The organism is Mycobacterium sp. (assembly GCF_036490025.1).
Lineage (GTDB): Bacteria > Actinomycetota > Actinomycetes > Mycobacteriales > Mycobacteriaceae > Mycobacterium.
In genome coordinates, this window is sequence record NZ_DASXEP010000028.1 from 1 (window position 1) to 57671 (window position 57671).

Here is a 57671-nt window from a genome sequence, read left to right on the forward strand (position 1 = left end):
CTACAGCCGCCTGACGCACGTTCTAGAGGACGCGGTTCACGACGGCCTACTGGCTCGTAACCCGTGCTCCCGCAGGACCGCACCACCTACAGGCCAGGTCGAACAGTATTGCCCGACAACCGAAGAGGTCTGGCAGCTCCACGACGCCATGCCCGAACACCTACAGGTTGCCGTGCTACTCGGTGCCTTCGCGGGCCTGCGGATCTCCGAGGCTGTCGCGCTGCGGATCGAGGACGTTGACTTCACGCGCGGCGTCGTGTTCCCGAAAGTCCAGTGGTCCCAAGGCGAAGGTTGGATGGGACCACTGAAGACCAAGGGGAGCAGCGCACCTGTCCCCATTCCGCAAGATCTGGCGCTCCTGCTCTCAGCGTCGGTGCAACAGTTTCCCGGCCCGACACTGGTCACCAACGGACGCGGCGAGCCTGTCGGCCCGTGGATCGTCGACCGTGCCGTGGACAAAGTTCGTCAGGTGGAACAGCTCCACTTCCACTGCCTACGCCATCACCTGGCGTCGCTGCTGATCGCCTTTGGCGAGGACGTGAAGACCGTTCAGGCCCGCATGCGGCACAGCTCGGCCAGGACGACGCTCGACGTGTACGGGCACATGTGGCCCGAGCGGGACGAAACCACCCGCGCCGCAATAGGTGGTGTGATCGCGGCACGGATGGCGTCGTCTAGCGGGAATCCTGCGGGCGCTCTGCGGGCCAAACGGCCCTAAATCGGCCAAACAAGCAGGTCAGAGCGTTAGCTGGCCTATACGTCGTAGTACAGCGCGAACTCGTAGGGGTGCGGCCGGATCTGAACCGGCAGGATCTCCTGCTCGCGTTTGAAGCTGATCCACGTCTCGATCAGATCGGACGTGAAAACACCACCCTCGGTGAGGTATTCGTGGTCGGCTTCCAAGCGGTCGATCACCGCGGACAGCTGGGTCGGAGCCTGCGGGATGTTCGCGGCCTCTTCCGGCGGAAGCTCGTAGAGGTCCTTGTCGACCGGCGTCTGCGGCTCGATCTTGTTCTTGATGCCGTCCAGGCCTGCCATCAGCATGGCGGAGAACGCCAGATACGGGTTGCCCGAGGAGTCGGGGCAGCGGAACTCCAGCCGCTTGGCCTTCGGGTTGGCGCCGGTGATCGGGATGCGCACACAGGCCGAGCGGTTGCGCTGGCTGTAGACCAGGTTGATCGGCGCCTCGAAGCCGGGGACCAACCGCTTGTAGGAGTTCGTCGTCGGGTTGGTGAAGGCCAGCAGCGATGGTGCGTGGTGCAGCAGGCCACCGATGTAGTGGCGAGCGGTGTCGGACAGGCCGGCGTAACCGGTCTCGTCGTACATCAGCGGGTTGCCGTCTTTCCACAACGACTGGTGGGTGTGCATACCCGAGCCGTTGTCGCCGAACAGCGGCTTGGGCATGAAGGTAACGGTCTTGCCCTCGACCCACGCGGTGTTCTTGACGATGTACTTGTAGAGCTGCATGTCGTCGGCCGCGTGCAACAGCGTGTTGAACTTGTAGTTGATCTCGGCCTGGCCACCGGTGCCCACCTCGTGGTGGCCCTTCTCCAGGCTGAAGCCGCACTTGATCAGGTTGGACAGCATCTTGTCGCGCAGGTCGACGTAGTGGTCAACCGGGGCGACGGGGAAGTAGCCACCCTTCGGGCGCACCGTGTAGCCGCGGTTGGGGCTGCCGTCGATCTCGTTCGGCTCACCGGTGTTCCACCATCCGGAGATGGCGTCCACCTCGTAGAAGGAGCCGTTGGTGCGCGAGTCGAAGCTCACCGAGTCGAAGATGTAGAACTCGGCCTCGGCGCCGAAGTACGCGGTATCGGCGATGCCGGTGCTGATCAGGTAGTTCTCCGCCTTGCGCGCGATGTTGCGTGGGTCGCGCGAGTACGGCTCGAGGGTGAACGGGTCGTGCACGAAAAAGTTCAGGTTCAGCGTCTTCGCCTCGCGGAACAGGTCGATCTGCGCCGTGTCGGGGTCGGGCAGGAGCAGCATGTCGGACTCGTGGATTGACTGAAACCCTCGAATCGACGAGCCGTCGAAGGCCAAGCCGTCCTCGAATACGCTTTCGTCGAAGAACGAGATCGGAATTGTGAAGTGCTGCATGATGCCTGGCAGATCACAGAACCGCACGTCGACGAATTCGACGTTCTCGTCCTTCGCCAGTTTGATGATGTCGTCGGCCGATTTTTCGGACACCGAAGCGCTCTCCTTTGCTGCGAGCTGCGAATCTACTGCGGTCATTGATGAGGTCTCCTTTACGCGGCCGTAACTGATCGCCCGACCAGACGCTAAGGACGCGGTGTTGCCTGAGGGTCAACCCTGCGTTGCGTAGACGTTACGTGACAGCTCGATAAGCCACTAAGCCTGGCCGGAGATGACCCTATTGTTGGGTGATGACGCGCAGCAACCGCCACGGGCCATCCGGCTCGGAGTCCGCCGAACCGGCAGGGTCGCAGGCGTATCCGGGTGAGCCGCTCGGTCTGCCCGAACACGGGTCGGGTTCGTTGGCCCGGATGGGTCGCCGATTGGCTGCGCTGCTGGTTGACTGGCTGCTCGCCTACGGCCTCGCCGCCCTCGGCATGACGCTCGGGCTGATCTCGTTGCGAGCGCTTTCGACGGCGGTGCTGGTGATCTGGCTGCTGATCGGCATAGTCGCCGTCCGGTTGTTCGAATTCACCCCCGGCCAGTTCGCGCTGGGCCTGCGGGTGGCATCCGTCGACGACAGACGGCATGTCGGGCTGGGCCGGGCCGCGGCGCGCGGCGTGATGATCGCGTTCGTCATCCCCGCGTTGTTCGTCGACGCCGACGGCCGCGGAATTCAGGACCGGGTGACCGGCACTGCCGTCGTGCGGCGGTAATGCGTCTTGAGGGCTACCGGCGCCGCACCGTTCGCTGGACACCACGCATCTTGGCATTGCCGGGCATCGGGCCCTTGGGCAGCGCGGCGGTCCCGGCCCGCGAACCCAGTGCGCTCAGCCGTGACTCCAGCGAATCCATCTGCTTGACGGTGATGTTGGCCGGCAGCCGGGCGAGGTGGCGCTCGAGCTTGGACAGCGGAACCTCGCCGTCGCCGTTGCCGACCACGATGTCGTAGATCGGGACCTCGCCGACCAGTCGCGCGGTGCGCTTCTTCTCCTGGGCGAGCAGCGGTTTGACCCGGGTCGCCGACCCCTCGCCGACCAGGATGACGCCGGGGCGGCCGAGCACCCGGTGCACGGCGTCAAAATGTCCGGTGGCCGCCACCCCGGGGGTGACCCGCCACTTGCCGCGCAGGTTTTCCAGCGCCCAGGCCGCGGCCCCGGTTTGACCTTCGGCCTTGTGGTACACCGATCGCTGCGCGCGCCGGCCGAAGATGATGAATGCCACCAGCAGACCGAGGATCACGCCCAGCGGGATCATCGTGATCATCGTGAAGCCGCCCGACCACACCCCGACCGCCGTCGATACGCCCACGATCAGCACGAACGCGCCGATCATGTACGGCAGCAGCCGCTTGTCCTCTTGACGCTGAATGGTGAACGCCTGCCAGAGCTGGCTGCGACGCTCTTTGGCGGCCGCCTTTCGGGTGGCTTTCGCCTCGGCTCGGGCAGCCTTGTTCGCCTTGGCATCGCGCGGTTTGGCCATATCGGCAAGAATACGGAAGCCGGCGTCAGCGCGGCGGCGCGGTGGGCGTCTCGTGCCGTTGCCGGCTGGCCTGCTGGTAGAGCCGTCCGGCCCGATACGACGAGCGCACCAGCGGACCGGCCAGCACCCCGGCGAACCCTAGCTGCTCGGCATACTCGGACAACTCGACGAATTCGTCGGGGGGGACCCAGCGTTCGACGGGATGGTGCCGTGCCGACGGGCGCAGGTACTGGGTGATGGTGACGATGTCGCAGCCGGCCTGATGCAGATCGGTCAGCGCGGCACGCACCTCGTCGGGCGTCTCGCCCATCCCGAGGATGAGGTTGCTCTTGGTGACCAAGCCGAAATCCCGCGCCGCGGTGAGCACCTCGAGACTGCGCCGGTAAGAGAAGGCCGGACGAATGCGCTTGAAGATGCGCGGCACTGTTTCGACGTTGTGGGCCAGCACTTCCGGTCGCGATTCGAAGACCTGCCGCAGCTGCCCGGGGTCGCCGTTGAAGTCGGGGATCAGCAGCTCGACACCGGTGGACGGGTTGAGCTCCTTGATGGCGCGCACGGTCTCGGCATACAGCCATGCGCCGCCGTCGGGCAGGTCGTCGCGGGCCACACCGGTGACCGTGGAGTACCGCAGGCTCATCGCCTGCACGCTCTCGGCGACCCGTCGCGGTTCGTCGCGGTCCAACGGCGCGGGTTTGCCGGTGTCGATCTGGCAGAAATCACAACGACGGCTGCACACCTCGCCGCCGATCAGAAAGGTGGCCTCGCGGTCCTCCCAGCACTCGTAGATGTTGGGGCAGCCGGCCTCCTCGCACACCGTGTGCAGACCCTCGCGACGAACCAGTCGTTTCAGCTCGGTGTATTCCGGCCCCATCCGCAGCCGGGTCCGGATCCACGGCGGCTTGCGCTCGATCGGGGTTTGCGCGTTGCGTACTTCCAGACGCAGCAGTTTCCGACCTTCGGGGGCAACGGTCACGACGTAGATGCTACGCGGGCGGCGGTGCGCTCAGCCCTCCGGCGACGATGCCCGCGCAATGGCGGGCTGCGGAGTCGGACAAGGGTGCACAGTGACTGCCAGCCGGCCGTCCAGAGCGTCGCAGACCGCTTCGGCGACCGCCGACCGGACATCGTCGACCGCAACCCGCCGGCCCAGTTCGGCCGTTATCGACGTCACACCGGCGTCGCTGATACCGCACGGGACGATCGTTTCGAAGGCACCCAGGTCGCAGTCGCAGTTGAGCGCAAACCCGTGCAACGTGGTCGCCCGCGACACCCGCACCCCGATGGCGGCGACTTTGCGTGCCGGTCGGCCACCGCCGGCGGGCAGCCACACCCCGGAGCGGCCATCGACACGGCCGACCGGCAGACCCGCCTCGGCGCAGACCTTGATCAGCGATTCCTCGATGCGCCGAACGTAATTGACCACATCGAGCGGCTCGGCCAGCCGGATGATCGGGTAGCCGACGAGTTGCCCAGGCCCGTGCCAGGTGATCTTGCCGCCACGGTCGGTGTCGACGACGGGGGTGTCGTCGGTGGGTCGCTCGTGCGGCGCGGTCCGTCGGCCGGCGGTGTAGACCGACGGATGTTCGAGCAACAGCAACTTGTCGGTGCCGCCGGCGGCGCGAGCCTCGGCCAGCTCTTGCTGCAGCTGCCAGGCGACGCGGTAGTCCACGGTCTCCATCTGGCGGATGTCGATCGGGGCCGTGCTCGAACGGATCGAACTCACGGCGCAGAGGCTACAACTCGAACCTGGCGACAACCTGTCAGCTGCTAGGCGACGTCGCGCGTCGCAGTGGCGTAGCGAAGGGCTTCGCCAACCGTGTTGTGGTGGAATTCGAAACCTGCTCGTTCCAGCACAGCCGGGATCGCGCGTTGCCCGCTCAGCAGGGTCTCGTCGGCGAATTCGCCGAGCGCGGCGCGCACCGCAAACGCCGGCATCATCAGCGGAGTGGGCCGGTTGACCGCCTGGCCCAGCGCCGCGGTGAATTGGGCGTTGGTGACGGGCGCCGGGCCGGTGAGGTTGACCGGTCCGGACAGGCCGGTGTCGGAGATCGCGAACTGTAGCGCTCGCACGGTGTCCTCCAGGGTGATCCAGGACATGTATTGGCGGCCGCTGCCCAGTCGGACTCCGAGACCTACCGAAAACAGCGGCCGTAACTGGCGCAGTGCACCGCCGGTTGCGGCCAGCACAACCCCGGTTCGGGCCAGCACCACGCGCGCGCCGGCGGCTCCGGCGGGCGCGGTGACCGCTTCCCAGTCTTCGCACAGCTGGGCCAGGAAACCCGTTCCCGGCGAGGCGGTTTCGTCGACCGTGCGGTCCTTGGTGTCGCCGTAGTAGCCGACGGCGCTGGCGTTGACGAGCACGCCGACACCCGCGTCGGCGACGGCGGTGGACAACACTTCGGTCGGGGTGATGCGGCTGTCGCGCAGGTTCTGCTTGAACGCCCCGGACCAGCGGCGCCGGCCGATGTTGGTGCCGCACAGGTTCACTACGGCGTCGACGCCGTGCAACGCGCCGGCGTCGAGTTCACCACTGTCCGGATCCCAGTGCAGCTCACTGGCACTGGCCGGCGTCCGGCGCACGATGCGCAGCACCTGGTGGTCGGCGGTGCGCAGCGCCGTTACCAACGCCGAGCCGATCAGGCCAGATGAGCCTGCGATCGCGACGGTAGCGGCCACGATTCAAGCCCTCCCTAGAGACCGAGGTCGGCCTCGAAAGCGCCTTCTTCGAGACGATGTCGGATGGTGGTCAGGAACCGTCCGGCGTCGGCGCCGTCGATCAACCTGTGGTCGTAAGTCAGCGGGAGGTAGCAGATCGACCGCACCCCGATCGACTCGTTGCCGGTGTCGTCGATGACGACCCGGGGGCGTTTGACGATGGCCCCGGTGCCCAGCATCGCGGCCTGCGGCGGCACAAGGATGGGGGTGTCGAACAGCGCGCCCTGGCTGCCGATGTTGGTGATGGTGAAGGTTCCGCCGGACAGTTCGTCGGGCTTGAGGTCGCCGGACCGGGCGCGGGCCGCGATGTCGGCGATTGCGCGCGCCAGCCCGGCGAGCGACAGGTCACCGGTGTTGTGGACGACGGGGGAGAGCAGACCCTGGTCGGTGTCGACCGCGAAGCCGAGATGCTCGGCGTCGTAGTAGGTGATCTCCTTAGTGCCTTCGTTGTAGCTGGCGTTGATGTTCGGGTGGATCTTGAGCGCATCGATCGCTGCGCGTGCGATGAACGGCAGGAAGGTCAGGTTCACGCCTTCGCGTTCGGCGAACGCCGCTTTGGCCTTTTTCCGCAGCGCGACGATCCGGGTCATGTCGACCTCGTGGGTCTGGGTGAGCTGCGCGGTCGCTTGCAGTGATTCCCGGGTCTTGTTGGCGGTGATCTGCCGGATCCGACTGGCCTTCTGCGTGGTTCCGCGCAGATGTGCCAGCGCCGGTGCGGGCACCGGAGCGCTTGGCTTCGGAGCGGACGGGGGGGCCTGGGTGACCGCCGGGGCCGGTGCCTTCTGTGTCTCTTCCTTCTGTTGAGCGGCGGCCAGTACATCCTGTTTGCGGATGCGTCCGCCGACCCCGGTTCCGTTCAGCGCGCTGAGATCGATGTTGTTCTCGGCAGCCAATTTTCGCACCAGGGGAGTGACGTAGGGAGCGCTTGTCGAGCCGCCGGTCGGCGTGGACTCGGCCGCGGGCCGTGGTGCGGGCTCGGGTGCGGCCTGCGGTGCCGGAGCCGGTTCGGGTTTGGCCGCGGGTTCCGGTTGCGGTTTCGGTTCAGGCGCCGGCGGGGCCGGGGCGGGCGGGGACTGCGGTGCGGCCGCGGGTGCGGGTGCGGCCGTGGTGGCGCCGGTACCGATTCGGGCCAGCTCGCCGCCGACCGAGACCGTGACGTCCTCCTCGGCGGTGATGCTGATCAATGTGCCCGCGACCGGCGACGGGATCTCGGTGTCGACCTTGTCGGTGGAGACCTCGACCAGAGGCTCGTCCACGTCGACCGCGTCGCCGACCTTCTTCAGCCAGCGGGTCACCGTGCCCTCGGTCACGGACTCGCCGAGTTCGGGCATCAGCACCGGCTGGGAATCGCCGGCCGCTGCTTGATCGTTGGTCGCCGAGGCCGCGGGTGCCTGCGGCTCGGTGGGTGGCTGTGGTTCCGGCGTTGGTTGCGCGGCAGGCTGATTATCGGTGGGCTGCGCGGCACCCTCCTGATTGCCTTCCGCCGCGCCGCCGATGACGGCCAGCTCGCCCCCGACCTCGACGGTGTCGTCTTCGTGGGCGACGATCTTGGTCAACACTCCCGCTGCGGGCGAGGGGATCTCGGTGTCGACCTTGTCGGTGGACACCTCCAGCAGAGGCTCGTCGAGCTCGACGGTGTCGCCTTCTTGCTTGAGCCAGCGAGTTACGGTTCCCTCAGTCACGCTCTCACCGAGTGCCGGCATCTGCACTGAGAAGGCCATCTCTGTCGACTCCTCGATTGATCGGTCGGTGGGCGTGGGTCGAGCTCTGGCTTACCACAGCGTCATGTACCGCGCCTGCACCCGTGATTACCGAATCCATCCTGTCACTGCGGCGTCGTCGGCACGCAACCAGGGCAAGCCGTCGGCAACTGGCTTCGCCCGCTCTGGGCAGGGCTAAAGCCGAACCCGCCAACAATGCGCGAACCGGCTAGTGACGTCCGATTTATTGGACTTCAAATCCACTTTGATGGATACGACCTATTTCCGAGGCCCTGGATATAGGGATTTAATGCGATTCGGATTTCGGAAAGCCGAAAAACTGGATATCTTGTTCGACGTGTACCCCGATGACAGCGGCAAGGAACTTGCCACCGTGCTCTCCTATCTGGCCGGTCGCTCCCTGAGTAGGGAAGAGATCTGGACCGCGATGGAACTCCCGCGCTCCACTTATTACGACCAGTTGGACAAGGGAACCCTGATCACCGCCGACAACCTGCGCGTTGCCGCGTCCAACCTCGGCATCAACCGCGCCGAGCTGCTGACGCGTTACCGGTTCATCGACCCCGAAGAGGTCACCGCTCTTGCCGAGGAGATCCGTGGCGGCGGCCCGCTGCACGCGGCCAACGGCGGCGTGAAGACCCTTCCGCAACCGACGAAGATCGCGGAGTGGCGGCCACGTTCAGACGCGCCCCCGCTGTAACTCGTTACGGGTACTGCTGTGGCTCTTACCGTTCTCATCTTCATCACACTCGCATCCATCTCGTGGAGCCTCTGGATCAGGCGAGTCACCTGGCACTGCCGCTGGGAAGTCGCCGCGACGCTCAACATCGCGCTGCAGGGGGCCGCGGTCGCGCTGATCTCACCGGTGTCCTCCGAGACACTGGGCGTTGCACTGCACAACATCACCGGCGAGTGGAACCTGCAGAACTACATCGGGCACGACTGCTACATCGTCGCGGCCTCGGCGATCGTCTACAACGCGGTCGGTCGGCTTGAAGACGACCACGCGCTGCAGGAGTCGTTCAAGCAGTACGTGGAGCGGCCGGCCACGTTGTGCATCCCGCTCCTGCTGGCGACGTTCACGCTCAGCCGCGGTAGCAAGACCTACGCACGTGACTTCTTCGCGCTGCCTACCGACTTCTGGTTGAGCGTGTACTGGGTTTTGCTGTGCGGAACCCTGGCTTACCTACTGGTGTTTGGCTCGCGCGCACTGCTGGCGCTGCGAAGGGACCCGCGCTCGCGACGCTTCGCCAATTGCTATCTGCTCGCCTCGGCCAGCGGCATCGCGGCCTGCGTGGTTCGGATCATCACCGCGCTGATTCCGGTATTCCAAAATTCGGTGAGCAGCGGGATGGTCTGGTTCTTCGCCTGCGCATGCGGCGCCGGCTTCGCCGTGATCTCTGCGGAATCTTGGCGGCAAAAAGTCAGATGGTTTCAGCGGCCAGCACTACATCGCTAGCTAGCCGTTCGCTGCGATATCTTCCAGCACCGCGAACATCGTGCGAGTCGGCACGCCCGTGGCGCCCTTCGGCGTGTAACCCCAAGGGCCGCCGGTGTTGTACGCCGGCGCGGCGACGTCGATGTGAGCCCAATTGACTCCATCGGCAACGAACTCGCGCAGAAACACCCCGGCCACCAGCATCCCGGCGAAGCGTTGTCCGCTGACGTTGGCGAGGTCGGCGACCGTCGACTTCAGGTCGTCCTTCAGTTCGTCGGGAAGTGGCATGGGCCAGCCATTTTCACCGACTCGCTGCGAGATCGTGGCCACCCGGTCGCGGAACTGGTCGCTACCCATCACCCCCGGGGTGCGCGAGCCGAGCGCCACCGTCTGCGCGCCGGTCAATGTCGACGTTTCGATCAGATAGTCGGGGTTGTCCTCGCATGCCCGAACGATCGCGTCGGCCAGGATCAGTCGCCCCTCGGCGTCGGTGTTGAGCACCTCGACGGTCGTTCCGCCGTATTGGATCAGCACATCACCGGGGCGTTGCGCCGTCGACGACGGCATGTTCTCGGCCATCGGCACGGTGGCGATCACATCGATCGCCAGTTCCAGCGCAGCGGCCAGCGTCACGGTCGCGATGACCGCCGCGGCCCCGCCCATGTCGGACGTCATGTAGTGCATCGATGCCGCAGGCTTGATCGATATGCCGCCGGTGTCGAAGGTGACGCCCTTGCCGACCAGGGCCACCCGCTTGGCCTGCTTGGGTTTTTTGGTCAGCCGCGACCCGTGATGGGCCAGCCGCACCAGTCGCGGCAACCGCGAGGAACCCTTGCCGACTCCGATCACCCCGCCGTAGCCGTGCTTGAGTAGCGCTTTGTCGTCAAGCACTTCAACCTCGAGTCCCACGGATTCACCCAAAGCCTTTGCCCGCCTGGCAAATTCGGCCGGGAACAGGTGGCTGGGCGGGGTATTCACCAGGTCGCGGGCGGTGGCGACGGCCGTCGCGACAGCCGCCGCATGAGCGGCGTGCGTTTTGGCGGCCTTGTCGGTAGACAGCACCGTGATGGTGCGCAGACCCGGGTCCTTGGGTGCGGTCTTCTCGGTGCGGAACTCGGTGAAGCGGTAACTGCCCAGAACCAGCCCCTCGACCGCCGCCTCCAGGACCCCGTTACCCGGCAGCGCAGCCAGCGTGGTGATCGCGGCTTCGGCGCCACCGAGTGCGCGCGCCGCCGAACCGGCCGCGCGGCGGATCACGTCGGCCGTCCACTCGTCGCGCTGCTTGCCCAGGCCGACCGTGAGCACGCTTACGACCGGTAGTGACTTCACCACCAGCCGGTGCACCTGCTCGACGGCGCCGGTGGCGGTCAGTGCGCGCAAGCCGTCCTCGATTTCAGCGACCGCGTCTGCGGTGAGGAATGGATCGGCAGCGGCGACCACAGCGCCCGGCTCGTCGTTGACGTCCTCCGGACCCGATGACACCACCGGCACGATCAGCACCGCCGATTTGGTGCCGCGGCGGGGCAGCGACGCGGCGACGGAGACAGTAGGGGCCAGGTAACCGGGTGGTGTGCTCACGGATATCAACCCTAACGATCGCGGGTTTGGGATGCCTGCCGATGCCACGGACACGTACGCATCGCTCGCGTCAGGCCTCTGCCCGGCCCAGCTCGTAGGCGATCACCGGGGCGTCGAAACCCTTGAGCTGCAACGGCTCTTGAGCGGTCGCGGGCCAGTGCGGCAGCCGCTCGCGGACCTCGGCGGCGGCCAGAATCTGCCCTGGCGCGGCCGCGGCGACCAGCCGGGCGGCCAGGTTGACCGCGTTGCCGAAGTAATCGCCGCTGAGTGCCAGGATCTCGCCGTAGCCGAGGCCGGCGCGAACCTGCATTCCGGCCTCGCGGGCCCGCGGATGGTCGACGAGGTCGAGCGCCGCTTGTGCCAGCCGTTCGGGGTCCGAGCTCACCCACATCACCGCGTCGCCGAGAAACTTCACCACCCGACCGCCGTCGGCGTGCACCAGGTCGGAGACGGTGGCGCCGAATTCGGTGAGCATCGCCGACAATTCGGCGGGTGTCAGCTTCTGGGTGAGCGCGGTGAAGCCGGACAGATCCGCAAACCCGACGCCGCACAACAGACCGGCCGACGGACCGCGCTGCACACCTTCGATGAACGTTCGGGTGCTGACCAGATGGTGGCGATGGACGGCATCGATCATCGCTCCGACGCGCGGGACGAACTGAGCGACCTCCCGATAGGCCTGTGCGGTGGCCAGCTCGTCGCCGGTGAGGCCGAGCCACATTTTGGGTTGGCTTGTCCGGATCATCGACGATATCGCCTCGGCCAGCCGGGCCACGGTCGCGCCGAGCACCCGCAAGAAGCCGTCCACGGCGTCGGGACCCATCTGCATTCTCATCTCGACCCAGGTCGCCAGCGCGTCGACATCGGCCTGACTCAACACGGGCGTATCGGAGTCTGCAACGGTCAGGCCGAGCATCGCCCAGGCGTGCTCGACGGCCTGAACCGTGACTCCGATCGAATCCGCGGCGCTGCGCAGGGTGTAGGTCTGGGGGCCGGACCATAGCAGGACGTCGCCGCCCAGACCGAACAGCCGGCCCTGACGCTCGGCCGCGACCATTTCGTCGGCGGTGAAGCCGAGTTCCGCCAAGTACTCGATCAGTCCGGCCCGCCCCCGCGCATTGGCGATTCCTGCTGCCTCCAAGCTGTCGAAGTCCAGGGAATCCACCACCTGGCCAAGTGTGCCAGCGCGGCCCTTCATTAGGGTGAAATGCCTATGAGTGATGACTTGTTGCACGGACCGCTGGAAGACCGGCATCGTGAGCTGGGGGCGACTTTCGCCGAGTTCGGCGGCTGGCTCATGCCGCTGTCGTATGCCGGCACCGTCGCCGAGCACACCGCAACCCGCAACACCGTCGGGCTGTTCGACGTCAGCCATCTGGGCAAGGCATTGGTTTGGGGTCCGGGCGCCGCGGCGTTCGTCAACTCCGCACTCACCAACGACCTCGATCGCATCCAGCCGGGTAAAGCCCAATACACGTTGTGCTGCAACGACTCTGGCGGCGTGATCGACGACCTCATCGCCTACTACGTCGCGCCGGACGAGATCTTCCTGGTGCCCAATGCCGCCAACACCCCTGCGGTGGTCGCCGCCCTGCAGAAAGCCGCCCCCGCCGAGGTGAGCATCACCGACCAGCATCGGTCATTTGCGGTGCTGGCCGTGCAAGGCCCACGCTCCACAGACGTCCTCACCGGCTTGGGGTTGCCCACCGACATGGACTACATGGGCTATGCCGACGCCAGCCTCGAGGGCGTACCGGTGCGGGTGTGCCGCAGCGGATACACCGGTGAGCACGGCTATGAGCTACTGCCGCCGTGGGACTCCGCCGGCGCGGTGTTCGATGGGCTGCTGGACGCGGTCACCCGAGCCGACGGACAGCCGGCCGGTCTCGGGGCACGCGACACCCTGCGAACCGAGATGGGTTATCCGCTGCACGGCCACGAACTCTCCCTCGACATATCGCCGGTACAGGCCCGGTGCGGCTGGGCGATCGGCTGGAAGAAGACCGCCTTTTTCGGGCGCGACGCGCTGCTCGCCGAAAAACAGGCCGGCCCGCGGCGGCTGCTGCGAGGTCTGCGCGCAGTGGGCCGCGGCGTGCTCCGGTCCGACCTGAGCGTGCTCGACGGAGACAGCAAGATAGGGGTCACCACGTCGGGCACCTTCTCGCCGACGCTGAAAGTCGGTATCGCGCTTGCGTTGATCGACGCCGACGCGGGTATCGAGGACGGCCGGCACGTCACCGTCGACGTCCGCGGGCGTGGGGTCGAGTGCGAGGTGGTGCGCCCGCCGTTCGTCGATCCAAAAACCCGGTAGCGCGCGGTTATACAATCACCTGATGACGCGCGCCGGCGACGATGCAGAGCGGAGCGATGAGGAGGAGCGGCGCACATGAGCAGCGATGTCCTCGAGTTCACGGTGTCAACCACCGCCAACCCGACAAGTGACGCCGCACGCCGAGAAATCCTCGCCGACCCCGGATTCGGCAGATATCGCACCGACCACATGGTTTCGATCGACTACACCGACAACCAGGGTTGGCACGACGCACGGGTCACCGGATACGGACCGATCGAATTGGACCCCTCGGCGATCGTGCTGCATTACGCCCAGGAGATCTTTGAGGGGCTCAAGGCGTATCGGTGGGCGGACGGGTCGATCGTCTCGTTTCGCGCCGAGGCCAATGCTGCGCGAATGCGGGCGTCGGCGCAGCGGATCGCGATCCCCGAGCTGCCTGACGAACTCTTCCTCGAGTCACTGCGCCAACTGATCGCGGTCGACAAGAGATGGGTGCCGCCTGCCGGCGGCGAGGAGTCGCTGTATCTGCGCCCGTTCATCTTCGCCACCGAGCCGGGGCTCGGTGTCCGGCCGTCGAAGCAGTATCGCTACATGGTGATCGCGTCGCCGTCAGGCGCTTACTTCAAGCACGGCATCAAACCCGTAACTGTCTGGGTGTCAACGGATTACGTGCGCGCCAGCCCGGGCGGCACCGGTGCGGCCAAGTTCGGCGGCAACTATGCCGCATCGTTGGTCGCCCAGGCCGAAGCCGCCGAAAACGGGTGCGAACAAGTGGTCTGGCTGGACGCCGTCGAACGCCGCTACATCGAAGAGATGGGCGGGATGAACCTGTTCTTCGTGTTCGGCAGCGGGGGATCGGCCCGCCTGGTCACCCCGGAGCTGTCGGGTTCGCTGCTGCCGGGTATCACGCGAGACTCGCTGCTGCAGTTGGCAACTGACGCAGGATTCGCCATCGAGGAACGCAAGATCGACATCGAGGAGTGGCAGAAGAAGGCCGCCGCCGGTGAGATCACCGAGGTGTTCGCGTGTGGCACCGCCGCGGTGATCACGCCGGTTTCGCAGGTGAAGTACGGCGACATCGAATTCACAATCGGCGACGGCGAATCCGGCGAGGTGACGATGGCGCTACGTGACACCCTGACCGGCATTCAGCGCGGAACGTTCGCCGACACCCACGGTTGGATGTCGCAGCTCGGCTGAACGCCGCCTCGACGAACTCGTAAAACGGCCCAACTAGTGCGAGGGTGAAGGGATGACCCCCACGCCGAGGTCCCCGGCCGGCACCGAAACCCAGCGGCCCCTGTTCGGCTGAATGTGGCAATCCACGAGCAACTGCTCGCCGCCGTCGACGGCCGGCGCGGGGTAGAGGCGGCCGATCGCCTATGCGAGGCTTGCGTGGTTCTCTTCGAGATTGACGCCGCGGCTATTTCACTCATCTTCGACGGTGCGAGCAGCGGAACACTGGGATCCAGCGGCCCGCCCGCCCGGATCTACGACGAGATGCAGTTCACCCTCGGGGAGGGACCGTGCCTGGACTCGGTGACCCGGCGGATCCCGATTCTGGCCGCCGACCTGGCCGGTTCCGATCAGGGCCGTTGGCCGGTGTACGGGCCGGCCATGGTGGCGCACCAGGTCAGAGGGGTCTACGCGGTACCCGTCGTGGTGGCCGGCGAGTTCGTCGGCGCCGTCGACTTCTTCACCGCACAGCCGGGCCCGCTGTCGGGCGAGGACCTGACCGGCGCGGTCGCGGCCGCGGAGCTGGCAGCCATCCCGTTGTTAGACCTGCTGGACGGCGATCTGCAGGCTGCCGTATCCGATCCCGCGAGCAATGCCTGGGCCGAGCTCAACACGCTCAGTCGCACGGAGGTCAGTCAGGCCATCGGCATGCTCGTCGCCCAGCTGGAGGTGGAGCCGGCCGAGGCCCTGGTCCGGCTGCGCGCCCACGCCTACGCCACCAACCGCAGCCCGACCGACGTCGCGCACGACATCCTCGAGCGCCGGCTGACGCTCGAGGCCAATTGACACGCGTTCCCGGAAAGGATGCCAAGGTGCCCGAGAGTTCTCGTGAAACCCGCGTGCTGGACGCCGTCGTCTCGCTCGTCGACAGCCTGCTGCACGACTTCGACGTCGTCGAGCTGCTGACCGGGCTCACCGAACGCTGTGCTGATCTGCTCGATATCGAGGCAGCGGGATTTCTGCTGGCCGATCCGTTGCATCAGCTCCGTCCGCTGGCCGCAACGTCGAAGGAAGCCCGCGAACTGGAGCTCTTCCAGCTGCAAGCCGACGAGGGCCCGTGCGTCGATTGCTACGCCACCGGCGAGCCGGTCACGGTCGCCGACCTCCAAGCGGTGGCAGGCCGCTGGCCGCGGTTCGTGCCGGCCGCGGTCGAGGCCGGCTTCTGCTCGGTGCACGCCGTCCCGATGCGGGCGGCCGGCACCGTGCTGGGTGCGCTCGGTTTGTTCGGCGTCCGGCGCGGTGAGCTCAACGAGGCCGATCTGGTCGTCGGCCAGACCCTGGCACACATCGCTTGCGTCGCGATCCTGCAGGAACTCCCGCCCACCCCCGCCACCGTCATGCCGCAGCTGCGCTCCGCGCTGACCAGTCGCGTCATCGTCGAACAAGCCAAGGGCTTCCTCCGCGGAATGCTGGATGTGTCCGTCGAGGAAGCGTTCAGCTTGTTGCGCGCCTACGCGCGGGACCGTGGCCAACATCTGACCGACGTCGCTCACCAATTGATGACCGATCGAGATTCCCGCCCGATGCTGGTGGCGGGGTTGGCCGAGCTGTCGGCCGTGCCACCGTCCTGACGGATTCAGCGATGCCGTGACTGGGCCCGCCGCGCGGCCTCCTCGACCAGGCGCTCGGCGACGACGACGAGCTTGATGTTCTCACTCTGGCTGATGTGGGCCAGCCGTCCGAAGGCCACATCCGCGCTCCCTCCCGACCGGCTGCGGATGATGCCGATCGCTTGATCGATCACCGATCGACTGTCCAACGCACGCTGCAACCGGACGGTCCGTTCCTGGGCGGTAGCCAATAACTGCGCGTTATAGACGGATATCGCGGCGGGCTTGGCGAATTGTGAACCCAACCGGACGGCGTGTTCGGCGAAGGCGTCGCGGCCCTTGGCATACGCGTTGATCGAACCGATCACCTGGTCGCCGACGATCAACGGCAGCGCCAGCGCGGAGTGCACGCGCATCCTGGCCGCCCGGCCGCCGAAGTGCGGCCAACGACTGTCACTGCCCAGCGATCCGCTCACTGTCGGCCGCCGCGACTCCATGCACGTTATGCATGGTCCCTCCTGCAGCTCTTGGTACTGCGCCGTATCGATCTCGTGGACCAGCACCGCGGTTGCCGCCCAAGTCTGGACCGTCGCGTTGTGGTGCCGCGGTTCGACTAATGCGACGCCCACGCCGTCGGCCCCCGGAATTGCCTGGATGGCGAACTCCGCCACGTCTCCGAGAAGGTCGATCACTCCCTGGGCGCCCGCCACGATTCCGGCCACTTTACGAAGTCCCGCATACAGCTCTGCCTCGTCTGCTTCCCGCTGGCTGGCGGAGAGCTCGGCCATCGGCGGCACGGCGCGTCCAGGCTGGGGGTCGAATTCGGCCAACGTCCCTCCTGCACCGTGCATGGATGACAAATCTACTCGCCGTCGGCGCTCGAAAGTCAGGTGACGAGCGCCAAGCTATGGGCGCGTCGCAGCTTGCCCGATGGCGTCTTGGGAATCATTCCCGGCTCGAGCACCACGACGTTGCGTGGCCGCATGTCGACTTCGGCAACCACCTCGTGCGCGACGCGCTGCTCGATGCGACATACCGCTGCCGGGTCCCGCCAGTCGTTGGATTCCACGGCGACGGCGAACGTCTCTCGGCGGTGTCCGGCGTGCAGGCGCACCGCCACGGCGCAACCGGCGCGGACGCCGGGAACGCGGACGGCGGCGCGTTCGATGTCGGTCGGGTAGATATTGCGGCCTGCCATGATGATCACGTCCTTGACGCGGCCGCAGACGACGATGCGGCCGACTTCGGTGAGGTAACCGAGGTCGCCCGTGTTATACCAGCCCTGATCGTCTTGAGCCGCAACGAAACCGGCCATCGTGGTGTACCCCAGCGTCACCGATTCGCCGCGCATCTCGATGACGCCGACGCACCGGGTAGGCAGGACATTGCCATCTTCGTCGACAATGCGCGCCTCCAGCCCGTCCAGCAGGCGACCAAGTGTGGCCAGCCGCCGGGTCTTGCCCTTGGTTGCCGGAACAGCTCGGTGCAGCGCGGCAAGCAGGTCGGCGTCGACCTCGTCGACCACCAAGCCTGCGCCGCACTCGGTGAACGATGCGGCCACGGTCGTCTCGGCCATGCCGTAAGCCGGCAGGATCGCTTCAGGACGCAAGCCGAACGGCCTGCCTGCTTCACACAGGTCTTCGACGTCGGCGGGTTCGACTTGTTCAGCACCCGAGAGCGCCCATCGCAATGTGGACAGGTCGAACTGACCGGGCTGAGCCAGCGTGCGAAGGCGTTTGGCGAACAACGTGTAGGCAAAGTTCGGCGCCGCAGTCATGGTGGCCTGGTATTTGTCGATCAACTTTGCCCACAGCAGGATGTCGCGGAGGAAGTCCATCGGAGTGACCTTGACCAGTTCGACGCCGAAAAACATCGGCACGGTCAGGTAGCCGGTCATACCCATGTCGTGGAACAACGGTAACCAACTGACGATCACGTCGGTTTCGATATCGACGTTTGCGCCGAGGAACATCGCCTCCGCGTTGGACACCACGTTGCGATGGGTGATCTGAACGGCCTTGGGCGACCCGGTGGAACCCGAGGTCAACTGCAGCAGCGCGATGTCGTCGTCGTCGGTGTCGACCGGATGTGTCGGGCTGCTGTCGAGCAGCGTTTCGATGTTCAGCACTTCCACACCGAGCCGGGACAGCAACGGAGCTGCGGCCATGAATGGGTCGGAGATGACCACCGTTTGTGCGCCGATCATCTTGATGACGGCCGTGGTTTCCTCGGCCCAGCGCGCAAGGTCCGTGCGGGGAGTGGGCTGGTGGAGCATGGTGAGGCTGGCGCCGCGCATCCAGACGCCCTGTCCGGTTGGCGCGATTTCGCTTGGCGCACCGGCCAATAGCGCGACAGCGTCACCGTGGCCGACGCCTGCGGCGGCCAAGCCGCCCGCGATCCGACGGGCGCGTTTGTGCACCTCACCCCAGGTATGACGCACCGGGCAGCCGGGCTCCCCGGTAACCAAACCCTTCGAGCTGCACCGGGCCGTGTCATACATTCTTTCGGTGAATCTGCTCACGAGGATTCCTTCGGCTGCGCCGAGGGGGCGTGAGTACAGCCACCGCGTCGGCGTTGAGCCGTAACGCTCTTAGCGAGAACCGGCCCGCCCATACGTGCAGCGAGTGCACGGACACGTTTCGGCGGGGACCTCTTACAGATCGCCGGCGGACGCATCCGGAAGGCTGTGGAGTCAACCGCCGCAACCATACCGCAGCGACGCTGCCGGTTTTGATTGCCGCTCCCGGCAATTCGAGCCGATCAACGGATGGACACCATGTGGTCGATCGAATCCGCGGGCAAGTCGCCGTCGACGACGGCGGTCACTGACAGCCAGTTGAGGGTGATCGCGCCCTTGTGGTTGTCGAGGAACGCGGTGTCGGCGGCGTCGCGACCGGTGGCTATCCGGACCAGGGTTTGTCGCGGCGCCAGCAGGGTCGCATCGACCACCCGCCATTGTCCCTCGACAAAAGCCTCGGCCACCGCGTGAAAGTCCATCGGGAACAGGCCCGGGGCGTATACCGACACCAGGCGGGCCGGGACGTTGACCGCCCGCAGCAGCGCCACGACCAGGTGCGCAAAGTCGCGGCACACGCCTTGCCCGACGAGCAACGTGTCCACTGCTCCGTCGATCGGATCGCTAGAGCCCGCAACATAATTCAGCCTGGTCCCCACCCACGAGCTGACATTCTCCAGCAGCGTCGCCGAATCACCGTAAGTGCCGAATTCAGTCGCGGCGAAACCATAGAACTTGTCGGCCTCGGCGTAGCGGCTGGGCCGCAGATACATCGACAGGTCGTGGTCGGTCACGGGAGCCGGGTCGGTCTGACCGACGATTGTCGCCGCGTAGTCGACCCGCAGATCTCCCACCGGTGCCTCGAATTTGTGGATGCGGTTGCCGTGCATACCGCTGATCTCCATAGGCTGGACAGGGCGGCCGTTCAAGACGAACTGCAGCGACTCGTACACCTCGGCGCGCGGGTGCGGTGCAACGGCAATCTGAAACTCCAGCGTCGTGGGCACGGTGATTTCGACTTCGAGCTCGGCGCTTACTTCTCGTCTCATAGCGCGATAGTGCGCCGCTTGCTGGGGATTCGCCAACCGTGCGATGGGTATCGGGCCGCAAGCAGGTATCTCTTTTTTCCTCGCACCAGATGGCATACCCTGGGCAACAGTGACGGATTCGAACAGGTTGCGTTCTTGATCTGTTGCCAAGACGGCCGTTGGTGCAACTGTGATGTTAAGCAGTCAGCGTCAGACTGGCCGCCGTCGATCTATCGCTGTGTGCACAACGCAGCGCGGCTCGGAGAGGAGCCGGTAACTGCGGCAGCGCCGATGTTTCTGTAGCGCGCGCCGGGCTGATTCGGTCGATACTACGGTCAGTGGGTATCGGTTATCGCCCGTGGCGCAAAAGTTTGTCGCGAAGTTGGGCGAAGGGATGGTGCGTTGACGGTTACGCGATTGTCGGGGACCGATGCGCTGTCGCTGCACACCCAGAGCCATAAAGTACCCGCGCACACCGTTGCGCTGGTCATCCTGGAGTCCTCCGAGAAACTGAGCCACCAGCGGCTGCATCAGGTGGTGGCGGCATCGTTGCCGCAACTGGCGCGTTTCCGCAGCCGATTGGTCAACAAGCCGCTGGGAATGGGGCAGCCGGTGTGGGCCGAGATCGACGACTACGACCCCGCACCGCAAATTCATTCCGCAACAGTTCCCGCTCCCGGTGGCCAGCGTGAATTAGCTGACCTGATCGCCCATCTCAGCAGCGGCGCACAGCGTCGCAACCAATCGCTGTGGGAAGCGTGGAGCATCAACGGTTTGGCAGCAGGCCGGTGGGCGTTGGCGGTGAAGATGTCGCCGGCGCTCAACGACGGAGCCGCCGGGGCGGCATCTGTGTGGCCGCGGCTGCTGACCGCCCGGCCGAACGACGACCCGGCCAACAACCTGCCGGTCGAGCCGAGCATCGGGTCGCCGCCGTCGGTCGTTGAAATGGTCACCGATGTGGTGAGCGAGATCGTCGAGAATCAGCTCACCGGCATGTGGCTGATCGGTGAGACCGTGTCCAATGTGCTGCAGACCCTGCGTAACCGGCTGCGGGGCCCAGCCGTAGTGGGTCCGGCGTCTCCGTCGATGAGTGGACCGGTTCCGCGCACGGTGTTCAACGAGCCGCTGACGAATCGGCGTGCCGTGGCGTTCAGCTCCATGCCACTGGCAGACGTGAAGGCGATCAGCAGCGCGTTCGGGGGCAGCATCACCAATGCCGTTCTGGCGGCTTGCACAATGTCGTTGCGTGCCTGGCTGAAGCGGCACGACACGGTGCCCGACCATCCGTTGCTGATGCGGATGCCGTTCGAGTTGCCGGCCACAGATCCCAGCAGGATCGGAATGGTGATGACGGTCGGCCGGCTGCGCGTCCCGGTACACCTCGACGATCCTGTCCAGATCGTCGCCAACCTTCACACCGCCACCGAGAGATTGAATGTCATCCGTGGACGTATCGTCGAAAGTGATTCGTCCGCAATTGCTTCCGCGGTTATCGGATCGTTGATCCCGCCGACCGTGGCACAGCTGGGCATGGACCTCTACAGTTGGTCACGCGTGCGGAACCAGTTCACCCCGACCTGTCACGGCACTGTTTCCTACACGGCTGTGGACCCGGTACCGGCGTACTGTGCCGGCGCCGAGGTCGTCAGCATGAATACCGTGGCGCCGCTGAGCGACGGCAGCGGGTTGAACATCGCGCTGACCGCTCGCGGTGACACGCTGGAGGTAAGCGTGTGTGCGTGCCCGGACAATGTGCCTGCGGTCGACGAAATCGCCACCGGTATCGCGCTCTCCGTCGATACTCTGCTCGCGGCTGCCACGAAATCCCCTCGGGGACAGGGCCCTTCCGTTGTCACAGAGATGACGTCGCACCCCGCGAATCGTCCACGCAGGGCGTGAGGTGAGCTGCGCGCTCAGAACCGGGCCAACCCCGCCAGCAGGACCGCAGTAACCGTCGTGGTCAATTCGATGGCGGCGCCGAGCACGTCGCCGCTGACGCCGCCGAACCGGCGCACGCAGTGTGAGACCAGCAGCATCGACGCAACCAGTGCCGCCAGCACCGCGACCGGGCCCTGCCAGAGGTGGCGACCCGCAGCCGAGGAGGCTGCCAGCAGCAGGACCACCCATGTTGCGATTACCGGCCCGGGCTGGCTGCCGGCGACTCGAGCACCCAACGTGCTTCCGGGCGCGGCGGGCAGCCCCCGGCGACAGGCCAACACCGCCGCAACCCGGCCCGCCGAAACGGCGACCACGACGCCAGCGGGGTGCAGTGCCGAAAACGCCAGCGCCGGTAGGACGATCACCAATACGACCGTCGCCACCCCGAAGGGCCCGGTCGACCCGTCACGCATCACCTGCCGCGCACGCTCAGGGGACCCGTAGCAGCCCAGCCCGTCGGCGGTGTCGGCCACGCCGTCGGTGTGCAGCCCGCGGGTGGCCAGCAGCAGCGCGGCCACCGCCAGCATGCCGGTCAGCGGGTGACCCGCGCCGAATGCGAATCCGCCGGCCCAGGTCACCGCAGCGGCCAGCGCGCCGAGGGCCGCGCCGACGACCGGCAGCGCAGTCATCGCACCACGGCCGAACGGCCGATCAGATCCGGCGGGCATCGGGACGACGGTTTCGAATGCGAAAGCCGCTGCCAGCGAACCGATCACGACGGGCGAGGGCGATCAGTGACGTCGGCCTCGGCAAACGTCGCCATTGACGACAGGGTGGCCACCGCGGCCCGCAGTATCGGCAGCGCCACCGCCGCGCCAGTGCCTTCGCCGAGCCGCATCCGCAGGTCGACAATCGGGTCCAGGCCGAGTTGAGCCAGCGCGAGCGCATGTGCCGGTTCGGTCGACAGGTGGCCGGCCTGCCACCACAGTCGCGCGCCGGGCGCCAGTTGCTCGGCGATCAACGCGGCAGCCGTCACCGCCATGCCGTCCAGCAGCACGGGGGTGCGCCGCACCGCGGCCTGCGCGCAGAAGCCGGCCAGGCCGGCCAAATCGGCTCCGCCGCAACACTGCAACGTGGCGACCGGATCGGCCAGCGCCGGCTGGGCGCGAAACAACGCGTCACGCACCACCGCGGTCTTACGGGCCCAGCCGGCGTCGTCGATTCCGGTCCCATAGCCGACCGCCGCGACCGGCTCGACACCTGTCAGACCCGCTACCAAAACTGTTGCCGCAGTGGTATTTCCGATGCCCATATCGCCGGCGATCAGCAGGTCGGCGCCGGCGTCGACCTCCTGGTCGGCGATCTGTCGGCCGGCGTCGATCGCGTCGCGGGTTTCCTGCCCGGTCAGCGCATCCTCGACCGCGATGTCGCCGCTGCTGCGTCGCACCTTGTGGGCGCCTATCTGCGGGGACAACGGCTCGGCGTCCACGGCGAGGTCGACGACACGCACCGTGGCCCCGGCGATGTCGGCCAGCACGTTGATCGCCGCACCGCCGGCGGCAATGTTGGCGACCATTTGCGCGGTGACTTCCGGGGGATAGGCCGATACCCCAGACCGGGCCACGCCGTGGTCGCCGGCGAACACCACGACCCGGGCACGGTCGAATTGCCTTGGTGGACAATGCCCTTGGCACGATGACACCCACGCCGCCAGGTCTTCGAGTCGGCCCAGCGCACCGCGCGGTTTGGTGAGGGTGTTCTGCCGGGCCCGGGCTGCCGCCGCGGCGGCCGTATCGGGAGGCGCCACCGGCGCGAACATCGTCATGTTGCGAGCGGCTTGATCGGCAGCGGATGTCCGGCCACCACCAGCACTACCCGGTCGCAGAGTATGGCCAACCGCTGATTGAGTACGCCCAGTTCGTCGGTGAAGCGCCGCGCCGACGCGGTAGCGGCCACAACGGTCAACCCGACCTCCGGGCTGACCAGAACCAGCGGTGGGCCGAAATCCGCGACCGCGGCGGTCAGTTCGTCGACGTCGGCCGAGATGGACCCGCCGTCCCAGGCCTGGTGCCGGTCCAATGTGGCGGTCAGCCAGCCGCCGATGTCATCGACGAGCGTCGGTGTATCCGGAGATCGCCGCAATTGCTGTGCGACGTGGTCGGTTTCGACGGTGAACCAATGCGGCGGCCGACGGTCGCGATGCTCGGCGACGCGCTGCCGCCACGCCGGATCGGTGTCGACCAGCTGTCCGGTGGCCAGGTAGTGCACCGGCCGGTCTGGCTCCAGCGACTCGGCGATGGCGGCCTCCGCCCACCGGGACTTTCCTGACCTGATTCCGCCCAGCACCAGGGTGCGCACCGGGGATCAGGCGCCCCTAATCGACACGGGCGCCGTGCTTGACTTGGGGCCGCGGTGCCCGCATCCGGCGCATCTGGGAGGCCCGACTGGCAGCGTAAAGCCCGAGCTTCCAACGGCTTTCGGTATTCTCCGGAAACTTCTCGTCGACCCGTCGCGCGACCTTGCGGCCGAGGATGAGCCCGTCGGCCAGCATCAGGGCCATCAGCACGAGCATCGCCGGCGAGATATAGAACTGAAGCTGCGGGACACCGAACATGACGAACAGCAGTACCAGCGCCGACGGCATGAACAGCCCGAGCACATTGCGACGGGCGTCCACCACATCGCGGACATACCGGCGCACCGGACCCTGGTCACGGGAAAGCAGGTAACGCTCGTCACCGGCCATCATCCGCTCTCGCCGATCGGCCATCTGGGCGCGCCGCACCGAACTTTGTTCTCGGCGTTCCTCACGACTGAGCTTGGGTCCCGCCAATGACTTCCGCCGCGCGCGGGCCTCGGAGGAGGTCATCGGCGCCGGCGCGACGGGGCCCTTGCGCCCGGCGTCGCGGCGCGGCGTGGGCCGTCCCTTGGGCGCAGTGGTCTGCCGGGACGCGGACGGCAGCGCGGAATCGTAGCCATCTGCCGGCTCGGCCAGTGCCTGGGCATCGTCCCGGTCGCCGGTGACGCCCCCGGCTTTCTTACGACCCAGCAGTTTCACGCTCGCCAGGTTACTTCGCGACCGATGCGTGCGGAAAATGGCCGGGTCGGTGCCAGGCCCTACTGTGGCTCAGATGAGTGGGCCGGCGCACCGTACGCCGACGTTGCGCATGCTCATCGCTCCCGACAGTTACGGCGACACCCTGACCGCCGTCGAAGCGGCCGCCGCCATCGCGGCGGGCTGGAACCGGGTGCGTCGGGGCGACCACCTGATCGTCGCCCCGCAATCCGACGGCGGCCCGGGGTTCGTCGATGTACTGGCCAGCCGGTTGGGGGAGCGACGGCACCTGCAGGTGTGCGGGCCGCTGGCCGACGCGGTGCGGGCCGAATGGGTGCTGGATCCCACACCGGCGACGGCATACCTGGAATGCGCGCAGGCCTGCGGATTAGCTCTGCTCGGCGGTCCGCCGACTCCGCAGACGGCGCTCGCGGCGCGCAGCAGCGGAGTCGGCCAACTGGTCGCCGCAGCGGTGGACGCCGGCGCCGCCCGCATCGTCGTCGGCCTCGGTGGCACCGCCAGCACCGATGGTGGCCGCGGGCTGATCGAGGCACTCGGTGGCCTCGACGTGGGACGGCGACTCCTTGCCGGCGTGGAGCTGATCGCGGCCTGCGATGTGGAGCATCCACTGGTGGGGCCATGGGGGGCCGCCCGGGTGTTCGGGCCGCAGAAGGGCGCCGATGCAGCGACCGTTGCGGCGCTCGAAGAGCGTCTCGTTCAGTGGGCCGGCGAACTGGACGCCGCCGCGGGCCGACCGGTCAGCGCGGAATCGGGCGCAGGGGCCGCCGGTGGTATCGGGGCGGCGCTGTTCGCGCTGGGCGGGCGGTGTGAATCGGGCGCGTCGATCATCGCCGAGCACACCGGCCTGGCCGGTGACCTTGCCGCCGTCGATCTGGTGATCACCGGTGAGGGAAAGTTCGACGATCAGTCGCTGCGCGGCAAAGTGGTCGGTGCGATGGCCGCAGCGGCGCGATCCTCGCAGGTGCCGGTGGTGGTTTTGGCCGGTCAGGTCGCGCTCGACGAACCGGCGTTTCACGCGGCGGGCATTGTGGCAGCCTTCGCGGTCTCCGACTACGCGGGTTCGGTGCGGCTGGCCCTGGCCGATGCCGCCAACCAGCTGATGGGGCTGGCGTCGCAGGTCGCGGTGCGACTCGGGAATAGCGGCGCGACAAGGTACCTTTGAAGAGGTGGCTTTGTTCGCCCGCGGCCAATGCCGGGCGAAGGAGCCCGTCCACCGACCCGAGAACGATGTGGCATCTAGCTAGTTACAGGGAGAAGCAATGACTGTTCAGGAAGAGTCAGCCGCCACAACCCACGGCGTGATCCTGACGGGCGCCGCGGCGGCCAAGGCCAAGTCGCTGCTGGATCAGGAGGGCCGCGACGACTTGTCGCTGCGGATCGCCGTCCAGCCCGGGGGATGCGCCGGCCTGCGCTACAACCTCTTCTTCGACGACCGCGCACTGGACGGCGACCTCACCGCCGACTTCGACGGTGTGAAGCTGACCGTCGACCGGATGAGCGCGCCGTACGTTCAGGGCGCTTCCATCGACTTCGTCGACACCATCGAGAAGCAGGGCTTCACGATCGACAACCCGAACGCCGGCGGCTCGTGCGCCTGCGGTGACTCCTTCAACTGACGCCGGGATTCCGCGCCCCTAATACGTTCCCGCCGTCCGGAGCACATACGAGCACACCAGAACCTGGTGGTGCTGGCTCAGTAGCTGGGCGATGCCCTGGACCTGGCTGCGTGTGCTGTTGCTCGTTGCCGGCTGTACGCGCATGCTGAACAGCACCTGGGCCTGATAGTCCGACCAGTACACGATCTTGTCGATCGAGGTGACCTGCGCCTCGGAGAACTGCTTGCGGAACGCGTCGCTGCTGAGTTTGGCCAGCGCTTGATCGGATTGCCGGTCTCGCACGGCGTCGTAGATGCCGCACAGTGTGTTACGGGCGATGGCTTGGGTGTCGCGGTGCTCGAGGGCGTCCAGGTAGTTCTGGATCGCTGAGGTGGCCGAGGCGTCGGAGAATACGCCCGCCGCGGGCGTGGGGGCGCCGCGTGATGCGTGCACGATTGCCGCGACCACCGCCGCGACCACCAGCAGCGCTGCCGCGGCCGCGACGAACAGCCGTCGACGGCGCGGCTTCGGGTAGGGCGGTGGCGGCGGCACCGCTCCCGGGTAGGGCAGCGGTGGCGGTGCCGACGCCTCAAACGCGCCGCCCGGCGGCGGGTATGCCGGCGTCGGCGTGGGGATGGGTTCGCTGGGATGCGCGTCGGTGAACGGTGGTCCGTCGCCGCCCAAACGATGGTCCGACGAGTACGGACCGGGCATATGCGGGTCTCCTCGGGTAGCAAGGCCCGACGGCCGTGAACGAGTAGGCCGCCGCGAGGTTCTTCTACGGAGGCTAGCGGGCGTCGGCCCACGGTGCCGAGCCGACCACCGCCGCGGGTACGCTTAGCTAGCCGAACTTAGGAAATGAAGGGGTGGGTTTTCGTGACGATCGCGGTAACCGGTTCGATTGCCACTGACAATTTGATGCGGTTCCCGGGTCGATTTTCCGAACACCTGCTGGCCGAACATCTGCAGAAGGTATCGCTGAGTTTCCTGGTCGACGACCTGGTGATCCACCGGGGCGGGGTGGCCGGAAACATCGCCTACGCCATCGGCGTGCTGGGTGGCGACGTCGCGCTGGTGGGAGCCGCCGGTGACGATTTCGTCGGCGATTACGGTAAATGGCTGCAGTCGCACGGCGTCAACACCGACCACGTGCTGATTTCGAAGTCCGCGCACACCGCGCGTTTCGTCTGCACCACCGATGAAGACATGGCGCAGATCGCGTCGTTTTACCCGGGCGCGATGTCCGAGGCGCGCAACATCAAGCTCGCCGATGTCGTGTCGTCGATCGGCAAGCCGGACCTGGTCATCATCGGGGCCAACGACCCGGACGCGATGGTGGTGCACACCGAGGAGTGCCGCAAGCTCGGCCTGGCGTTCGCCGCGGACCCCTCCCAGCAGCTGCCCCGGTTGTCCGGCCAGGAGATCGAGAAGCTCATCGACGGTGCCGCCTATCTGTTCACCAACGACTACGAGTGGGAGCTGTTGCGGACCAAGACCGGCTGGTCGGAGGCCGACGTGCTGGAGAAGGTCGGCCTGCGGGTGACCACGCTCGGAGCCAAGGGTGTCGACATCGTCGACCGTGACGGGACCACCATCCACGTCGAGGTGGTGCCGGAGAACAGCCAGACCGACCCCACCGGCGTGGGCGACGCGTTCCGGGCAGGCTTCCTGACCGGACGCAGCGGCGGGCTGAGCCTCGAGCGCTCCGCGCAGCTGGGTTCGCTGGTTGCGGTGCTGGTGCTGGAGTCGACCGGGACCCAGGAGTGGCAGTGGGACCGCGAGGTCGCCACGACGCGGTTGGCCGGTGCCTACGGCGATGACGCCGCGGCCGAAATCGCCGCCGTGCTGGCCTAGAGCTGCACGGGATACTGCGGCTCGCTGATCTGTGGCACGACGCTGTGCTCGACGAAGATCGCGTGCCACAACATGAAAATCAGTACCGTCCACAGCCTGCGGCTGTGATCGGCTGTGCCGCAACGATGTTCGTCCAACATTCGCCGTACCGCCGACGCGTCGATCAGGCTGTCGGTGGCCGACGCGTTCACCACCTCGTGCGCCCACTCCAGCAGCGGGCCGGCGCGCAGCCAATGCCGGATCGGTACCGGGAAGCCCAGTTTCGGACGATTGAGCACGTGCGGTGGGACGATGGGCGCCAGCGCGCGGCGCAGCGCGTACTTGGTGGTGGCGCGGGTGATCTTGGCGTCCACCGGCAACCGGGAGGCGACGGCGAACACCTCGGGATCCAGGAACGGGACCCGCAGTTCCAGCGAGTTGGCCATCGTCATCTTGTCGGCCTTGACCAGGATGTCGCCGCGCAACCAGGTGAACAGGTCGACGTGCTGCATCCGGGCCACCGGATCCCAGTCGGCTGACTCGGCGTAAATCGGCGCGGTGATGTCGGTATGGGTCCATTCCGGCCGGAAACCGGACAGCACGTCGCGCAGCTGCGTGTCGGAGAAGCTGCGGGCATTGCCGTAGTAGCGCTGCTCCAGGGTCAGCGATCCGCGGTGCAGCAGGCTCTTGCCGCGCATGCCGGTCGGAAGAGGTTTCGACAATGTCCCCATCGAGCGCCGCAGTGGTCGGGGGAGGTAATCGAAAGGCTTGAGCGACAACGGTTCCCGATAGATGGTGTAGCCCCCGAAAAGCTCGTCAGCGCCCTCGCCGGAGAGCACCACCTTGACGTGCTTGCGCGCCTCGCGGGCGACAAAGAACAGCGGCACCAGCGCGGGGTCGGCGACCGGCTCGTCGAGGTACCACACGATCTCGGGTAGCGCGGCGACGAACTCGTCAGGCGCGACCACCTTGGCGATGTGCCGGGCACCGATCGCCTCGGCCGAGGCCACCGCGACGTCGACCTCGGAGAACCCTTCGCGCTCGAAGCCGGTGGTGAAGGTGATCAGCCGCGGGTTGTGCCGGATCGCCAGCGCCGCGATCGCGGTGGAGTCGATGCCCCCGGACAGGAACGCGCCGACCGTGACGTCGGCGCGCATGTGCTTGGCCACCGAGTCCTCCAGGACCGCGGTGATCTCGTCGTAGCGAGCCTGCTCGGTGTCCCGGGTGATGGGCGCCGCGGTGAAGCGCGGCACGAAGTAGCGGGTGTTGGCCGGCTGCCCGCCGGGGCGGATACGGGCGTAGCAACCCGATTCCAGTCGGCGCACGCCACGATGCAGCGTCTCGGGCTCGGGCACGTACTGCAGCACGGTGTAGTGCTGGACGGCGCGCTCGTCGATCCCAGCGGCCCCGGCGTCGAACCCGATCAACTCGGCCAGTTCCAGCAGGCATTTCTTTTCGCTGGCCACCGCGGTGCCACCGGCTCCGGTCGCCATGAACAGCGGCTTGATACCGAAAGGATCGCGGGCGCAGAACAATTCACCTTCCACGGTGTCCCAGAGCGCGAAGGCGAACATGCCCCGCAGCCGCGTCAGGGCGTCGGCTCCCCAATAGTGATACGCCGCGACGATGGCCTCGCCGTCGCCGTCGGTGGCGAAGACGGCGCCGTGCTGCTCGGCGAGTTCGGCGCGCAATTCCAGGTAGTTGTAAATCTCGCCGTTGAACACCAACTCGTATCGATCAGGGCTTTCCGGCGGACCCCAGCGCAGCGGCTGATGCGAATGCGCGATGTCGATGATGGACAGTCGGTTGAAACCGAACACGACCGCCCCGGCGAGGTCGGCCCAGGTGCCCGGCTCGTCGGGTCCGCGGTGGCGCATCAGGTGGGATGCCTGCGCGATAGCCTCGGCGGCGGCGTGCCCGCTGCTGGACGGCTCGGCACCGCCCGAGGCGGCTACGAAGGCCAGCAGTCCACACATCGCCGCTCAGTATGCCGCAAAGCCGCACGGCTCATCGATGCCGCACACGGCGATCGCCAACCGCGGGCGGGCCTCGCCACGGCTTCGCTGCGTGCGTGGTCTACGCTGCGTAGTATTCGACGTGCGAGTCAGCCGACAGTCCCCTTGACCGGGGGATCCGCGGAGTCGGCCCAGCTTGTGATTCAGGGAGGCGCGACCGTGACATCTCGCGGGCCAGGCTGTTCGCAGGGCTTGTTGAAGAGCCGTTCGGCAGGCTTGCGTCGGCTCCGGCTGCCGGCGTTGGCCGGGATGCTGGGCCTGCTGGCGGTGAGCCTGAGTGGATGCAGTTGGTCGGACGCGTTGGCACTGGGCTGGCCGCGGGGTATCACCGCGGAAGGCGACTGGAACCGGCAGCTGTGGATCGGCGCGGTGATCGCGTCCCTGGTGGTCGGCGTCATCGTCTGGGGTCTGATGTTCTGGTCCATTGCGTTTCACCGCAGGAAGGCCACCGACACCGAACTGCCCCGCCAATTCGGCTACAACATGCCCCTGGAGCTGGTGCTCACCGTGACACCGTTCCTGATCATCTCGGTGCTGTTCTATTTCACCGTGGTGGTGCAGGAGAAAATGCTGCACTTGGCGTCCGACCCAGAGGTCGTCGTCGACGTCACGTCCTTCCAGTGGAACTGGAAATTCGGTTACCAGAAGGTCGATTTCAAGGACGGCACGCTCAAATACGACGGTGCAGACCCGGCCCGTAAAGCGGCCATGGTCTCCAAGCCCGAGGGCAAAGACAAGCACGGTGAGGAAGTCGTCGGCCCGGTCCGCGGGCTCAACACCGAGGACCGGACCTACCTCAACTTCGACAAGGTCGAGACGGTGGGCAACAGCACGGAGATCCCGGTGCTGGTTCTGCCGGCGGGCAAGCGGATCGAGTTCCAGCTGGCGTCCGCAGACGTGATTCACGGTTTTTGGGTGCCGGAATTCCTGTTCAAGCGCGACGTGATGCCCGACCCGGCCGCCAATCACTCGGTCAACGTCTTCCAGGTCGAGCAGATCAACCGGACCGGTGCGTTCGTGGGTCGCTGCGCCGAGATGTGCGGGACCTATCACTCGATGATGAACTTCGAGGTCCGGGTGGTTCAGCCCAACGACTTCAAGGCCTACCTGCAGCAGCGGAGCGCCGGCAAGACGAACGCCCAGGCGTTGCAGGCGATCGCGCAGTCTCCGGTCGCGGTCACCACCCACCCGTTCGACACCCGCCGCGGCGAGCTGGCGCCCCAAGCGAATAAGTAGGTAAATCCATGCACATCGAAGCCAGGCTGTTCGAATTCGTGGCGGCGTTCTTCGTCTTCTGCACGGTGCTCTACGGCGTGCTGACCAGTCTGTTCGCCACCGGCGGCATCGAGTGGGCCGGCACCACGGCGCTGGCGTTGACCGGCGGCATGGCGTTGATCGTGGCGACGTTCTTCCGCTTCGTAGCTCGTCGTCTCGACACCCGGCCGGAGGACTACGAGGGTGCTGAGATCAGCGACGGCGCAGGCGAACTGGGTTTCTTCAGCCCGCACAGCTGGTGGCCGATTCTGATCGCGCTGTCCGGTTCGGTGGCGGCGGTGGGCATCGCGCTGTGGCTACCGTGGCTGATCGGCGCCGGGGTGATCTTCGTGCTGAGTTCGGCGGCCGGCCTGGTCTTCGAGTACTACGTGGGTCCTGAGAAGCACTAGCCGGCGCCGGTTGGGTTGCTTCAAGGTCACAATCCGGGCATCAGTTGATCCGTGACCGGGTCGCCCAGAATGTCATGCGAGATCCGGTTGGGTAGGGTTTGCCGAGGCACAATGAGGAACATCGGAGCGCGCGCTCAACAACACAACCGCGGTGCTGCGTTCGCCGATGACGTAGTCGAACAGGACAGACGATCATGAGCGGGCCGAATCCACCAGGACCAGAGTCCGAAGAACTGGAACCCGGCGTCGAGCCCAGCCAAAGCGGGAGCGAATTCGATGGGGCCGGCAGCGAATTCGGTGCCGGGTCGGCTGCGGAGCCCGACGCTGACGGCCAGACCGGTCAGACCGACGTCTATTCCCGGGCCTACTCGGCCCCGGAATCCGAACACATCAGTAGCGGCCCCTATGTGCCCGCCGATCTGGACCTCTACGACTACGACAACTACGGCGAAGCGGCTCCGAACGCCGATGAAGCCAGCACGGCCCGCTGGCCGTGGATCGTCGGCATCGCCGCGATCGTCGCAGCGATTGCCCTGGTAGTTTCGGTGTCGCTGCTGTTTGCCCGCACCGACACCAACAAGCTGGCCACGCCCAGCACGGCACCCACGTCGACGCCGCCGATGCAGGACGAGATCATCGTCACAACGACGCCGCATGCGCCGCCTCCACCGCCGTCCAGTGCGCCGCCCCCGCCACCACCGCCGCCCAGTGAGGCACCGCCACCGCCGCCGCCCAGTGAGGCACCGGCGCCGGCACCGGCCCCAGCCCCGGCACCCGCGCCCGCCCCGCCCGCACCAACGCCACCGCCGGCACCGGCTGGGCCCAAGCAGTACACGTATTCGGTGACCGGCACCAAGGCGCCGTTCGACCAGATCACCATCACCTACACCGATGCTTCGGGAATGCGCCGGACGCTGTCCAACGTCTACATCCCGTGGACCATCACGCTGACGCCGATCTCGGCGTCGGACGTTGGTTCGATCGAGGCGTCCAGCTTGCTGAGGCTGAGTAAGCTCAACTGCAAAATCACCGCGAGTGACGGAACGGTGCTGTCGTCCAACGAGAACAACCAGCCCCAGATCAACTGCTGATGATCGACAGACACTCCCAAGCATGGGGCGCTCGCGGCAAGCTCACGCCGGCCACCGCCGACCGCATTCTGATCGGGTCGTGCGCGGCCATCTGGCTGGCGCTGGTGGGCATGAGTGTGGCGGCTTTGGTTGCACTGATGGACTTGGGCCGGGGTTTTCACGCTGCGAAGGGGAACCCGCACACCTCGTCGGTGCTTTACGCGATCATCATCATCTCGGCGCTGATCATCCTGGCGGCGATCCCGATGCTGCTGCGGGCCCGGCGCATCACCCGGGACGGACCGGCCCCGCGATCGGCGGGGTCGCCGGCGCGCACGGTGAGCGCACGGTCGATCAGGTCCGGGTCAGTGGCCGCGCATGGCGCCACCGAGCGGCTGGCCTCGCAGCGGCCGACGTTGCCGGACCCAGTGGTCGACCGCTTCTGGCTGCGCGGCAGTGTCGCGCTGATGGGCACCATGGGCGCGGCGCTGCTCGCGGTCGCGACGGCGACCTATGCGATGGCGATCGGCCACGACGGCTTCTCGTGGACCGGCTACGGGATCGCCGGGGCCATCACGCTGGCTATGCCGGTGGTTCCCTGGCGACACGTGCGGCAGCTGCGCGGCATGCTTGCCGCCTGACCGCGATTACGGCTAGTGGTGGCCGTTCGTTGAGCCGTTGCCGTTGCTGCCGTCCTGGTGCTCCCGCAGTGCGGTGAGCGCGCGGTGTTCGGCGGCCTGGTGGGCTTCGGAGAGCGCATCGTCCTCGGAAACCGGGTCGGCGAACAGGAAGCTGCCGGAGCCGGGGGAGCCTCCCGAGCCCAGCTTGTTCATCTTGACCGGTACCGGGGCGCCCTGGTACTCGAGCGGGATGGGGTGACCGTGATCGTCGACGGGCCCGAGCGGCTGGTGCAGTTCGATGTAGGCGCCGTGCGGCAGTCGTTTGATGATGCCGGTTTCGACGCCGTGCTCGAGCACGGCGCGGTCGCTGCGCTGCAAGCCGACACACCAGCGGTAGGCGATGAAGTAGACCATCGGCGGCAGCGCGATCATGCCGATGCGCCCGATCCAGGTCGTCGCGTTCAGCGAGATGTGGAACTTCCACGCGATCACGTCGTTCATGGCCGACAGGGTGAGCACCATGTAGAACGCGATGGCCATCGCGCCGATGGAGGTGCGCACCGGTACGTCACGGGGACGCTGCAGCAGGTTGTGGTGGGCGTAGTCGCCGCTGAACCGCTTCTCCATGAACGGATACACGATCAGCAGCGCGAAGATCAGACCCATCAGCAACCCGACCCAGACGACGGCGGGAATGGTGTGGTGGCCGATGTAGAACTCCCATGCCGGCCAGATACGGGCCAAGCCTTCGGTCCACATCATGTAGAAGTCCGGCTGCGATCCCGCCGACACCTGAGATGGCTTGTAGGGGCCCAGGTTCCAGATCGGGTTGATCTGCAGCAGCCCGCCCATCAGGCCCAGAATGCCGGTGGTCAGTGCGAAGAAGGCGCCGGATTTGACCGCGAAGACCGGCATCACGCGCACGCCGACGACGTTGTGTTCGGTGCGGCCGGGGCCGGGGAACTGGGTGTGCTTCTGGAACCACACGAAGGCCAGATGCGCGCCGATCAGCGCCAGGATGATCCCCGGCAGCAGCAGGATGTGCAGCCCGTACAGGCGCGGGATGATGTAGCCCGCCGCGGCGCAGTCGTCTCCCGCACCGCCACAAGGGAAGTCGCCGCCGAACAACGCCCAGTGCAGCCAGGTGCCCATCACCGGCATTCCCAAGGTTATCGACGAGAGTGCGGCGCGCAGTCCGATACCGGACAGCAGGTCGTCGGGCAGCGAGTAGCCGAAGTAGCCCTCGAACATCGACAGGATCAGCAGCAGCGAACCGATGACCCAGTTGGCTTCGCGGGGCCGGCGGAACGCGCCGGTGAAGAAGATCCGGGCCAGGTGCACCATGATCGACGCGGAGAACATCAGCGCGGCCCAGTGATGGACCTGGCGCACGAACAGGCCGCCGCGCACCTCGAAGCTGATGTCGAGCGTTGACGCGTAGGCCTTGGACATCTCCACACCGCGCAGCGGCTGATAAACGCCGTTGTAGGTGACCTCGTGCATGGAGGGGTCGAAGAACAGCGTCAGATAGACGCCCGTCAGCAGCAGCACGATGAAGCTGTACATGGCGATCTCACCGAGCAGGAACGACCAGTGCGTCGGGAAGACCTTGTTGAGTTGGCGGCGCACCGCAGCCGAGGGGTGGTAACGCGAGTCGACGTCGTCGCCTTGGCGGGCCAGGACATCACCGACGCTGGGCGGACTCAGTTTCGGACTCATGTTGTGCGCTCCCAAAATGCCGGTCCGACGGGTTCGATGAAATCACCATTAGCGACCAGATACCCGTCGGCGTCAATAGTTATCGGCAGTTGTGCCAACGCGCGCGCGGCCGGGCCGAAAATCGGTTTGGCGAAATGCAACGCGTCGAACTGAGACTGGTGGCACGGGCACAGGATGCGATAGTCCTGCTGCTCATACAGTGACGCCGGACAACCCAGATGCGAGCAGACCTTGGTGTAGGCGAACAGCGCACCGAAGTTGAAGCTCTCCTGGCCCCTGCGTTTGACCACTCGGGGCAGGTCGGCGGGCTTGACGCGGATCAGCATCACCGGGTTGCGGACGGCGGTCAGGATGGCCGTCAACTTGTCGTGGGATTCCGGCGTGGTGCCGTCACCGTCGGACTCGCGCCACGGAAAGACGGTTTCCATGCCGCCGGCATCCAAATCTTCGGGACGCATTTTGATGAACGGCGCCCCCAGATGTTCGCCGGTGGCCCGGGCCAGGTAGATGGTTTCACCGTGAAAACGCGGTGTCCAGCCGGAGGTCCACAACACGGCCTTCTTGCCGTCGGCGGTCTGGACCACGGGTTTCCATGGGTTCTTGATCAAACCTCCGGCAAACGCCACCAGGGTGCCGAGCCCGAACGCGCCGAGACCCGCGCCGAGCGACAGGCCGATCAGCTTGCGTCGCCGGAGCGTCGAGCCCTCGAAAGCATCAGTCAGGTTGGCAGTCACGGTTTTGCGATGGATCGCGGGTGATCCGGCACCCCCGCCGTCGTGGCGGTCCTGAATCGAAATCTCTTCGGGGATAAATCTTTTCTGGAACAGCACCGTACCGACCGCGATGCACAGGACTGAACCCCCGAAAGTCAGACCGTAGAGCGGGGTCGCCAACGAGTACATGACACTGCCGGAGGAACCGTGCGGTTGGTATTCCCACGGCCAGAACAGGAACACCAGCAGCAGCGCCAGCCCGAGCAACCCGCCCAGCAAAAGCCAGACCGCCACCGAGCGCTCGGCGCGTTTTTCGGCTTTGGTGCCGGCGACCGGCCAGCGCGGCTCCTTGAAGACGGTCTCCACACCGTCGAGCCGGCCGCCGAGCGTAACGAGTTCCTCGCGCGACATGGCGTTCAGTTCGGCGTCGCTGGGTTGTTCGGACTCGCCCTGCTGACCGGGTACGTCCGTGCCCTTCACGTGGTCGGTCATCGTGCGCCGCTCCTCCTGCCCTTCCAGGATCGCACTGCCCTGTCTATCGTCGCGGCGCGACTCACGATCGTGCCCCGATCCACAGCGCGGCGCCGATGACGGCGACCATCCCGATGATCCACATCGCCATGCCCTCGGGTGCGGGACCGAAGCCGCCCAGACCGTTTCCGCCGGGACTACGTTCCTCGGTCACGGTTTTCACATAGGCGATGATGTCTTTCTTCGCGTCGAACGAGAGTTGACGGTCGGAGAATTTCGGCATGTTCTGCGGCCCGGTGCGCATCGCGGCCAGGATCTGCTGTTCGTTGGCCGGCTCCAGGTCGGGGGCGAACTTGCCCGAGGACAGCGCACCGCCCTTGCCGGTGAAGTTGTGGCACGAGGAGCAGTTGAGCCGGAACAGGTCACCGCCGCGGCCCAGGTCACTGCCGCGCAGCGACTTCATCGCGATGCTGCCGTCGGCGTTGCGCTCCACGCTCGGCCCGCCGCCGTTGGCCTGCACGTAGGCACCCAGCGCGTCGATCTGAGACTCGTCGAAAATCGGGTCCTTGCGCCTCGCCTGCGCCTCACCGCGCACGGCGGGCATCCGTCCGCTCGACAGCTGGAAGTACGCCGCGGCCTCGCCCACGCCGATCAGGCTGGGCCCGCGGTCGGGCACGCCCTGCAGGTTGGCGCCGTGGCAGCTCACACACGAGGTGTCGAAAAGCTGCTTGCCCGTTCGCAACAGCGCCGAGGACGACTCATCGGCAACGGCCACTTGCGGGCTGGGGGTCAGGACGGCGGCCAGCCCGCCGGCTACCACCAAGGCCAGCACCAGCAGCAGTCCGGCCGACAACCGGCGACGCAGGCGGCGGCGCGCCCGGTCGCTCAGCGATCGGTTCAACCCCAGTTTCTTCAACCGAGCACTCCTGTTCTTACCCATGCTGGTCAACGGATGAAATAGATCGTGGCGAACAGCGCGATCCAGACGATGTCGACGAAGTGCCAGTAGTAGGAGACAACGATCGATGCGGTCGCTTGCGCCGGGGTGAACTTGCTCATCGTGGTGCGGGCCAGCAAGAAGATGAAGGCGATCAGCCCGCCGATGACGTGCAACCCGTGGAAGCCGGTGGCCAGGTAGAAAACGCTGCCGTAGGCGCTGCTGGGAATCGTGGTCCCGTGGCTCATCAGGTGGTGGTACTCGTAGCCCTGCCCGAGGACGAAGAACAACCCCATCCCAAAGGTGAGGACATACCAGCGACGCAGCCCGAACACGTCGCCGCGCTCCGCGGCGAACACGCCCATCTGGCAGGTGAACGACGACGCGATCAGCACCAGCGTGACCGGCACCGCCTGATAGAGATTCAGTTCTGTCGGCGGGGGCGGCCAGTTGCCGGCCGCCTGCGCCCGCGCGGTGAAGTAGAACGCGAACAGCCCAGCAAAGAACATCAATTCGCTGGAAAGCCACACTATGGTGCCGACACTGACCATGTTGGGGCGGTTGAGCGAATGGATGCGCGCCGTAATCGCAGTACCCGAGGTCCCTACCGCACTCGTCACATCCGCAAGTATGACGCTTTGTAGTTGTCGACCTCCACCCGGGGCGGCAATTCGGTGCACGAAATTCATGTCGATTTGCCCGCTGCGCCCGGCTTCGCCGCTCGCCTGACCACCGTGGGACCATGTGCGATGTGGCTGCGTCATCGTCCGGGTCATCCCAGCGGCACCCGGAGGCGGCGCTGTCCTGGCCGCACGTCCTGACGGTTTTGACTTCGGGCCAGGATCTGCCGCGCGGTCAGGCCGGCTGGGCCATGGAGCAGATCATCACCGGTTCCGCGACGCCGGCGCAGCTCGCGGCCTTCGCCGTGGCGATGAAGATGAAGGCGCCGACGTCAGCAGAGGTGGCCGAGCTGGCCGATGTGATGCTGCAGCACGGTCGCCGGCTGCCCACCAAGACGATCGGGACCGACACCGTCGACATAGTCGGCACCGGCGGTGACGGCGTCAGCACCGTCAACTTGTCGACGATGGCGGCGATCGTCGTTGCGGCCAGCGGGGTTCCTGTGGTCAAGCACGGCAACCGGGCGGCCTCATCGCTGGCCGGCGGGGCCGACACGTTGGAAGCACTCGGTGTGCGCATCGACCTGAGCCCGGACGACGTCGCACGCAGCGTCGCCGAAGTCGGGATCGGGTTTTGCTTCGCGCCCCTGTTCCATCCTTCGTATCGGCATGCCTCTGCCATACGGCGCGAGATCGGTGTACCCACCGTCTTCAATTTGCTTGGACCGCTTACTAATCCGGGGCAGCCGCGGGCCGGGCTGATTGGCTGCGCGTTCGCTGAGATGGCCGAGGTGATGGCCGGGGTCTTCGCCGCGCGCCGATCCAGCGTGCTGGTGGTGCACGGCGACGACGGTCTCGACGAGCTGACCACCACCACGACGAGCACCATTTGGCGGGTTCAAGCCGGAACGGTGGACAAGCTGAAATTCGATCCCGCTGGATTCGGGTTCGCCCGCGCTGATCTCGACGAGCTGCTGGGTGGTGACGCAACAGCCAATGCAGCAGAGGCGCGTTCGGTGCTGGCCGGGGCCGGGGGGCCGGTGCGCGACGCCGTCGTGCTCAACGCCGCAGGCGCGATCGTGGCTCATGCCGGGCTATCCAGCCGCGCCGAGTGGCTGCCGGCGTGGGAGGACGGGCTCAGCCGAGCCGTCGACGCGATCGACAGCGGCGCGGCCGAACAGCTGCTCGCGCGATGGGTGCGGTTCGGTCAGCAGCTCTGAGCCGCGGCTGGTGACGGCCTGCTCGGCGGCCGCCCGCGCCGAGCGTGCGGACGCGGCCCACTCGGCCCAGCGCCCCGCGGACCGCAACGGCGTGCTCCAACCCTGCTCACCGCTGGTCCTGACGATGCGTACGCCCGGGGCGGTCAGCCAGCGCGCGATCAGCGCCGTCTCTTCGACCAGCGCACCACCCAGCGGCGCAGGCTGCGGCAGGACCACTTGCGCCCCGGCCCGGATGGCCTCGACGACGGGCATCGGTGGCACGCCGCGGCGGGCGGTCCCGGCCGCGGCGAGCTGGCCATGCCGGACCACCGCGAGCTGCCAGCCGCCGTCGCCGTCGGGGGCCGCGGCCACCAGCTCCGGCAGGGCGGCCAACGCGCCGAGGCGCTGACCGCGCCAGAGCACCTCCACCGTCGCCACCACGTGGTCGCGCAACCGTGCGGCGCTCTCGTAGCGCTGACGCCCGGCCAGCTCGGCGATCCGCTGCACCGCCGCGGCCAGCGCGGAGTTGTCCAGGCCGTCGATCAACGCGGCGGCCCGACCGGCGGCCGGAGCGTATTGGGCCGCAGTCACATCGCGTCCGGCGGGACATGGCGACACCTCGTGCTGCGGGCACGCCGGCCCGTGCAGCGCCGAACGGGCCAGCCGCTTGGTGCAGCTGCGCACCCCGGTGAATCGCGCCAGCAGGTCCGCGGTGTCGACGGCGTCGGCGCGAGACCGGAACGGGCCGACCGCGCGGTCGAGGCGCGGGGCGCGCACCGGCGAAAACCGGGGGAAGGCTTCGTCGCTCAGCACCAACCACCACCAGCGGGGCGGGAACCTCGACCGGCGGTTGTAGGGCGGGGCATGCGCGCTCAGCATCCGCAGCTCCCGTACGCCGGCTTCCAGCGCGTGCGCGCATTCGACGTGTTCGACAGTGTCGGCCAGGGTGACCATCTCTTTGATCCGGCTGCGCTGATCCGAGCCGTTGAAGTACTGACTTACCCTGCGCCGCAAGTTGATTGCGGTACCGACGTAGAGCACCTCGTTGCCCGGACCGCGAAACAGGTACACCCCGGGCCGGCGGGGCAAGCCCTCGGCGAGCACGCGTTTGCGCCGCTGCGCCGGTGACACATTGGGCAGATAGGACCGCAGCTCGCCGTAGCTGTGCACACCCTGGTTGCCGACTCGTTCGATGAGCGCGTGCAGCACCTCGACGGTGGCCCGCGCGTCGTCGAGTGCCCGGTGGGTGGGCTCGCTTGCGACGGCGAACAGCCGGGCCAGTGCCGCCAGTCGCACACTCGGCGCCTCTTCGCGGCTGAGCACCCGCCGGGCCAGCTGCACGGTGCACAGCGTCTGCGGCCGCGACCATCTGATGCCGCACTGGTCGGCGGCGGCCCGCAGGAATCCCATGTCGAACCTGGCGTTGTGGGCGACAAGCACCGCACCGTGGGCGAATTCGAGGAACATCGGCAAGACCGCGGCAATGGTCGGCGCATCACACACCATCGCCGTGGTGATACCGGTCAGCTGAACGATCTGCGGCGGAATACTGCGCTGCGGATCGACCAGGGTGGCGAACTCTCCCAGCACCACGCCAGCACGGACTTTGACCGCCCCGATCTCGGTGATCGCATCCGCGTCGTTCCCATCGCGGGCTGTCATCCGACCGCCGGTGGTCTCCAGGTCGACAACGACGAAAGTGGTTTCGCGCAGCGGTATTTCGGCAGCCCCGTCGAAGTCGGGGAGGGTCAGCTGCTCGGCAGCGGGCGCGCCCATGGTGGCGACGTTAGCCAGTGGCACCGACACCGCGCCGGTTTCGCCGCGGCGCGTCGCGCTCCGGACGACGATGCGGCCCGTGAGCGGCGCGCAGCGAAACTTGTCGGTGCCCGCCGTTAGCGTCGTGGCAAAGCCGACGAGGTAGACGGAGAGGACCAGCCAGATGGCGCAGAACAGCGAGCCTGATTGGACGGCGGCAGTTCCGCCCGACTCGACAGAACCGGTGGTCATCGACTGCGACGACTGCGCGGTGCGCGGTCGAGGATGCCGGGATTGCGTCGTCCCGGTGATACTCGGGGTACCGGAAACTTTGCTGGAGGATGAGCGGGTCGCGCTGGAGGTGCTTGCCGACGCGGGACTGGCACCCAGACTGCGGTTGGTGCCTATCCATCGGCAGCGTCCCGGGGTCGCCTAACGGCGTTAGGTTGAAATCTTGCTGTTTTCTTAACAACTCAGAGTTGGACAACCCCGATGCCGTTTCGTAACCTATCTGAGACCTAAAGCAGATGGGCCTTCGCGCCGACGGGTTTTAAGGATGCAAAGTTTTGCGAAAATGGCTTGAGCGTGAGCGCGTGTCTTTGCGCGTCGCCAAGCGCTTTGCTGTCCCCGCCCTAGCCGGATTCATCGCTCTATCTGGAGTGGCCGCCAGTGATGTGCTGGCAGACCCGGCCAATGACGCCATGGCAAAGCTCAGCGAGTTGTCGCGGCAGGCTGAGCAGACCACCGAGGCGATGCACAGCGCCCAGCTCGATCTCAACACCAAGCTGGCCGCGCAGCGCGCAGCCGACAAAAAGCACACCGACGACGTGGCCGCCGCGGATGCCGCGAAGTCGCGACTGGCAACCTTCCAGGTTGACGTCGACAAGTTTGCCGCGGCGATGTACATGGGTGGCCGTACCGACGGCATGAACGCCATCATGACCGCCGAGTCGCCGCAGCAACTGATCGGCAAATTGGCGGTCCAGCGAGTGATCTCCACGGCGATGCTCGCGCAGATGGCGAACTATCGCGCCACCCGCGAGCAGGCCGCCCAGGCCGAGAAGGAATCCGCGAAATCCGCCGGCGACGCCAAGACCGCCGCCGAGCAGGCCGCCGCGGTGCGCGCGAGCCTGCAGTCCAAGCAGAGCAAGTTGCAGCTACAGATCGCCATCGTGAAGTCGCAGTACCTTGCGCTGAGCCCGCATGAGCGCACCGCGTTGGCCGCGCCCGGGCCCGTTCCACCGCCGGCGGAGACGGCTGCTGCCGCGGCCCCCGCTCCTGACGCGTTGCCGCCGGGCGGCGGGCAACCGGGGGCCGGACCCGGCACCGGTCAGGGTGCGATCGCCGTCCAGGCCGCGCTGACCCAGGTCGGCACGCCCTACTCCTGGGGTGGCGCCGCGCCCGGTGGGTTCGACTGTTCGGGCCTGGTGATGTGGGCGTTCCAGCAGGCCGGCATCGCGCTGCCGCACTCCAGCCAGGCGCTGGCCCACGGTGGGCAGCCGGTTTCGCTCTCGGACCTGCAGCCCGGTGACGTGCTCACTTTCTATTCCGACGCATCGCACGCCGGGCTCTACATCGGCGACGGGCTCATGGTCCATTCGTCCACCTACGGCGTGCCGGTGCGGGTGGTACCGATGAACTCTTCCGGCCCGATCTACGACGCCCGCCGCTACTGACGTCAGGCGCCGACGCCGACTGCTGGCCGGCGCCCTGATCGTCGAGATGGTCCTCGGCGCGTTCACAGCCATCGGCCAGCAACCGTTTCAGCGTCCATCCGTCAGCATCAACGCACCACGGAGCGTGCACGTCGGTGACCGAACCCTGCGGATGACCAATCTCGGCGGCCCGAGAGAGCAAGCCCTGCTGACCCGCGTCGCATCGGACATCGGACCGGCAATCGACGCCGTCGAGGCTTTCTGGGGCACCGATTGGCCGCGCGACATCGACGTGGTGGCCACCGGCTCGCAGCGACAATTCGAGGCGAAGGCCGGCGGCGGTCCTGCTGCACAGTGGGCGGACATCGCGGCACTCGCCGTCGCCGACCGGGTCGATCCCGCTCGTCGGACCGCCGCGGGACAGCGGATAATTTTCGCGCCCGGCGCGGCGGACATGAACGCCGGGGCGCTACGAATCATCTTGAGCCACGAGCTTTTTCACTATGCTGCCCGAGCTGATACCGCGGTCGATGCCCCCCGGTGGCTGACCGAAGGCGTGGCCGACTACGTCGCGCGGCCGCACAGTCCACTGCCGGACGCGGCGCCGCTGCCCACCGCGTTGCCCTCCGACGTCGACCTTGCCGCCCCCGGGCCGCAGCGTTCGCAGGCCTACGACCGGGCATGGTTGTTCGCGCTGTTCATCGCCGACACTCGCGGAGCGACGACGCTGCGCGCGCTGTACCTGGCGGCATGCGGTGACGGTCACACCGATCTGCCCGACGCCGTCCATGACGTGCTCGGCACCGACACGGCGGGGATCCTCGCCGACTGGCAGCACTGGCTGACCCGCTAGCCTGCGTAGGTGTCCCGGGTCCTGCTGGTAACCAACGACTTTCCGCCTCGACGCGGCGGCATCCAGTCCTATCTTGTGGAATTGGTAACCCGGCTGGCCGCCACCGGGGAGCACACGCTGACGGTGTACGCGCCGCAATGGAAAGACGCCCAGGCCTTCGATGCGCGTGCCGCCGGTTATCATGTGGTGCGCCACCCCGGGACGCTGATGTTGCCCGGCGCAGGCGTCGACTCCCGGATGCGACGGCTGATCGCGGAGCACGGCATCGACACCGTCTGGTTCGGCGCCGCCGCGCCGTTGGGCCTGCTGGCCCAGCGCGCCCGTCAAGCCGGCGCCAACCGGGTGCTGGCAAGCACGCACGGTCACGAGGTGGGCTGGTCGATGCTTCCGGTCGCACGCTCGGTGCTGCATCGCATCGGCGAGGACAGCGACGTCGTCACGTTCGTCAGCCGCTATACGCGAGGCCGTTTCGCGTCGGCGTTCGGTCCGCAAGCCCGGTTGGAGCACCTGCCGCCCGGCGTCGACACCGAGCGGTTCCGTCCCGATCCGGGGAGCCGCGCCGAGTTGCGCGCCCGCTACGGTCTGGGCCAGCGGCCCACGGTGGTGTGTCTGTCCCGATTGGTGCCGCGCAAGGGCCAGGACATGCTGATCCGGGCGCTGCCGGCAATCCGGCAGCGGGTCGACGGGGCAGCACTGGTCATCGCCGGCGGGGGTCCCTATCTGGACACCCTGCGCGGATTGGCCGGGCGCTTCGGCGTCAGCGATCACGTCACGTTCACCGGCGGCGTGCCGTCCGCCGACCTGCCCGGCTACCACGCGATGGCAGACGTGTTCGCCATGCCGTGTCGCACTCGTGGCGCAGGGCTGGATGTGGAAGGGCTGGGCATCGTCTTCCTGGAAGCGTCCTCCACCGGGGTGCCGGTCATCGCCGGATCCTCGGGTGGAGCGCCGGAAACCGTGCGGGACAACAAGACTGGAATAGTGGTCGACGGTCGTTCGGTGCAGCAGATCGCCGACGCCGTCAGCGAACTGCTCGCCGACCCGGCTCGTGCCGCCGCGATGGGCGCCGCCGGCCGGGAGTGGGTCACCGCGCAATGGCGGTGGAACGATCTGGCCGGGCGGCTGTCCGGCCTGATGCGCGGCTAATCCTTGGCGTAGATCGCGTCGATGTCATCGGCGAACTTCTCGGCAACCACCGTGCGCTTCACCTTCATCGTCGGAGTCAGCTCGCCGGTGTCCTCGGTGAAGTCGACTGGCAGGATGCGGAACTTACGAATCGATTCTGCATGCGACACAGACAGATTGGCTTGCTTGACGGCCGCATCCACCTCGGTGAGCAGGTCGGGGTCGTTGACCAGATCGCCCACCGTGGAGTCGGCGGGCTTGCTGTTGCGCTGCTTCCAGCCCTCGATGGCCTCGGGGTCGATGGTGATCAGGGCACCAACGAACGGCCGGGCATCCCCGACGACCATCGCCTGGCTGATCAGCGGGTGCGCCCGCAACTGGTCTTCCAAAACGGCTGGGGCGACATTCTTTCCGCCGGCGGTGACGATGATTTCCTTCTTGCGACCGGTGATCGTCAAGAACCCATCCTCGTCGACCGCGCCCAAGTCGCCGGTCTTGAACCAGCCGTCCTCGAAGGCCTCGGCGGTAGCCTGGTCGTTGTGCCAATAGCCGTGGAAGACCACGCCGCCGCGCAGCAACAGCTCGCCGTCATCGGCGATGCGCATGCTGTTGCCCGGCACCAACTTTCCGACCGTGCCGATCTTCAGGGCGTCGAGCTGGTTGACCGTTATCGCCGCGCTTGTCTCGGTCAGCCCGTAGCCTTCGTAGACGGTCAAACCGACGCCGCGGTAGAAGTGACCCAGCCTGGCCCCCAGCGGCGCGCCGCCGGAAACCGATGCATGGCAATCACCACCCAGCGCGGCGCGCAGCTTGTGATAGACCAGCCGGTCGAACAGTGCATGTTTGGCCCGCAGCAGCAGACCCGGGCCGCCGCGGTCGGACGCTTCGCTCCAGTCGACGGCGGTCTGCGCGGCGATCTCGAAGATGCGGCCCTTGCCGTCGTTGGCGGCGTTCTGCGCGGCGGTGTTGTACACCTTCTCGAACACCCGCGGCACCGACACCACGACAGTCGGCTTGAACACCGCGAACATCGGCACCAGATTCTTGATGTCGCTGGTGAATCCGACGATGACCTTGTTGTGGAACGCGCACAGCGTCAGCGCGCGGGCCAGCACGTGTGCCAGCGGCAGAAACACCAGCAGCCGCTGACCCTTGGCCAGCAGCGACGGCAGCACCTCCTTGGTGCCACGGGTCTCGGAGACCAAGTTGGCGTGAGTCAGCTGGCAGCCCTTCGGCCGACCGGTGGTGCCCGAGGTGTAGATCAACGTTGCCGGGTCCTCGCTGCGCAGGGCCTCGACACGAGCGGTGAGCTCGGCCGGGTCGACCGATGCGCCGTCCTGCCCGAGTTGCTCGAGCGCTTTGGGGCCCGAACCGTCGATGTGCAGGACCCGCCGCAGGTCGGGCAGCTCACTGGCCAGCTCGCCGACCATCGTCGCGTGGGCGTCGGTTTCGGCGAACGCCAGCACCGCGCCCGAGTCGGTCAGCATCCAGCGCACCTGCTCGGCCGACGACGTCTCGTAGATAGGGACGGTGACCCCGCCGACCGCGAGGATCGCCTGGTCGAGAATCGCCCACTCGTAGCGAGTGGCCGAAAAGATGGCCACCCGATCGCCGGGCCGAACCCCTTCTGCGATCAAACCCAAAGCAGCCGAACGGATTTGGGCTGCCGCGGCGGCGCATGTCACATCGGTCCAGGTCCCTTCGACCAGGCGTTGGAAGATCACTGCGTCGGGGTCGTTGCGCTCGTGCTCGAAGACGGTGGCAACGATGTTGTCGTGCTCGCCAACCGTGAACGGCGCGGGAACACTCAATTCACGCACTCTTCTGACCTCGCTTCAGTGATTCCAGGCGACCAGGATTCAGCCTATCTGGTGCCGCCGGGAGCGCTGTATGTGAAGCTAGTCGCCGTGCACAGCGTTCAGATTGCCGACGAGACGTTCGTCGCCGCCGACCCGGCGCGCGTCGGTGCCACCGTGGGCGACCCGTCCAACTGGCGTCGATGGTGGCCCGACCTGCAACTGGAGGTCACCGAAGATCGCGGGCCGCTGGGAGTTCGGTGGGCGGTGACGGGACCGCTGACCGGCACGATGGAGATTTGGCTGGAGCCCATGCTGGACGGCGCGCTGCTGCACTACTTCGTGCATGCCGAGCCATCCGGGGTCGCGGCCGCTCAACGGGCCAAGCTGAATCTCGCTAAAGTGACGCATCGGCGCCGGGTCGCGGGCAAGAAAATGGCCTTCGAAGTGAAGACGACGCTGGAGCGCTCCCGTCCGGTCGGGGTTTCCCCGGTGCTTGACCAGGCCTGAGATCTGTCGGGGAGTACCGTTTCTGCCGTGGGCCGAGGCTAGCGCCCGGACCACCCTGACATACCCGGCGGGCAGCGGAGCCCAGCCCGCGCAGCGCGAAGAAGGAAGCGACCAAGTGGCGGAGAAGACGGCCCAGACGATCTACATCGACGCGGACCCCAACACGGTCATGGACGTGATCGGCGACATCGGTTCCTATCCCGATTGGGTGTCGGAATACAAGGAGGCCGAAGTCCTCGAAGCCGACTCCGCCGGCAATCCGAAGGTGGCCCGGCTGGTGCTGGACACCAGCGTCCTCAAAGACACCCTGGTGCTGTCCTACAAGTGGCCGAAGGACCGCAAGTCGGTGAGCTGGTCGCTGGTTTCCAGCTCGTTGCTCAAGTCCCTGGATGGCGTATATCGATTGGCGCCCAAGGGATCCGGTACCGAAGTGACATATGAGCTCACAGTCGATCTGGCGATTCCGATGATAGGTCTGCTCAAGCGGAAAGCGGAACGAAGGCTGACCGACACGGCGTTGAAGGATCTGAAGAAACGGGTCGAGGCTGAGTGAGTCTGGGTGAATCGGTAGCGCCCTGCTCATCTCGGATCAGTCTTTTCGTCGGCAAGGGTGGGGTAGGCAAGTCCACATTGGCGGCCGCGACAGCCGTTCATGAAGCGCGCGCCGGTCAGCGGGTGCTACTGGTATCCACCGACCAAGCGCACTCGCTGGGCGACGTGCTCGGCGTCGCGGTCGCGCCGACCGGTCAGCGCGACGCCGTGCGGGTGATGGCCGATCTTGAAATGGGGTCGGCTGACGTCGGCGGCGGCTTCCTGGACGCGTTGGCAATGGACACCCTGGCGCTGCTCGAAGCGCGCTGGTGCACGGTGGTCGACACGCTCGGGCGTCGCTTCCCGGAATCGGAGCTGGGTGAGATTGCGCCCGAAGAACTTTCGGCGCTGCCGGGCGTTCAAGAAGTGCTCGGCCTGCATGAGGTCGGCGAGCTGGCTCGGTGCGGGCAATGGGACCACATCGTGGTCGACTGCGCTTCGACCGCCGACGCACTGCGGATGCTGACCTTGCCGGCCACGTTCTCGCTCTACGTGGAGCGCGCATGGCCACGCCATCGCCGGCTTTCCACCGGCACCGACGACGTGCGTTCGGCCGCGGTGGTGCAGCTGTTGGAACGCATCAGCGACAGTGTCGACAAACTCAGCGCGCTGCTGACCGATGGAACGCTGGTCGGTGCGCATCTGGTCCTCACCGCGGAGCGGGTGGTGGCGGCCGAGGCAATCCGGACGCTGGGCTCACTGGCATTGATGGGTGTGCGCGTCGAGGAACTAATCGTCAACCAGATTCTGATGCAAGATGATTCGTACGAGTACCGCAATCTGCCGGCGCATCCGGCCTTCGACTGGTACTCGGAACGAATCAGCGAACAGCGAACGGTGCTGGACGAATTGGATGCCGCGATCGGCGACGTGGCACTGGTCCTCACCCCGCATCTGGCCGGTGAGCCGATCGGTGCCAAAGCGCTGGCGGAGCTGTTGGACAGCGCGCGCCGCCGGGACGGGTCGGCGCCGCCCGGTCCGTTGCATCCCGTCGTGGACCTGGAATCAGGTTCGGGACTGCAGTCGGTCTACCGATTGCGGCTAGAGTTGCCGCAGATCGATTCCGGCGCGCTTAGCCTGGGCCGGGTCGGCGACGACCTGATCGTCGGCGCCGGTGGGATGCGTCGCAGGGTTCGGCTGGCGTCCGTCCTGCGGCGATGCACGGTAGTGGACGCGCATCTTCGCGGCAGCGAATTGACGGTGCGTTTTCAACCTGATCCGGAGGTGTGGCCGAGGTGACCCGCGCCGGCGACGATGCAGAGCGAAGCGATGCTGAGGAGCGGCGCAGATGAGCGGCGTGCATCCCGACATCGGACCGGAATTACGCCGACTCGCGCAGAAAATCCTCGACCAGATCGATCCCGCAGTCAGATTGGCGGCCGCGCGGGCGGTCGGCGAAGGCGCGGGCACCGGCAAATGTCAGCAGGTGTGGTGTCCGGTCTGCGCGCTGGCCGCGGTGGTCAGCGGCGACGAACATCCGCTGCTGACCGTCGTCGCCGAGCACAGCGTCGCGCTGCTGGCGGTGATTCGGGCCATCGTCGACCAAGTCGACCGGCCGGCGACGCCGCCGGACCCGCCGCCGGGCGGCGGTGTGCAACCCGAGGGTGCAGACGCGCCCGCCCCGCCGAGTCGCTACCAGCCCATCAGTGTCACCGTCGACGAGTAAGTGCGGCTGACAACGATCGAGTCGGCGTGGAAGATGTCAGGAAGTCGTCAGTCTGATGTGGTCCCACACACACTCGGTCGGTACTCTTGGCGCTTAACACTGTTGGCGCGGCTGAGTAGGAGGGTGCTGCCATGTGGTACTGGCTTTTCAAGTACATCCTCCTTGGTCCGCTGCTCACTCTGCTCGGCCGGCCGAAAGTCGAAGGACTGGAATATGTCCCGCAATCCGGCCCGGTGATCTTGGCCAGCAATCACTTAGCGGTCATGGACAGCTTCTATCTGCCGTTGGTGGTGCGGCGCCGGATCACGTTCCTGGCGAAATCGGAATACTTCACCGGGACGGGGATCAAGGGCTGGTTCAGACGTTGGTTCTTCACTGCCGTCGGCCAGGTGCCCATCGATCGCAGTAACGCCGACTCAGCTCAGGCCGCACTGGTCACCGCCGAGCGGGTTCTGGGCGAAGGCAAGTTGCTCGGTATGTATCCCGAAGGCACCCGCTCGCCTGACGGCCGGCTCTACAAGGGCAAAACCGGGTTGGCCCGCCTGGCGCTGCAGACTGGCGTCCCGGTGATTCCGGTCGCGATGATCGGCACCAACGTCGTCAACCCGCCGGGCACGACGATGTTGCGGTTCGGACGGGTCACCGTCCGCTTCGGCAAGCCGATGGATTTCTCCCGGTTCGACGGTTTGGCAGGCAACCGCTTCATCGAACGCGCCGTCATCGACGAGGTGATCTACGAGCTGATGGGGCTGTCCGACCAGGAATACGTCGACATCTACGCGGCGACCGTCAAGAACGGCAGCGAGTCGGAGACGCCGGAGCAGCAACCTTCGTCTCGAATTCCGCAGACGGCGGCAGGCTAGCCGATCAGCTGAGGGCGGTCGCCGGCTCCGGCGCAGCCGATGGCCGCGGCGCGGTGGCTGCGCTGACGGCGACGGTGGCCCCGGCGGCGACCAGCGTCGCCAGCGCCCACCACAGATAGGACACCCCGGCGAGCTGACGCCACAGCGCCGCGGTTACCTCGTGGTGCTTGGGCATCAGATCGATCGGCGACCACACCATCACGGCCACGCCGGCGGCGCTGACCAGTGCCAGCGCCGCGTTACGCCGCCGCCAGGCAAGCACCGCGGTGACCACCACCGTCGGCAGCATCCACACCCAATGGTGTGACCATGACACCGGCGAAACCACCAGCCCGAACAGCGCAATACAGATCACCGCCAGCGTGGGTTCGCCGGCTCGCAGCACCCGGCATGCCGCCCAGACCGTCAGCGCCAGCACAACAAAGCAGGCCGCCACCCACGGCAGGAAACGTTGGTGGTCGTCGAGGCTCAGCCGCGCCAGCGTGCCGGCCACGTTCTGGTTGGTGTTCAGGCTTGCTGAGCCGATCCGATCGGTATTACGCACGGTGTCGGTCCAGTACTCCCAGGAATCGTGCCAGGCCAGCGCGAACCCGGCCAGGGTGGCAGCCGCGACGGACGCCAGCGAGGTGATCACGGCGCGGCGGTCACGGCGGAGCAGGAAGTACAGCAGGAACACCGCCGGAGTGAGCTTGAGCGCGATGCCCAGGCCCAGCAGCACGCCACGCGGCCACGGCGTGCGACGCGGCACGCAGTCAGCGATCACCAGCGTCATCAGCACGACGTTGATCTGGCCGAAGGCGAAATTCGCCTTGATCGGTTCCAGCCAGATCGCCGCCGCCGCCACAATGAGCGCGGACAACCACCAACGGCGCAGCCACGCCGGTCCCGGCACCATACGCGTGGTGTTCCACACATCGAGTCGGGTCAGCACGATCATCACGGCGACGAACAGCAGCGCCAGGGTGATCAGCGTGATGGCGACGCTGGCAGCCGGCATCCCCAACCAGGCAAAAGGACAGAAAATGACAGCAGCCAACGGGGGATAGGTGAACGGCAGATTCAAGCCGATCGGGGTGTGGAACTTCGCATCGTGGCTGTACAACGGGTGGTCGTCCAGCCAGGCCTGGCCGCCCATCCGGTAGACGTCGATATCGATGCGGTACGGGGTGCGCCCGATCAGCCGCCACACGGCGTAGCCCAGCGCCGCCAGGGCCAGCACCTGAAGCAGCGACCACCCGACGTTTCGCCAGATATTCGGCTGCGCTCCCTCAGAAGCAGGGGCCACTGCCCCACGCGAACTGCCCGCGTCGGGCGAGCCCCATCTACTCATCTCGGTGACCAGCCTATCGGTGCGAGCGGGTGCGCCGGTGTCGCGGACGGCCGTGAGCCCGAAGTGGGCGTAGCTTTTCTAGGGTGCTGCACTGGTTCGAACACGACATCATCGGTCGCGGTCGGCTGCCGCTGCTGTGCTGTCTGGTCGCCTTTATCGTCACGTTCTTTGTGGCCCGCACCTTTGTGCGCCTGATCCGCCGTCGCGCGGCGGCCGGTAGGCCGCCCCGGTGGTGGGAGCCCCGCAATATCCGCATCGGGTCCAAGCACATCCACCACGTGGTGATCGGCGTCGTCATGGTGATGATCTCCGGCATCACGTTGGTGTCATTGTCCGTCAACGGAAACGAACCCGAATTCACTGCTATCGCAATCATTTTCGGCATCGGGGCCGCGCTCGTGCTCGACGAGTACGCGTTGATCCTGCATTTGTCCGACGTCTATTGGGAGGAAGACGGGCGGACCTCTGTCGACGCGGTGTTTGCCGCGGTCGCGGTGGGTGGACTCCTGGTCCTGGGATTGCATCCGCTGATGTTCTTCATCAGCCTGTGGCACGACACCACCCACTCGATGGTGTTACGGGCCGGTGTGGTCTTGGCGATCGTGCTGACGTTGCCGCTGGCGGTGCTCGTTGTGCTCAAAGGCAAGGTGTGGACCGGCCTGATCGGCATGTTCTTCGTCCCGCTGCTGGTCATCGGGGCGATCCGGCTGTCGCGCCCACAGGCTCCGTGGGCCCGCTACCTCTACATGCGCCGGCTGGACAAAATGAGCCGCGCGCTGGGGCGCGAGCGGAACCTGCGCCGGCCGGTCGTGCATGTCAAGCTGTGGCTGCAGTACGCGATCGCCGGTACGCCGCGGCTCCCCTCGGGGCGGATGGTCGATGCGCAGCTGGACCGCGAAGTGCATCCAGCGCCGCCGCCGGAGTCGGTGCCCAGCGTGTTCGCCAGTGGCGCCGGTGTCGGGTAACCGGCGGTGCGGTATTTCTACGACACCGAGTTCATCGACGACGGCCGCACCATCGAGCTGATCTCGATCGGAGTTGTCGCGCAGGACGGCCGTGAATACTACGCAGTATCAACCGAATTCAACCCCGAGCGGGCCGGAAGCTGGGTGCGCGCCAATGTGCTGCCCAAACTACCGCCGCCGGCCTCGCAGCTGTGGCGCCCACGTTCCCGGATCCGTTCGGACCTGGAGACGTTCTTCGACATCGACGGGTCCGAGCCGATCGAACTGTGGGCCTGGGTCGGCGCCTACGACCACGTGGCGCTGTGCCAGCTGTGGGGCCCGATGACCCATCTGCCGCCGCCGATACCGCGATTCACCCACGAGCTCCGCCAGTTGTGGGAGGAGCGCGGACGGCCGCGGCTGCCGCGCCGGTCGACCAATGTGCACGATGCGCTGGTGGACGCCCGAGACCAGCTACAGCGATACCAGGTGATCACGGCCGACGACGAGGAACGCTAGCCGGTCCGTTCGCATCGGCCCTGATCGTGGCGTGATTGGGGGCGTGCGCTGCCCGGTTACCATAGATGGGTGAACTGGACCGTTGACGTACCGATTGAGCAGCTGCCGTCGCTGCCGCCGCTGCCGGCGGATCTGCGGGCCCGGCTGGACGCCGCGCTGGCCAAGCCTGCTGCGCAACAGCCGAGTTGGACGCGCGAGCAGGTCGAGCCGGTGCGGACGCTGCTGGAGGCCGTGCCACCGGTGACCGTGCCGTCGGAAATCGTGCGGCTGCAGGAGGTGCTGGCCCAGGTTGCCAGGGGCGAGGCGTTCATGCTGCAGGGCGGCGACTGCGCGGAGACCTTCGCGGACAACACCGAGCCACACATCAAGGGCAATATCCGCACCTTGCTGCAGATGGCGGTGGTGCTGACCTACGGCGCCAGCGTGCCGGTGCTCAAGGTGGCCCGCATCGCCGGGCAGTACGCCAAGCCCCGTTCGGTCGACCTCGACGCGCTGGGGCTGCGTTCCTACCGCGGCGACATGATCAACGGATTCGCCCCGGACGCCGCGGTACGCGAGCATGATCCGTCGCGGCTGGTGCGGGCTTACGCCAACGCGGGCGCGGCGATGAACCTGGTGCGCGCGTTGACCTCGTCGGGGCTGGCGTCGCTGCATCTGGTGCACGACTGGAACCGGGAATTCGTGCGCACCTCGCCGGCCGGCGCGCGTTATGAGGCGTTGGCCTCCGAGATCGACCGCGGGCTCAAGTTCATGAGCGCTTGCGGGGTGGCCGACCGCAACTTGCAAACGGCCGAAATCTACGCCAGCCACGAGGCTTTGGTGCTCGACTACGAGCGTGCCATGTTGCGGCTGTCCGACCAGGAGGATGGCGAGCCGCAGCTGTACGACCTGTCGGCGCACTACCTGTGGATCGGGGACCGCACCCGGCAACTCGACGGCGCGCACATCGCCTTCGCCGAGGTGATCGCCAACCCGATCGGCGTCAAGATTGGGCCTACGACCACACCGGAGCAGGCCGTCGAATACGTCGAACGCCTCGACCCGCACAACAAGCCGGGCCGGCTGACGCTGGTCAGCCGGATGGGCAACAACAAGGTCCGCGACCTGCTGCCGCCGATCATCGAGAAGGTACAGGCCACCGGTCACAAGGTGATCTGGCAGTGCGATCCGATGCACGGCAACACCCACGAGTCGTCCAACGGCTACAAGACGCGGCACTTCGACCGCATCGTCGATGAGGTGCAGGGTTTCTTCGAGGTGCACCGGGCGTTGGACACCTACCCCGGTGGCATCCACGTCGAGATCACCGGCGAGAACGTCACCGAATGTCTCGGTGGCGCGCAAGACATTTCGGATACCGATCTGAGCGGACGTTACGAAACGGCGTGCGATCCAAGGCTGAACACCCAGCAGTCTTTGGAGCTGGCGTTCCTGGTCGCCGAGATGTTGCGCGACTAGACCAGCCCGCTCACATTGCTGCCGATGGTCCACGCGGCGGCGGCGATCATCCCGGTGATCGACAACACGATCGCTATCCAGATCCACACCATGCGTCGCGCATGCTGGCGTTCGAGGGCGAACTCGATCAGGTCGATTCCGGCGAATTGGCCTGATATCTGGTGGTATTCGACATCGGTTCGGGCCTCCGGTCTGGCCGGCCGGTCCGGTGGCCTGCGGGCCAACTGACGCGTCGGCTGATGTACCGGCGCTCGCCCCGGCGGCGGGTGCTCATCGGTGGTGCGGTGTTGGGCGGCCGAGCGGTGCTGAGCCGAGTTGCGCGGCGACGGCACCCGAAATTCCGGCAGCTGCAGCTGGTTGACGATCGCGTCCAGTTCCGCGCCCATGTCCTGGGCGTCCGCGTAACGGTCGGCGGAATCGCGTTCAGTCGCACGCTCGACCAACTCGTCGAATTGTGCGGGAACGCCGTCGATCACGCTGCCCGGCGGCGGGACATCGGAGTCCAGGCGTTGGAATGCAACCGACAGTGCCGAGTCACCGGAGAACGGCGTCTGTCCGGTCAGCAGCTCGTAGGCGACGATGCCGGCCGCGTAGACATCGCTGCGCGGGCTGGCATTTCCGTCGCGGACCTGTTCGGGGGACAGGTAGGCGGCGGTGCCGAGAATGACGCTGGTGGAAGTGATCCCGGCCTCTGCGACGGCCCGCACCAAGCCGAAGTCGACGATCTTGACCTCGCCCTCATCCGAGATCAACACGTTCTCGGGTTTGACGTCGCGGTGCACCAGTCCGGCGCGATGCGCGGCGGCCAGCCCACCCAGTACCGGGCGCAGCACCGCCGCGACTGCGTGCGGCGGCATCGGACCGCGCTCGGCCAGCAGCTCGCGCAGCGTGCCGCCCTCGACGAGCTCCATCACCAGGAACGGGTGCCGCGCGTCCAGGCCTTGGTCGTAGACCGCGACCAAACCCGGGTCCTTGAGCCGGGCCACCGTGCGGGCCTCCAGCCGAAAGCGGGTCAGGAACTGCTGGTCGCCCGCGTAGCGGGAATCCATCACCTTCAGCGCGACCGGCCGGTCCAACCGGGTGTCAATGCCGCGGTACACCGTCGAGGTGCCGCCGGTGGCGATCTTGGTCGCGACGCGGTAGCGCCCGTCCAGCAATGCACCTTCCAGGAGGTCTTCGCTCGCCGCTGCAGCCACCGGCCCATCGTAGGCGGCGGCCTGCACTGCGCCTGAAACCTTTACGCAGCGAGCCGGAACAGCCGGCCTACGCGGTCGTACACTGATCCGGTGAGCAGGATTGCGGTCGGGGATGATGTTCTGGAGCCCGACGAACCGATCTACGACCTTGGCGATGTCGCCGATTTGCTGGGCGTGCCGGTCACCAAAGTGCAGCAACATCTGAAGGAAGGCCACCTTGTCGCGGTGCGGCGCGCGGGCGATGTAGTAGTACCGCAGATCTTCTTCACGAGAGCCGGCGAAGTCGTCAAAAGCCTGCCGGGATTATTGGTGGTCTTGCGCGACGGCGGCTACCAGGACACCGAAATCGTGCGCTGGCTGTTCACTCCCGACCCGTCGCTGACCGTGACCCGGGACGGATCGCGCGACGCGATCAGCAACGCCCGCCCAGTCGACGCACTGCACGCTCACCAGGCGCGCGAAGTGCTGCGCCGCGCCCAGGCCATGGCGTACTGACCGCCGTATCAAGCGGATCGGGCTGCCTGGCTGCTCTGCTCGGGCGCCTCAACGCGATTCAACGTGTGCCATGCGATCAATGCCACCAACGTCGCCAGTAGAACGTGTGGCCATGAGTACATCCCATGTGCACCATCGGGTTTGAAGATGACCATGATCCAGGTGGAGAATGCTGCGATCGCCGCGACCGCGCGGCGTGACTGGGCGAGTGGGGCCACCACCGCCAACGGCCAGGAGTAGTACCAGGGCAGCGCCGCGGGCGCGAACAACACCACGACGAGCATCGCCCAGGCGATGCCGGTGAGCGCTTCGCGGTCGTCGTGACGGAATCGCCACCACAGCAGCGGCAATGCCACTGCGATGATCGCTATCCCCGCGGCGCGGGTGACTTGCAGCACCGCGTAGAAGTTCACCGAGAAGAACAATCCGCCGATGGTGTGGACCAGATTTGCCGTCGCCGTCGGAATGCTCAGCCAGTTGATAATTTTCACCGAACCTGCCAGCGCGGTCAGCCAGCCGAGGCCCACACCGGCCAACCCGGACAGCACCGCGAACACGGCGACGAAAATCAGCATCGACGCGCCGGCGGCCGTGGCGAAGGCGCGCGGCGGCGAGTATCCGCGCCGCTCGCGCAGATGGCGCATCCACACCCAGACCATGAATGGCAGCGCGATCGCGGCGGTGGCCTTGACCGCAACCCCGACCGCGACCAGCGCGATGCCGGCGACCTGACGACGCTCCAATGTCAGGGCGATCCCCGCGATCATCAGGCCCACCATCAACATCTCGTTGTGCACGCCACCCATCAAATGGATGATCACCAAGGGATTGAGGGCACAGATCCACAGCGCAGTGGGCACATTGGCGCCCAGATGCCGCGCCACCCGCGGCGTCGCCCAGATCAGCAACGCCAGCCCGGGCAGCATGCACAGCCGCAGCAGCATCGTTCCGGCGATCACGTGATTGCCGATCAGCATCGTTATCAACTTGGCGATCATGATGAATGCCGGGCCGTATGGAGCCGTGGTGATGGTCCAGATCGGACTGACGTTGTCCAGCAGGGCATTCGGGTTGTCGATAGGCCCCACCGCGTAGGGATCCAGCCCGTCGCGCAGCAGTGCGCCCTGAGCCAGATACGAGTAGGTGTCGCGGCTGAAGACGGGCACCGACAGCAGCAGTGGCGTCAGCCAGAATCCGGTGGTGGCCACCATCGTGTATTCGCTTGCCTCGCCGGCAAGTACGCGCCGGCCCAGCCACAGCCACGCGCTCAGCATCAATGTCACGCCGATCCACAGCAGCACCGTCGACAGCACCAACCCATGCCCGAAGCGCAGCCAGGACAAGTGCAACGACTCCAGCAACGGATCGTGCTGTTTGGTGCTGCCCGCGCCAAGTCCGCCTGTGGTGACCAGCGCCGCACCCAGGCAGCCGAGCAGTGCCGGCCGGCCTTCGTCGGTGGTGGCGAATTCACGCAGTCGTGAAAAAGGTTGGGATGCAACGGTAGCCGAAGTCGATGCCGGGACAGACGTCGGAATGGACATGGGTGTCAGGCCGATCGGTTTGCCGCTAGTTTGGCGAGCTCGACCAGCCCGGCCTTGGCGGCCGCGTGGATGGGGCCATCAGCCAACAATTCCAGCGCTCGTCGGGTCAGCGCGTCGATCTGGCCCTCGACCGCTGCCAGCGCCCCCACCCGCTCGATCACGTCGCACACTTCGCGTATCTCGGTATCGCTGAGATCAGTGCCGACCGAGGCCCGTAACAGCTTGGCGGCGGGCGCATCTGACTTGTCGGCCAGCTCCACCGCCGTCGCCAG

General features: G+C 66.7%; 56 protein-coding genes and 1 pseudogene (1 of these 57 running past the window's edge). 30 read left to right on the forward strand and 27 right to left on the reverse strand.

What is annotated here, in order from left to right; all coding sequences use genetic code 11:
* A partial coding sequence (locus VGG53_RS03075; protein WP_331516523.1) for a site-specific integrase occupies positions 1-718 on the forward strand: 718 nt, incomplete at its 5' end.
* A 35-nt stretch (positions 719-753) separates the two neighbouring features.
* On the opposite strand, the gene glnA is transcribed toward VGG53_RS03075, so the two are convergent.
* Positions 754-2190 carry a type I glutamate--ammonia ligase gene (glnA, locus tag VGG53_RS03080; RefSeq protein ID WP_331516601.1) on the reverse strand — a complete coding sequence of 479 codons (1437 nt, stop codon included), beginning with the start codon at positions 2188-2190 and terminating at the stop codon, positions 754-756.
* A gap of 197 nt (positions 2191-2387) precedes the next feature.
* Here glnA and VGG53_RS03085 point away from each other — a divergent pair, with 197 nt between their 5' ends.
* A complete protein-coding gene (locus VGG53_RS03085) occupies positions 2388-2852 on the forward strand; it encodes an RDD family protein (RefSeq protein ID WP_331516524.1) in 465 nt (154 codons plus the stop codon).
* Between the two features lie 13 nt (positions 2853-2865).
* Here VGG53_RS03085 and VGG53_RS03090 read toward each other — a convergent pair whose 3' ends face one another.
* The 5 genes from VGG53_RS03090 to sucB are packed head-to-tail and all read right to left on the reverse strand — an operon-like array spanning position 2866 to position 8054.
* Positions 2866-3618, reverse strand: a complete 753-nt coding sequence (locus VGG53_RS03090; RefSeq protein WP_331516525.1) for a DUF4191 domain-containing protein — start codon at positions 3616-3618, stop codon at positions 2866-2868.
* Positions 3619-3643: 25 nt separating this feature from the next.
* Positions 3644-4591 (reverse strand): lipoyl synthase, encoded by a 948-nt coding sequence (gene lipA, locus VGG53_RS03095; protein WP_331516526.1) that lies wholly within the window; start codon positions 4589-4591, stop codon positions 3644-3646.
* 30 nt (positions 4592-4621) lie between these two features.
* Positions 4622-5341, reverse strand: a complete 720-nt coding sequence (gene lipB / locus VGG53_RS03100) for a lipoyl(octanoyl) transferase LipB (protein WP_331516527.1) — start codon at positions 5339-5341, stop codon at positions 4622-4624.
* Positions 5342-5385: 44 nt separating this feature from the next.
* Positions 5386-6297 (reverse strand): TIGR01777 family oxidoreductase, encoded by a 912-nt coding sequence (locus VGG53_RS03105; protein WP_331516602.1) that lies wholly within the window; start codon positions 6295-6297, stop codon positions 5386-5388.
* Positions 6298-6308: 11 nt separating this feature from the next.
* Positions 6309-8054, reverse strand: coding sequence for a 2-oxoglutarate dehydrogenase, E2 component, dihydrolipoamide succinyltransferase (gene sucB / locus VGG53_RS03110; RefSeq protein ID WP_331516528.1), 1746 nt, complete (start codon positions 8052-8054; stop codon positions 6309-6311).
* Positions 8055-8343: 289 nt separating this feature from the next.
* On the opposite strand from sucB, the gene VGG53_RS03115 reads away from it, so the two are divergent.
* Entirely contained in the window at positions 8344-8754 is a 411-nt protein-coding gene (locus VGG53_RS03115; protein ID WP_331516529.1) for a hypothetical protein, read from the forward strand.
* An 18-nt stretch (positions 8755-8772) separates the two neighbouring features.
* Positions 8773-9513 (forward strand): hypothetical protein, encoded by a 741-nt coding sequence (locus VGG53_RS03120; RefSeq protein WP_331516530.1) that lies wholly within the window; start codon positions 8773-8775, stop codon positions 9511-9513.
* Here VGG53_RS03120 and VGG53_RS03125 read toward each other — a convergent pair whose 3' ends face one another.
* Together VGG53_RS03125 and VGG53_RS03130 are read right to left on the reverse strand one after the other, a co-directional pair.
* Positions 9514-11070 (reverse strand): leucyl aminopeptidase, encoded by a 1557-nt coding sequence (locus tag VGG53_RS03125; protein ID WP_331516531.1) that lies wholly within the window; start codon positions 11068-11070, stop codon positions 9514-9516. It abuts the gene before it with no gap.
* Positions 11071-11140: 70 nt separating this feature from the next.
* Positions 11141-12268, reverse strand: coding sequence for an adenylate/guanylate cyclase domain-containing protein (locus VGG53_RS03130; protein WP_331516532.1), 1128 nt, complete (start codon positions 12266-12268; stop codon positions 11141-11143).
* A gap of 15 nt (positions 12269-12283) precedes the next feature.
* Between VGG53_RS03130 and gcvT the strand changes: the two genes are divergently transcribed.
* From gcvT to VGG53_RS03150, 4 genes are all read left to right on the forward strand, one after another.
* On the forward strand, positions 12284-13381 hold the full coding sequence (gcvT, locus tag VGG53_RS03135; RefSeq protein WP_331516533.1) for a glycine cleavage system aminomethyltransferase GcvT: 1098 nt from the start codon (positions 12284-12286) through the stop codon (positions 13379-13381).
* Positions 13382-13456: 75 nt separating this feature from the next.
* Positions 13457-14563 carry a branched-chain amino acid aminotransferase gene (locus VGG53_RS03140; protein ID WP_331516534.1) on the forward strand — a complete coding sequence of 369 codons (1107 nt, stop codon included), beginning with the start codon at positions 13457-13459 and terminating at the stop codon, positions 14561-14563.
* A gap of 114 nt (positions 14564-14677) precedes the next feature.
* Entirely contained in the window at positions 14678-15385 is a 708-nt protein-coding gene (locus VGG53_RS03145) for a GAF and ANTAR domain-containing protein (protein ID WP_331516535.1), read from the forward strand.
* Positions 15386-15411: 26 nt separating this feature from the next.
* Positions 15412-16170 carry a GAF and ANTAR domain-containing protein gene (locus tag VGG53_RS03150; protein WP_331516536.1) on the forward strand — a complete coding sequence of 253 codons (759 nt, stop codon included), beginning with the start codon at positions 15412-15414 and terminating at the stop codon, positions 16168-16170.
* A 5-nt stretch (positions 16171-16175) separates the two neighbouring features.
* On the opposite strand, the gene VGG53_RS03155 is transcribed toward VGG53_RS03150, so the two are convergent.
* From VGG53_RS03155 to VGG53_RS03165, 3 genes are all read right to left on the reverse strand, one after another.
* Positions 16176-16979 (reverse strand): GAF and ANTAR domain-containing protein, encoded by an 804-nt coding sequence (locus VGG53_RS03155; RefSeq protein ID WP_331516603.1) that lies wholly within the window; start codon positions 16977-16979, stop codon positions 16176-16178.
* A 56-nt stretch (positions 16980-17035) separates the two neighbouring features.
* The gene (locus VGG53_RS03160) at positions 17036-18670 is read right to left on the reverse strand and encodes a fatty acyl-AMP ligase (RefSeq protein ID WP_331516537.1); all 1635 of its coding nucleotides are present in this window, start codon (positions 18668-18670) and stop codon (positions 17036-17038) included.
* Positions 18671-18909: 239 nt separating this feature from the next.
* Positions 18910-19713, reverse strand: a complete 804-nt coding sequence (locus VGG53_RS03165) for a transglutaminase family protein (RefSeq protein WP_331516538.1) — start codon at positions 19711-19713, stop codon at positions 18910-18912.
* Between the two features lie 381 nt (positions 19714-20094).
* Here VGG53_RS03165 and VGG53_RS03170 point away from each other — a divergent pair, with 381 nt between their 5' ends.
* Positions 20095-21591, forward strand: coding sequence for a wax ester/triacylglycerol synthase domain-containing protein (locus VGG53_RS03170; RefSeq protein ID WP_331516539.1), 1497 nt, complete (start codon positions 20095-20097; stop codon positions 21589-21591).
* Between the two features lie 14 nt (positions 21592-21605).
* On the opposite strand, the gene VGG53_RS03175 is transcribed toward VGG53_RS03170, so the two are convergent.
* From VGG53_RS03175 to VGG53_RS03190, 4 genes are read right to left on the reverse strand one after another with little or no spacing between them, the layout of a single operon-like run.
* Positions 21606-22346, reverse strand: coding sequence for an adenosylcobinamide-GDP ribazoletransferase (locus VGG53_RS03175; RefSeq protein WP_331516540.1), 741 nt, complete (start codon positions 22344-22346; stop codon positions 21606-21608).
* Positions 22343-23395: a nicotinate-nucleotide--dimethylbenzimidazole phosphoribosyltransferase gene (cobT, locus tag VGG53_RS03180; RefSeq protein WP_331516541.1), complete on the reverse strand. Its 1053-nt coding sequence runs from the start codon at positions 23393-23395 to the stop codon at positions 22343-22345. The genes VGG53_RS03175 and cobT overlap by 4 nt, the downstream gene beginning before the upstream one ends.
* Positions 23392-23928: a bifunctional adenosylcobinamide kinase/adenosylcobinamide-phosphate guanylyltransferase gene (locus VGG53_RS03185; protein WP_331516542.1), complete on the reverse strand. Its 537-nt coding sequence runs from the start codon at positions 23926-23928 to the stop codon at positions 23392-23394. Before VGG53_RS03185 ends, cobT begins: the two co-directional genes overlap by 4 nt.
* 16 nt (positions 23929-23944) lie before the next feature.
* Positions 23945-24628: a DUF3043 domain-containing protein gene (locus VGG53_RS03190; RefSeq protein ID WP_414688869.1), complete on the reverse strand. Its 684-nt coding sequence runs from the start codon at positions 24626-24628 to the stop codon at positions 23945-23947.
* Between the two features lie 73 nt (positions 24629-24701).
* On the opposite strand from VGG53_RS03190, the gene VGG53_RS03195 reads away from it, so the two are divergent.
* Both VGG53_RS03195 and VGG53_RS03200 read left to right on the forward strand, forming a co-directional pair.
* Entirely contained in the window at positions 24702-25808 is a 1107-nt protein-coding gene (locus VGG53_RS03195) for a glycerate kinase (protein ID WP_331516543.1), read from the forward strand.
* 97 nt (positions 25809-25905) lie between these two features.
* Positions 25906-26262 carry an iron-sulfur cluster assembly accessory protein gene (locus VGG53_RS03200; protein WP_331516544.1) on the forward strand — a complete coding sequence of 119 codons (357 nt, stop codon included), beginning with the start codon at positions 25906-25908 and terminating at the stop codon, positions 26260-26262.
* 18 nt (positions 26263-26280) lie between these two features.
* Here VGG53_RS03200 and VGG53_RS03205 read toward each other — a convergent pair whose 3' ends face one another.
* Positions 26281-26955 (reverse strand): hypothetical protein, encoded by a 675-nt coding sequence (locus VGG53_RS03205; RefSeq protein ID WP_331516545.1) that lies wholly within the window; start codon positions 26953-26955, stop codon positions 26281-26283.
* Between the two features lie 162 nt (positions 26956-27117).
* Between VGG53_RS03205 and VGG53_RS03210 the strand changes: the two genes are divergently transcribed.
* Positions 27118-28095: a carbohydrate kinase family protein gene (locus VGG53_RS03210; protein WP_331516546.1), complete on the forward strand. Its 978-nt coding sequence runs from the start codon at positions 27118-27120 to the stop codon at positions 28093-28095.
* Here VGG53_RS03210 and asnB read toward each other — a convergent pair.
* A complete protein-coding gene (gene asnB / locus VGG53_RS03215) occupies positions 28092-30050 on the reverse strand; it encodes an asparagine synthase (glutamine-hydrolyzing) (RefSeq protein WP_331516547.1) in 1959 nt (652 codons plus the stop codon). The genes VGG53_RS03210 and asnB overlap by 4 nt on opposite strands.
* A 198-nt stretch (positions 30051-30248) precedes the next feature.
* Here asnB and VGG53_RS03220 point away from each other — a divergent pair, with 198 nt between their 5' ends.
* The 4 genes from VGG53_RS03220 (at position 30249) to VGG53_RS03235 (ending at position 33464) form a co-directional block, all read left to right on the forward strand.
* Positions 30249-31325 carry a cytochrome c oxidase subunit II gene (locus tag VGG53_RS03220; RefSeq protein ID WP_414688870.1) on the forward strand — a complete coding sequence of 359 codons (1077 nt, stop codon included), beginning with the start codon at positions 30249-30251 and terminating at the stop codon, positions 31323-31325.
* Between the two features lie 8 nt (positions 31326-31333).
* Positions 31334-31753: a cytochrome c oxidase subunit 4 gene (locus tag VGG53_RS03225; RefSeq protein ID WP_331516548.1), complete on the forward strand. Its 420-nt coding sequence runs from the start codon at positions 31334-31336 to the stop codon at positions 31751-31753.
* A 194-nt stretch (positions 31754-31947) separates the two neighbouring features.
* On the forward strand, positions 31948-32844 hold the full coding sequence (locus tag VGG53_RS03230) for an MmpS family transport accessory protein (RefSeq protein ID WP_331516549.1): 897 nt from the start codon (positions 31948-31950) through the stop codon (positions 32842-32844).
* Positions 32844-33464, forward strand: a complete 621-nt coding sequence (locus tag VGG53_RS03235) for a DUF2561 family protein (RefSeq protein ID WP_331516550.1) — start codon at positions 32844-32846, stop codon at positions 33462-33464. The genes VGG53_RS03230 and VGG53_RS03235 overlap by 1 nt, the downstream gene beginning before the upstream one ends.
* A 12-nt stretch (positions 33465-33476) precedes the next feature.
* Here the strand turns inward: VGG53_RS03235 and VGG53_RS03240 are convergent, their stop codons facing one another.
* From VGG53_RS03240 to VGG53_RS03255, 4 genes are all read right to left on the reverse strand, one after another.
* Positions 33477-35162 (reverse strand): cytochrome bc complex cytochrome b subunit, encoded by a 1686-nt coding sequence (locus tag VGG53_RS03240; RefSeq protein WP_331516551.1) that lies wholly within the window; start codon positions 35160-35162, stop codon positions 33477-33479.
* On the reverse strand, positions 35159-36367 hold the full coding sequence (locus VGG53_RS03245; protein WP_331516552.1) for a ubiquinol-cytochrome c reductase iron-sulfur subunit: 1209 nt from the start codon (positions 36365-36367) through the stop codon (positions 35159-35161). Before VGG53_RS03245 ends, VGG53_RS03240 begins: the two co-directional genes overlap by 4 nt.
* 61 nt (positions 36368-36428) lie before the next feature.
* Positions 36429-37262 (reverse strand): c-type cytochrome, encoded by an 834-nt coding sequence (locus VGG53_RS03250; RefSeq protein WP_414688871.1) that lies wholly within the window; start codon positions 37260-37262, stop codon positions 36429-36431.
* Positions 37263-37291: 29 nt separating this feature from the next.
* Positions 37292-37903, reverse strand: coding sequence for a heme-copper oxidase subunit III (locus tag VGG53_RS03255; protein ID WP_331516554.1), 612 nt, complete (start codon positions 37901-37903; stop codon positions 37292-37294).
* A gap of 122 nt (positions 37904-38025) precedes the next feature.
* Here VGG53_RS03255 and trpD point away from each other — a divergent pair, with 122 nt between their 5' ends.
* Positions 38026-39123 carry an anthranilate phosphoribosyltransferase gene (trpD, locus tag VGG53_RS03260; RefSeq protein ID WP_331516555.1) on the forward strand — a complete coding sequence of 366 codons (1098 nt, stop codon included), beginning with the start codon at positions 38026-38028 and terminating at the stop codon, positions 39121-39123.
* Here the strand turns inward: trpD and VGG53_RS03265 are convergent.
* A pseudogene (locus VGG53_RS03265) lies at positions 39061-41109 on the reverse strand (DEDD exonuclease domain-containing protein); the annotation flags it as partial. The gene trpD and the pseudogene VGG53_RS03265 sit on opposite strands and share 63 nt — an antisense overlap.
* Between VGG53_RS03265 and VGG53_RS03270 the strand changes: the two are divergent.
* The 4 genes from VGG53_RS03270 to VGG53_RS03285 all read left to right on the forward strand — a co-directional run bounded on the left by VGG53_RS03270 (position 41042) and on the right by VGG53_RS03285 (position 44511).
* Positions 41042-41293 (forward strand): hypothetical protein, encoded by a 252-nt coding sequence (locus VGG53_RS03270; RefSeq protein ID WP_331516556.1) that lies wholly within the window; start codon positions 41042-41044, stop codon positions 41291-41293. The pseudogene VGG53_RS03265 and the gene VGG53_RS03270 overlap by 68 nt on opposite strands.
* A gap of 130 nt (positions 41294-41423) precedes the next feature.
* Positions 41424-42533: a peptidoglycan hydrolase RipC gene (ripC, locus tag VGG53_RS03275; RefSeq protein WP_414688872.1), complete on the forward strand. Its 1110-nt coding sequence runs from the start codon at positions 41424-41426 to the stop codon at positions 42531-42533.
* Between the two features lie 151 nt (positions 42534-42684).
* Positions 42685-43365 (forward strand): hypothetical protein, encoded by a 681-nt coding sequence (locus VGG53_RS03280; protein WP_331516606.1) that lies wholly within the window; start codon positions 42685-42687, stop codon positions 43363-43365.
* Positions 43366-43374: 9 nt separating this feature from the next.
* On the forward strand, positions 43375-44511 hold the full coding sequence (locus tag VGG53_RS03285) for a glycosyltransferase family 4 protein (protein ID WP_331516558.1): 1137 nt from the start codon (positions 43375-43377) through the stop codon (positions 44509-44511).
* Here VGG53_RS03285 and VGG53_RS03290 read toward each other — a convergent pair.
* A complete protein-coding gene (locus VGG53_RS03290) occupies positions 44508-46310 on the reverse strand; it encodes a long-chain fatty acid--CoA ligase (RefSeq protein WP_331516559.1) in 1803 nt (600 codons plus the stop codon). The two genes, VGG53_RS03285 and VGG53_RS03290, sit on opposite strands and share 4 nt — an antisense overlap.
* Before the next feature lie 87 nt (positions 46311-46397).
* Here VGG53_RS03290 and VGG53_RS03295 point away from each other — a divergent pair, with 87 nt between their 5' ends.
* The 5 genes from VGG53_RS03295 (at position 46398) to VGG53_RS03315 (ending at position 49916) form a co-directional block, all read left to right on the forward strand.
* A complete protein-coding gene (locus tag VGG53_RS03295) occupies positions 46398-46796 on the forward strand; it encodes a polyketide cyclase / dehydrase and lipid transport (protein WP_331516607.1) in 399 nt (132 codons plus the stop codon).
* A 115-nt stretch (positions 46797-46911) separates the two neighbouring features.
* Positions 46912-47349 (forward strand): SRPBCC family protein, encoded by a 438-nt coding sequence (locus VGG53_RS03300; protein WP_331516560.1) that lies wholly within the window; start codon positions 46912-46914, stop codon positions 47347-47349.
* Complete coding sequence (locus tag VGG53_RS03305; protein ID WP_331516561.1) at positions 47346-48626, forward strand: ArsA family ATPase; 1281 nt, start codon at positions 47346-47348, stop codon at positions 48624-48626. The genes VGG53_RS03300 and VGG53_RS03305 overlap by 4 nt, the downstream gene beginning before the upstream one ends.
* Before the next feature lie 49 nt (positions 48627-48675).
* Positions 48676-49053: a hypothetical protein gene (locus tag VGG53_RS03310; protein WP_331516562.1), complete on the forward strand. Its 378-nt coding sequence runs from the start codon at positions 48676-48678 to the stop codon at positions 49051-49053.
* Positions 49054-49184: 131 nt separating this feature from the next.
* Positions 49185-49916 carry a lysophospholipid acyltransferase family protein gene (locus VGG53_RS03315; protein ID WP_331516563.1) on the forward strand — a complete coding sequence of 244 codons (732 nt, stop codon included), beginning with the start codon at positions 49185-49187 and terminating at the stop codon, positions 49914-49916.
* Positions 49917-49920: 4 nt separating this feature from the next.
* Here the strand turns inward: VGG53_RS03315 and VGG53_RS03320 are convergent, their stop codons facing one another.
* Complete coding sequence (locus tag VGG53_RS03320) at positions 49921-51246, reverse strand: glycosyltransferase 87 family protein (protein WP_331516564.1); 1326 nt, start codon at positions 51244-51246, stop codon at positions 49921-49923.
* 83 nt (positions 51247-51329) lie between these two features.
* On the opposite strand from VGG53_RS03320, the gene VGG53_RS03325 reads away from it, so the two are divergent.
* The 3 genes from VGG53_RS03325 to VGG53_RS03335 all read left to right on the forward strand — a co-directional run bounded on the left by VGG53_RS03325 (position 51330) and on the right by VGG53_RS03335 (position 54167).
* A complete protein-coding gene (locus VGG53_RS03325; protein WP_331516565.1) occupies positions 51330-52211 on the forward strand; it encodes a hypothetical protein in 882 nt (293 codons plus the stop codon).
* Positions 52212-52217: 6 nt separating this feature from the next.
* Positions 52218-52709 carry a polyadenylate-specific 3'-exoribonuclease AS gene (locus VGG53_RS03330; RefSeq protein WP_331516566.1) on the forward strand — a complete coding sequence of 164 codons (492 nt, stop codon included), beginning with the start codon at positions 52218-52220 and terminating at the stop codon, positions 52707-52709.
* A 69-nt stretch (positions 52710-52778) separates the two neighbouring features.
* Positions 52779-54167 carry a class II 3-deoxy-7-phosphoheptulonate synthase gene (locus tag VGG53_RS03335; protein ID WP_331516567.1) on the forward strand — a complete coding sequence of 463 codons (1389 nt, stop codon included), beginning with the start codon at positions 52779-52781 and terminating at the stop codon, positions 54165-54167.
* Here the strand turns inward: VGG53_RS03335 and VGG53_RS03340 are convergent.
* The gene (locus VGG53_RS03340) at positions 54164-55336 is read right to left on the reverse strand and encodes a protein kinase domain-containing protein (protein WP_331516608.1); all 1173 of its coding nucleotides are present in this window, start codon (positions 55334-55336) and stop codon (positions 54164-54166) included. The two genes, VGG53_RS03335 and VGG53_RS03340, sit on opposite strands and share 4 nt — an antisense overlap.
* 117 nt (positions 55337-55453) lie before the next feature.
* Between VGG53_RS03340 and VGG53_RS03345 the strand changes: the two genes are divergently transcribed.
* Positions 55454-55858, forward strand: coding sequence for an Rv2175c family DNA-binding protein (locus tag VGG53_RS03345; protein WP_331516568.1), 405 nt, complete (start codon positions 55454-55456; stop codon positions 55856-55858).
* A gap of 8 nt (positions 55859-55866) precedes the next feature.
* Here the strand turns inward: VGG53_RS03345 and VGG53_RS03350 are convergent, their stop codons facing one another.
* Positions 55867-57399, reverse strand: a complete 1533-nt coding sequence (locus VGG53_RS03350) for an alpha-(1->6)-mannopyranosyltransferase A (RefSeq protein WP_331516569.1) — start codon at positions 57397-57399, stop codon at positions 55867-55869.
* 5 nt (positions 57400-57404) lie between these two features.
* Positions 57405-57671, reverse strand: partial view of a bifunctional (2E,6E)-farnesyl/geranyl diphosphate synthase gene (gene idsA2, locus VGG53_RS03355; RefSeq protein WP_331516609.1) — the 3' end only. The gene runs 783 nt beyond the window's last position; only the last 267 of its 1050 coding nucleotides appear in the window; the start codon falls outside the window, past its right edge; the stop codon is at positions 57405-57407.

Excerpts from the sequence above, each read along its gene's own strand:
- VGG53_RS03085 (WP_331516524.1), top strand. The coding sequence starts at position 2,388 with ATGACGCGCAGCAACCGCCACGGGCCATCCGGCTCGGAGTCCGCCGAA.
- VGG53_RS03090 (WP_331516525.1), bottom strand. The coding sequence starts at position 3,618 with ATGGCCAAACCGCGCGATGCCAAGGCGAACAAGGCTGCCCGAGCCGAG.
- sucB (WP_331516528.1), bottom strand. The coding sequence starts at position 8,054 with ATGGCCTTCTCAGTGCAGATGCCGGCACTCGGTGAGAGCGTGACTGAG.
- VGG53_RS03115 (WP_331516529.1), top strand. The coding sequence starts at position 8,344 with ATGCGATTCGGATTTCGGAAAGCCGAAAAACTGGATATCTTGTTCGAC.
- VGG53_RS03130 (WP_331516532.1), bottom strand. The coding sequence starts at position 12,268 with ATGAAGGGCCGCGCTGGCACACTTGGCCAGGTGGTGGATTCCCTGGAC.
- gcvT (WP_331516533.1), top strand. The coding sequence starts at position 12,284 with ATGAGTGATGACTTGTTGCACGGACCGCTGGAAGACCGGCATCGTGAG.
- VGG53_RS03140 (WP_331516534.1), top strand. The coding sequence starts at position 13,457 with ATGAGCAGCGATGTCCTCGAGTTCACGGTGTCAACCACCGCCAACCCG.
- VGG53_RS03165 (WP_331516538.1), bottom strand. The coding sequence starts at position 19,713 with ATGAGACGAGAAGTAAGCGCCGAGCTCGAAGTCGAAATCACCGTGCCC.
- cobT (WP_331516541.1), bottom strand. The coding sequence starts at position 23,395 with ATGACGATGTTCGCGCCGGTGGCGCCTCCCGATACGGCCGCCGCGGCG.
- VGG53_RS03195 (WP_331516543.1), top strand. The coding sequence starts at position 24,702 with ATGAGTGGGCCGGCGCACCGTACGCCGACGTTGCGCATGCTCATCGCT.
- VGG53_RS03200 (WP_331516544.1), top strand. The coding sequence starts at position 25,906 with ATGACTGTTCAGGAAGAGTCAGCCGCCACAACCCACGGCGTGATCCTG.
- VGG53_RS03205 (WP_331516545.1), bottom strand. The coding sequence starts at position 26,955 with ATGCCCGGTCCGTACTCGTCGGACCATCGTTTGGGCGGCGACGGACCA.
- asnB (WP_331516547.1), bottom strand. The coding sequence starts at position 30,050 with ATGTGTGGACTGCTGGCCTTCGTAGCCGCCTCGGGCGGTGCCGAGCCG.
- VGG53_RS03225 (WP_331516548.1), top strand. The coding sequence starts at position 31,334 with ATGCACATCGAAGCCAGGCTGTTCGAATTCGTGGCGGCGTTCTTCGTC.
- VGG53_RS03230 (WP_331516549.1), top strand. The coding sequence starts at position 31,948 with ATGAGCGGGCCGAATCCACCAGGACCAGAGTCCGAAGAACTGGAACCC.
- VGG53_RS03235 (WP_331516550.1), top strand. The coding sequence starts at position 32,844 with ATGATCGACAGACACTCCCAAGCATGGGGCGCTCGCGGCAAGCTCACG.
- VGG53_RS03240 (WP_331516551.1), bottom strand. The coding sequence starts at position 35,162 with ATGAGTCCGAAACTGAGTCCGCCCAGCGTCGGTGATGTCCTGGCCCGC.
- VGG53_RS03245 (WP_331516552.1), bottom strand. The coding sequence starts at position 36,367 with ATGACCGACCACGTGAAGGGCACGGACGTACCCGGTCAGCAGGGCGAG.
- trpD (WP_331516555.1), top strand. The coding sequence starts at position 38,026 with ATGTGCGATGTGGCTGCGTCATCGTCCGGGTCATCCCAGCGGCACCCG.
- VGG53_RS03270 (WP_331516556.1), top strand. The coding sequence starts at position 41,042 with ATGGCGCAGAACAGCGAGCCTGATTGGACGGCGGCAGTTCCGCCCGAC.
- VGG53_RS03280 (WP_331516606.1), top strand. The coding sequence starts at position 42,685 with ATGACCAATCTCGGCGGCCCGAGAGAGCAAGCCCTGCTGACCCGCGTC.
- VGG53_RS03310 (WP_331516562.1), top strand. The coding sequence starts at position 48,676 with ATGAGCGGCGTGCATCCCGACATCGGACCGGAATTACGCCGACTCGCG.
- VGG53_RS03315 (WP_331516563.1), top strand. The coding sequence starts at position 49,185 with ATGTGGTACTGGCTTTTCAAGTACATCCTCCTTGGTCCGCTGCTCACT.
- VGG53_RS03320 (WP_331516564.1), bottom strand. The coding sequence starts at position 51,246 with ATGAGTAGATGGGGCTCGCCCGACGCGGGCAGTTCGCGTGGGGCAGTG.
- VGG53_RS03350 (WP_331516569.1), bottom strand. The coding sequence starts at position 57,399 with ATGTCCATTCCGACGTCTGTCCCGGCATCGACTTCGGCTACCGTTGCA.